General features: G+C 39.3%; 60 protein-coding genes (2 of these 60 cut by a window edge). 5 read left to right on the top strand and 55 right to left on the bottom strand.

Features of this window, described 5'->3' with window-relative positions:
• From ACI3K6_RS02745 to ACI3K6_RS02585, 33 genes are all read right to left on the bottom strand, one after another.
• Positions 1-647 carry the 5' portion of a glucosaminidase domain-containing protein gene (locus tag ACI3K6_RS02745; protein WP_435553603.1) on the bottom strand. The gene continues 43 nt to the left of window position 1, outside the view, so only the first 647 of its 690 coding nucleotides appear in the window; its start codon is at positions 645-647; its stop codon lies off the left edge, out of view.
• A gap of 35 nt (positions 648-682) precedes the next feature.
• The gene (locus ACI3K6_RS02740) at positions 683-991 is read right to left on the bottom strand and encodes a hypothetical protein (RefSeq protein WP_435553602.1); all 309 of its coding nucleotides are present in this window, start codon (positions 989-991) and stop codon (positions 683-685) included.
• 232 nt (positions 992-1223) lie between these two features.
• Positions 1224-1571 (bottom strand): flagellar protein FliT, encoded by a 348-nt coding sequence (fliT, locus tag ACI3K6_RS02735; protein ID WP_335476131.1) that lies wholly within the window; start codon positions 1569-1571, stop codon positions 1224-1226.
• 12 nt (positions 1572-1583) lie between these two features.
• Complete coding sequence (gene fliS / locus ACI3K6_RS02730) at positions 1584-1961, bottom strand: flagellar export chaperone FliS (RefSeq protein ID WP_435553601.1); 378 nt, start codon at positions 1959-1961, stop codon at positions 1584-1586.
• A 93-nt stretch (positions 1962-2054) separates the two neighbouring features.
• Positions 2055-2945 (bottom strand): hypothetical protein, encoded by an 891-nt coding sequence (locus tag ACI3K6_RS02725; protein ID WP_435553600.1) that lies wholly within the window; start codon positions 2943-2945, stop codon positions 2055-2057.
• Positions 2946-3188: 243 nt separating this feature from the next.
• Positions 3189-3818 (bottom strand): flagellar brake protein, encoded by a 630-nt coding sequence (locus ACI3K6_RS02720; RefSeq protein WP_435553599.1) that lies wholly within the window; start codon positions 3816-3818, stop codon positions 3189-3191.
• Between the two features lie 93 nt (positions 3819-3911).
• Positions 3912-4811 (bottom strand): flagellar hook-associated protein FlgL, encoded by a 900-nt coding sequence (gene flgL, locus ACI3K6_RS02715; protein ID WP_435553598.1) that lies wholly within the window; start codon positions 4809-4811, stop codon positions 3912-3914.
• A gap of 13 nt (positions 4812-4824) precedes the next feature.
• Positions 4825-6309, bottom strand: coding sequence for a flagellar hook-associated protein FlgK (gene flgK / locus ACI3K6_RS02710; RefSeq protein WP_435553597.1), 1485 nt, complete (start codon positions 6307-6309; stop codon positions 4825-4827).
• A gap of 27 nt (positions 6310-6336) precedes the next feature.
• On the bottom strand, positions 6337-6822 hold the full coding sequence (locus tag ACI3K6_RS02705; RefSeq protein WP_435553596.1) for a flagellar protein FlgN: 486 nt from the start codon (positions 6820-6822) through the stop codon (positions 6337-6339).
• Between the two features lie 11 nt (positions 6823-6833).
• Complete coding sequence (gene flgM, locus ACI3K6_RS02700; protein WP_335476144.1) at positions 6834-7106, bottom strand: flagellar biosynthesis anti-sigma factor FlgM; 273 nt, start codon at positions 7104-7106, stop codon at positions 6834-6836.
• Between the two features lie 196 nt (positions 7107-7302).
• Positions 7303-9321, bottom strand: a complete 2019-nt coding sequence (locus tag ACI3K6_RS02695) for a methyl-accepting chemotaxis protein (protein WP_435553595.1) — start codon at positions 9319-9321, stop codon at positions 7303-7305.
• Between the two features lie 51 nt (positions 9322-9372).
• Positions 9373-11391, bottom strand: coding sequence for a methyl-accepting chemotaxis protein (locus tag ACI3K6_RS02690; RefSeq protein WP_435553594.1), 2019 nt, complete (start codon positions 11389-11391; stop codon positions 9373-9375).
• Positions 11392-11527: 136 nt separating this feature from the next.
• Positions 11528-12103 carry a DUF6470 family protein gene (locus ACI3K6_RS02685; RefSeq protein ID WP_435553593.1) on the bottom strand — a complete coding sequence of 192 codons (576 nt, stop codon included), beginning with the start codon at positions 12101-12103 and terminating at the stop codon, positions 11528-11530.
• Between the two features lie 33 nt (positions 12104-12136).
• On the bottom strand, positions 12137-12502 hold the full coding sequence (gene flaG / locus ACI3K6_RS02680) for a flagellar protein FlaG (protein ID WP_335476151.1): 366 nt from the start codon (positions 12500-12502) through the stop codon (positions 12137-12139).
• A 220-nt stretch (positions 12503-12722) separates the two neighbouring features.
• Positions 12723-14375: a flagellin N-terminal helical domain-containing protein gene (locus ACI3K6_RS02675; RefSeq protein ID WP_435553592.1), complete on the bottom strand. Its 1653-nt coding sequence runs from the start codon at positions 14373-14375 to the stop codon at positions 12723-12725.
• Positions 14376-14497: 122 nt separating this feature from the next.
• Positions 14498-14839, bottom strand: a complete 342-nt coding sequence (locus tag ACI3K6_RS02670) for a carbon storage regulator (protein ID WP_435553591.1) — start codon at positions 14837-14839, stop codon at positions 14498-14500.
• Between the two features lie 335 nt (positions 14840-15174).
• On the bottom strand, positions 15175-16683 hold the full coding sequence (fliD, locus tag ACI3K6_RS02665; RefSeq protein WP_435553590.1) for a flagellar filament capping protein FliD: 1509 nt from the start codon (positions 16681-16683) through the stop codon (positions 15175-15177).
• A 130-nt stretch (positions 16684-16813) separates the two neighbouring features.
• Positions 16814-17656 carry a flagellar hook-basal body protein gene (locus ACI3K6_RS02660; protein ID WP_435553589.1) on the bottom strand — a complete coding sequence of 281 codons (843 nt, stop codon included), beginning with the start codon at positions 17654-17656 and terminating at the stop codon, positions 16814-16816.
• 26 nt (positions 17657-17682) lie between these two features.
• Positions 17683-18552, bottom strand: a complete 870-nt coding sequence (locus tag ACI3K6_RS02655) for a flagellar hook-basal body protein (protein ID WP_435553588.1) — start codon at positions 18550-18552, stop codon at positions 17683-17685.
• Positions 18553-18567: 15 nt separating this feature from the next.
• Complete coding sequence (locus ACI3K6_RS02650; RefSeq protein ID WP_435553587.1) at positions 18568-18996, bottom strand: DUF6115 domain-containing protein; 429 nt, start codon at positions 18994-18996, stop codon at positions 18568-18570.
• Positions 18997-19012: 16 nt separating this feature from the next.
• The gene (locus ACI3K6_RS02645; RefSeq protein WP_435553586.1) at positions 19013-19456 is read right to left on the bottom strand and encodes a YaaR family protein; all 444 of its coding nucleotides are present in this window, start codon (positions 19454-19456) and stop codon (positions 19013-19015) included.
• A 151-nt stretch (positions 19457-19607) separates the two neighbouring features.
• On the bottom strand, positions 19608-20444 hold the full coding sequence (locus ACI3K6_RS02640; protein WP_435553585.1) for a CheR family methyltransferase: 837 nt from the start codon (positions 20442-20444) through the stop codon (positions 19608-19610).
• Positions 20445-20476: 32 nt separating this feature from the next.
• A complete protein-coding gene (locus ACI3K6_RS02635) occupies positions 20477-20938 on the bottom strand; it encodes a chemotaxis protein CheW (protein ID WP_435553584.1) in 462 nt (153 codons plus the stop codon).
• A gap of 45 nt (positions 20939-20983) precedes the next feature.
• Positions 20984-21409: a chemotaxis protein CheW gene (locus tag ACI3K6_RS02630; protein ID WP_335476168.1), complete on the bottom strand. Its 426-nt coding sequence runs from the start codon at positions 21407-21409 to the stop codon at positions 20984-20986.
• An 18-nt stretch (positions 21410-21427) separates the two neighbouring features.
• Positions 21428-23446 (bottom strand): chemotaxis protein CheA, encoded by a 2019-nt coding sequence (locus ACI3K6_RS02625; RefSeq protein WP_335476170.1) that lies wholly within the window; start codon positions 23444-23446, stop codon positions 21428-21430.
• Positions 23447-23615: 169 nt separating this feature from the next.
• Positions 23616-23981, bottom strand: coding sequence for a response regulator (locus ACI3K6_RS02620; protein ID WP_335476191.1), 366 nt, complete (start codon positions 23979-23981; stop codon positions 23616-23618).
• Between the two features lie 27 nt (positions 23982-24008).
• Positions 24009-25157 (bottom strand): flagellar motor switch phosphatase FliY, encoded by a 1149-nt coding sequence (fliY, locus tag ACI3K6_RS02615; protein WP_435553583.1) that lies wholly within the window; start codon positions 25155-25157, stop codon positions 24009-24011.
• Positions 25154-26134 (bottom strand): flagellar motor switch protein FliM, encoded by a 981-nt coding sequence (gene fliM / locus ACI3K6_RS02610; RefSeq protein WP_435553582.1) that lies wholly within the window; start codon positions 26132-26134, stop codon positions 25154-25156. Before fliM ends, fliY begins: the two co-directional genes overlap by 4 nt.
• Before the next feature lie 59 nt (positions 26135-26193).
• Positions 26194-27087, bottom strand: a complete 894-nt coding sequence (locus tag ACI3K6_RS02605) for a flagellar hook-basal body complex protein (RefSeq protein WP_435553581.1) — start codon at positions 27085-27087, stop codon at positions 26194-26196.
• A 36-nt stretch (positions 27088-27123) separates the two neighbouring features.
• Positions 27124-27561 carry a flagellar hook assembly protein FlgD gene (flgD, locus tag ACI3K6_RS02600; RefSeq protein WP_335476179.1) on the bottom strand — a complete coding sequence of 146 codons (438 nt, stop codon included), beginning with the start codon at positions 27559-27561 and terminating at the stop codon, positions 27124-27126.
• Positions 27562-27579: 18 nt separating this feature from the next.
• The gene (locus ACI3K6_RS02595) at positions 27580-28959 is read right to left on the bottom strand and encodes a flagellar hook-length control protein FliK (protein WP_435553580.1); all 1380 of its coding nucleotides are present in this window, start codon (positions 28957-28959) and stop codon (positions 27580-27582) included.
• A 175-nt stretch (positions 28960-29134) separates the two neighbouring features.
• A complete protein-coding gene (locus ACI3K6_RS02590) occupies positions 29135-30196 on the bottom strand; it encodes a protein-glutamate methylesterase/protein-glutamine glutaminase (RefSeq protein WP_435553579.1) in 1062 nt (353 codons plus the stop codon).
• Positions 30193-31008 (bottom strand): CheR family methyltransferase, encoded by an 816-nt coding sequence (locus ACI3K6_RS02585; protein WP_435553578.1) that lies wholly within the window; start codon positions 31006-31008, stop codon positions 30193-30195. Before ACI3K6_RS02585 ends, ACI3K6_RS02590 begins: the two co-directional genes overlap by 4 nt.
• Positions 31009-31508: 500 nt before the next feature.
• Here ACI3K6_RS02585 and motA point away from each other — a divergent pair, with 500 nt between their 5' ends.
• Positions 31509-32297 (top strand): flagellar motor stator protein MotA, encoded by a 789-nt coding sequence (gene motA / locus ACI3K6_RS02580; protein ID WP_435553577.1) that lies wholly within the window; start codon positions 31509-31511, stop codon positions 32295-32297.
• Positions 32290-33057 carry an OmpA family protein gene (locus ACI3K6_RS02575; protein WP_435553576.1) on the top strand — a complete coding sequence of 256 codons (768 nt, stop codon included), beginning with the start codon at positions 32290-32292 and terminating at the stop codon, positions 33055-33057. The genes motA and ACI3K6_RS02575 overlap by 8 nt, the downstream gene beginning before the upstream one ends.
• Positions 33058-33213: 156 nt before the next feature.
• Here ACI3K6_RS02575 and ACI3K6_RS02570 read toward each other — a convergent pair whose 3' ends face one another.
• From ACI3K6_RS02570 to ACI3K6_RS02465, 22 genes are all read right to left on the bottom strand, one after another.
• A complete protein-coding gene (locus ACI3K6_RS02570; protein ID WP_435553575.1) occupies positions 33214-34422 on the bottom strand; it encodes an iron-containing alcohol dehydrogenase in 1209 nt (402 codons plus the stop codon).
• An 18-nt stretch (positions 34423-34440) separates the two neighbouring features.
• Positions 34441-35964, bottom strand: a complete 1524-nt coding sequence (locus ACI3K6_RS02565; protein ID WP_435553574.1) for an aldehyde dehydrogenase family protein — start codon at positions 35962-35964, stop codon at positions 34441-34443.
• A gap of 19 nt (positions 35965-35983) precedes the next feature.
• Entirely contained in the window at positions 35984-36877 is an 894-nt protein-coding gene (locus ACI3K6_RS02560; protein ID WP_435553573.1) for a R2-like ligand-binding oxidase, read from the bottom strand.
• Positions 36878-36897: 20 nt separating this feature from the next.
• Positions 36898-38421: a long-chain-fatty-acid--CoA ligase gene (locus tag ACI3K6_RS02555; RefSeq protein WP_435553572.1), complete on the bottom strand. Its 1524-nt coding sequence runs from the start codon at positions 38419-38421 to the stop codon at positions 36898-36900.
• A gap of 142 nt (positions 38422-38563) precedes the next feature.
• On the bottom strand, positions 38564-39394 hold the full coding sequence (locus tag ACI3K6_RS02550) for an MBL fold metallo-hydrolase (protein ID WP_435553571.1): 831 nt from the start codon (positions 39392-39394) through the stop codon (positions 38564-38566).
• A 197-nt stretch (positions 39395-39591) separates the two neighbouring features.
• Positions 39592-40806: an ABC transporter substrate-binding protein gene (locus tag ACI3K6_RS02545; protein WP_435553570.1), complete on the bottom strand. Its 1215-nt coding sequence runs from the start codon at positions 40804-40806 to the stop codon at positions 39592-39594.
• An 84-nt stretch (positions 40807-40890) separates the two neighbouring features.
• Complete coding sequence (locus ACI3K6_RS02540) at positions 40891-41598, bottom strand: ABC transporter ATP-binding protein (protein WP_335481215.1); 708 nt, start codon at positions 41596-41598, stop codon at positions 40891-40893.
• Positions 41591-42358, bottom strand: coding sequence for an ABC transporter ATP-binding protein (locus ACI3K6_RS02535; protein WP_435553569.1), 768 nt, complete (start codon positions 42356-42358; stop codon positions 41591-41593). The genes ACI3K6_RS02540 and ACI3K6_RS02535 overlap by 8 nt, the downstream gene beginning before the upstream one ends.
• Position 42359: 1 nt before the next feature.
• Positions 42360-43373, bottom strand: coding sequence for a branched-chain amino acid ABC transporter permease (locus tag ACI3K6_RS02530; RefSeq protein WP_435553568.1), 1014 nt, complete (start codon positions 43371-43373; stop codon positions 42360-42362).
• Positions 43373-44236 carry a branched-chain amino acid ABC transporter permease gene (locus ACI3K6_RS02525; RefSeq protein ID WP_435553567.1) on the bottom strand — a complete coding sequence of 288 codons (864 nt, stop codon included), beginning with the start codon at positions 44234-44236 and terminating at the stop codon, positions 43373-43375. Before ACI3K6_RS02525 ends, ACI3K6_RS02530 begins: the two co-directional genes overlap by 1 nt.
• Before the next feature lie 62 nt (positions 44237-44298).
• Complete coding sequence (locus ACI3K6_RS02520; protein ID WP_435553566.1) at positions 44299-45969, bottom strand: long-chain fatty acid--CoA ligase; 1671 nt, start codon at positions 45967-45969, stop codon at positions 44299-44301.
• 147 nt (positions 45970-46116) lie between these two features.
• Positions 46117-47286 (bottom strand): thiolase family protein, encoded by a 1170-nt coding sequence (locus tag ACI3K6_RS02515; protein WP_435553565.1) that lies wholly within the window; start codon positions 47284-47286, stop codon positions 46117-46119.
• A gap of 31 nt (positions 47287-47317) precedes the next feature.
• Positions 47318-48091: an SDR family oxidoreductase gene (locus ACI3K6_RS02510; protein WP_435553564.1), complete on the bottom strand. Its 774-nt coding sequence runs from the start codon at positions 48089-48091 to the stop codon at positions 47318-47320.
• 23 nt (positions 48092-48114) lie between these two features.
• A complete protein-coding gene (locus tag ACI3K6_RS02505) occupies positions 48115-49320 on the bottom strand; it encodes an acyl-CoA dehydrogenase (protein WP_435553563.1) in 1206 nt (401 codons plus the stop codon).
• Between the two features lie 117 nt (positions 49321-49437).
• Positions 49438-50622 (bottom strand): thiolase family protein, encoded by a 1185-nt coding sequence (locus ACI3K6_RS02500; RefSeq protein ID WP_435553562.1) that lies wholly within the window; start codon positions 50620-50622, stop codon positions 49438-49440.
• A 14-nt stretch (positions 50623-50636) separates the two neighbouring features.
• Complete coding sequence (locus tag ACI3K6_RS02495; protein ID WP_435553561.1) at positions 50637-51785, bottom strand: acyl-CoA dehydrogenase family protein; 1149 nt, start codon at positions 51783-51785, stop codon at positions 50637-50639.
• 88 nt (positions 51786-51873) lie between these two features.
• Positions 51874-52278, bottom strand: a complete 405-nt coding sequence (locus tag ACI3K6_RS02490; protein WP_435553560.1) for a MaoC/PaaZ C-terminal domain-containing protein — start codon at positions 52276-52278, stop codon at positions 51874-51876.
• The gene (locus ACI3K6_RS02485) at positions 52275-52724 is read right to left on the bottom strand and encodes a MaoC family dehydratase N-terminal domain-containing protein (protein ID WP_435553559.1); all 450 of its coding nucleotides are present in this window, start codon (positions 52722-52724) and stop codon (positions 52275-52277) included. Before ACI3K6_RS02485 ends, ACI3K6_RS02490 begins: the two co-directional genes overlap by 4 nt.
• Before the next feature lie 18 nt (positions 52725-52742).
• Positions 52743-53507: a beta-ketoacyl-ACP reductase gene (locus tag ACI3K6_RS02480; RefSeq protein WP_335476702.1), complete on the bottom strand. Its 765-nt coding sequence runs from the start codon at positions 53505-53507 to the stop codon at positions 52743-52745.
• Positions 53508-53574: 67 nt separating this feature from the next.
• Positions 53575-54753 carry an acyl-CoA dehydrogenase family protein gene (locus ACI3K6_RS02475; protein ID WP_335476701.1) on the bottom strand — a complete coding sequence of 393 codons (1179 nt, stop codon included), beginning with the start codon at positions 54751-54753 and terminating at the stop codon, positions 53575-53577.
• Positions 54754-54935: 182 nt separating this feature from the next.
• Positions 54936-55316 carry a DUF3147 family protein gene (locus ACI3K6_RS02470; RefSeq protein ID WP_435553558.1) on the bottom strand — a complete coding sequence of 127 codons (381 nt, stop codon included), beginning with the start codon at positions 55314-55316 and terminating at the stop codon, positions 54936-54938.
• Positions 55317-55330: 14 nt separating this feature from the next.
• A complete protein-coding gene (locus ACI3K6_RS02465; protein ID WP_435553557.1) occupies positions 55331-55696 on the bottom strand; it encodes a DUF3147 family protein in 366 nt (121 codons plus the stop codon).
• A 279-nt stretch (positions 55697-55975) separates the two neighbouring features.
• Between ACI3K6_RS02465 and ACI3K6_RS02460 the strand changes: the two genes are divergently transcribed.
• The 3 genes from ACI3K6_RS02460 to ACI3K6_RS02450 form a co-directional block, all read left to right on the top strand.
• Positions 55976-56128, top strand: a complete 153-nt coding sequence (locus tag ACI3K6_RS02460; protein WP_335476698.1) for a YpzG family protein — start codon at positions 55976-55978, stop codon at positions 56126-56128.
• Between the two features lie 194 nt (positions 56129-56322).
• Positions 56323-56826: a GNAT family N-acetyltransferase gene (locus ACI3K6_RS02455; protein WP_335476697.1), complete on the top strand. Its 504-nt coding sequence runs from the start codon at positions 56323-56325 to the stop codon at positions 56824-56826.
• Between the two features lie 90 nt (positions 56827-56916).
• On the top strand, positions 56917-57671 hold the 5' end (the start) of the coding sequence (locus ACI3K6_RS02450) for a PAS domain-containing sensor histidine kinase (protein ID WP_435553556.1). The gene runs 889 nt beyond the window's last position; the window shows 755 of its 1644 coding nt (coding positions 1-755); the start codon lies at positions 56917-56919; its stop codon lies beyond the right edge, outside the window.

Raw genomic sequence — 57671 nt, 5'->3', positions numbered from 1 at the left:
CAATTGTTATTTAAGCCAGTCGGATCATTGGTTGCACCTATTGGAGCATATTTTGCGCCAATTTCGGATATACTATTTAGACCTTTTCCTAAATAATTTTTACTTAAATTCCGTGCCATATCCATGATGCTTTCTCCAATCGACCCATACGATTTTAACCCATTGGATCCCATCATCCCGGCGATATTATTTTTTACATGAGAAGCTCTCGAAGAGCCATTTCCAGATTCATGTTGTGCTATAGCTGCCAGGAGGGCTGGATTAATATTATACTGTCTGCCTGCTTGGACAAACACTTCACCCATACCAGATAATTTACCGCCTAAGACCTGATCTATTTTTTCTGATTGAATGTCCTGGTATTGCAATGGTTCATTAAGGGATGGAGTGATATTTCCCATCAACATATTTGGAATTTGAGTAGATGGTGTTTGAGTGATACTTCCCATTAGCATATTTGAAATAGAATCAGTTTGTTTGCTAGTTGCATCCGTTTGTGTGTCCTTTTCAGATAGCAACTGGCTTAGAATATCGGAAAAGAGATTCTCAGGTTGTGAAATCGTTGTCAGTTGTGATCGTAATTTCTCCGTACGAGCTAACGTATTGATCAACATGGTTTTTGTAAACCAATCATCACCAATTAGCAATTTGATCTTCCTTTCCTTTAGTTATTAAAAAAATCTTACATATTTAATTCTACTAACCTGCTAACTTCTTGCAAAAATGGTTCAGGAATCATCGAAATGTGTTTCAATTGTCCATCCTCAATTTCTGCTTCTACAAGAACAATGGTATTAGGGTCCTTCATTGTTTTCAATGCCAGAATTTGTTTGTTTTGGAAGACCAGATTTTTAACCATAAAATAAGTGTTGGTAGCAGCGTCATCAACCCTAATTTTCATTGGCCTTTTATAAAATGGCTTGTCTTTTTTATACTCATTAAAATAGTAAAGGTTTGGTGGCTTGGATGCTTGTTTGCTCATTATGATCATGATTCCTCTTCTGAGAAAATAGATATACTAATTATTGCGAAGTTTACAAGTTTGTTACAGTGAATAAATATGTTTACATTTATATTAAAATACTATTAAAAAGTCGATATTTATATTTTATCGAAAAAAATGAATTAAACAAGTGACAATTCTACTGATTTTGTCGAAAAACACAAAAAAAGCACGAATATGCAAGGATTTACATACTCATGCTTTTTTACTGCCAACTTCACTATTTTTTGGAATCAATAAAAATTCCGTTTGTTTGTTTACTGTATGGCTGATATTTTAATGAAACTTGTTTCGTTTGTTTCATTTGTTTTAATTCAATGGCCGTTTTATTTAGATTTTGTTTTAGTTCATTGTTTAATTCTTCATCGAGCTGCTGGGCTTCTTTTAGCAACTCCTTTTCCTGCTCGTCATATGAGTGTTCTGGATGATCCGCTTTATGCTCATCAACAAGGCTCATAAGTTTAGCACGCTGATCTAATAAACTCAAATATTCTTCGTACTCTTCTTCATGAAGAGCCTGTTTCATGTCCAAGGTTACTTCAAAAATGGATTTCAATAAGTTTTTCATACACCATCAACCTTAGTTTGTTGCCTTATTTGATTTCATTGCTTCTGACCAAGCTTCCATTAATTCCACGGCATAGCCTTCAACTTCTTCCAATATCTCTGTACTTTTTTTAAGATTGGCTTCCATAAGGCGTCGTTTCATATAATCATACATCGAAGCCAATTGCTTGGATACTTCAAATTCCTGTTTTAAGGTAATCATGAGTTCGCTAACGATATCTTGTGCACGTAAATTATAATGATGACTGTCTTCAAAATTGTTGTTTTCAATCGCTATTTTGGAAAGACGAATGAATTTCACTATACCTTGATATAGCATATATGTTAAGTCTTCAGGTTTTGATGTATTGACTGCCTGTTTTTGATACGTTTGATATGGATTATTTAACATTTAGATTTCTCCTCTCTCGTTCAAGTTCTCTATGTTGATTATCGGATTATTTGCAGAAGAGTTAAGAGGAATTCGCAAAAATATCGTTGTATTTTAGCTGCCAACTTGAAGAACAATTCCAAAATTATCAATAATATAGTTTAATCTTTGATTGTATGATTTTAAATTTTGTATTTTGGCCGCGTCGCCTAATTTATTGAAGGCGGTTATTTCTTTAGCTAATTTAGCCACTTCCATCTGAAGGTCATCATTTCTCTTTTTTTCCATTAATAATTGTTTTTCTTTGTCCATAAGCTTATTTTTCAGATTAACCATTTCCAATTGGCTCTCAGACTTAATGGCTTCGACCTGTTCAACCACTTGTTGGTTTTGTAAAGCCAAATTTGTTAATTGGTATAGGCTGCCAAGCAAGTTGTTTAATTGGATTCCAGGAAGCTGTTGAACATTTGTAATCAACCCTGACAAAATATCCAATAAATCTTCGGGTTGTGTTTGATTGTTTATTTCTTGTGATGGCTCGGGTATATCCCTTATAACTTCTGTGGAAACAACGGGAATTTCAGGTCTTTGAATAGTCGTAAAATGATATTGATTTCCACTTTTAGTTTCCTGTTTTTCTTGTGCTTTTACGAGTGAATAATACTTGTAGTTAACAGACTGATATCCTCTATTTAATAATTGACCAATTTCATCAAGAATTTCAGTAATATTCAGGCAACCTTCTGCCTGCCGGTCAAGAATATATTGAAACATAAAATCAATTTCGCTTTTGGACCATTTCCGGTTAATTTTTTTTCCTTCTTCTAGCGTCGATTTCGAACCTTTTTGATAAAACATAAATAAATGATTGAAATAATACACTAATGTTCCTGGAGATAGATCATTTTTTGTCTCCAAATTTTGAATGAATTCATCCGTAACTTGTTTATTAGATTGGTTGGTAAGTGCTTCTTTCATCTCAAAAAGTGCAGCTTTTAAACACATGCGAATACCTCCTAATTTGAATCCGAGAATGAAGATCTTATGTATGAAATAATTCTGTTTTGGATTTAATGTTTTTGTTTTTGATTACTCTCTTCAAATGATTCGCATTACCTTTACTGTTTTTGACTGTCTTTCTTAAAATTAATTATACTTATAATGTAAGTATATGTAAATTAATTTGCCCTATTTTCAAATAATAGTAAAAAAAACCTCTTTATCAAGAGGTTTTGTGCTTAAAATGGTTTAATTACGTGCTTTTAATCGGTTTTGTCTTTGCTTTTCAAAGCAATATTGAATGATTTTGGATTGATCCCGTTTATCCATCTGTTTAAATTCAATCGCTACATTTTTTCGATCTTGATTTTCAATCCAATTAATTCTTTTGATTTCCCCTACAAAATCGATGGATTCCGATTCTTTGTTTTGTAATCCTGGTAGCAAAATGGTCCCGGAAATTTCTTCCCCTTCATGCAGATCCAATTCAACCATACAGGACATTAGGACACCACCTGCACTTAAATTGACAGTCGTTAAGGTAGTTTTTTCTACCTTTAAAGGAAGATTCGCTGGTACACGGAAATTTTCACGAAGCTGAATCTTTACGATTTCATCCTCTTCTGGCTTTGAAATTCGAAACAAAGGCATATTGTCCTGCTTTCGTCCAATGATTTCGGTTTCGAATTTATATTTCACATCATTTTCCACGAAGGTAATTTCTAATTTTTCTTGTGCAAGGACAAGATCAATAACACTGTTATCTACTGGTACTCCGATTAGAATTTCCTTATCACTGACTTCGGCCACTACTGATTTATAAGTTTGATCTTTACTTTTAAAATCGATGATAATCTTTTGATTCACCTTGGGATACAATTTTGCGACACCTGCCATGATTTTTATTATTTTATATAAACAAAATAAAGAACACCACAGAAGTGAAAGTTCGTGGTGTTCTCAAAACAAACATTATCGTAAAAAGTCAACTAGGCTTGTCTGAATAATGCGAGAACCCACGGATAATGCGGCTTGATGTACATTCTCTTGCGCTTTCAAATCAATAATTAGTTTGGAAACATCTACATCTTCCTCGCTTGATAACATGCTGGTAGTCGAAATTTCCAATCCGTCCAGTCGAGAGGTACTTAATTCCATTCGATTCATTCTCGCTCCTAATTCAGAGCGTTGAGTGATTACATTATCGATTTGGGTATCCAATTTCTCTAAAAAGTCTGAGGGGCTTGATGATTTAAAATTATCTACTAGATCAGTTAAAACCTGAAAAATTCCGCCTGAACCATCCTCATTATATTTAAATATATTGGTTCCCGAAATGTTGATTTGAACGTTGTTATTCTGTCCTACCTGCATTTCCAATTTTTCGTTATTGTTGTTTTGAAATCCTTCAACACCAGTGGTATCTGCCCGATAAGGTGGATTTTTAACATCGGTTCCAGCAAATATATATTTACCTGCAATCTGTGTATTGGCGATTTCTCCAAGATGTTCTTTCATTTGATGGATTTCATCTGCGATGGCATTTCGGTCTGTACCACTGTTTGTTCCATTCTGACCTTGGACTGTCAGCTCCCTAACCCGTTGAAGCACAGAATTTACTTCATTCAAAGCTTCATCCGTACTAGTCATCCATGATGTACCATCATCAGCATTTCGCTTAAATTGTCCAATTTCATTCAATGACGAACGATAAACCATGCCTCGTACGGCGGTAACTGGATCATCAGATGGCTTGTTGATTTTCTTGCCGGAAGACATTTGGTTTTGATATTTCTCCATTACAGAGTTACTCCGGTTTAAATTAAATAACATATTTGAATTCAACATACTTTGTGTAACTCGAGTACCCATATGCTACCTCCTATTACAGCCCAACACGGCCCATGCCGTTAATGACTTTATCAAGACATTCATCCATGACCGATACCATCCGGGCTGCGGCATTGTAAGCTTGTTGGAACATGATCATGTTAGAAGTTTCCTCATCAAGTGATACACCAGAGACCGATTGTCGGCGATTATCTACTTGTTTCATGATGACATCTGAATTGCCCACCATTCGTCCTGCTTCTTGCGAGTCTATGCCAAGTTGGGCAATAATATTTTGAAAATAATCGTTTATCGTGGTTGTTGTTCCATTTAAATCAATAGTATTCTTGGAGCGGATATCAGCAATAGCCTGAGCATTTTTCCCGTTTCCGCTAGATGATGTGGTAGTGCCATCAGCATTTGTTACCTCAATGGAGGCAGCTGCTATTAAGTCCAATGATTTCATAATGTCAGAGTTAACAGAAATTGTATCTGCTGTTGTTCCTGTGAAAAACGGAACAACTGGCGTTTTATCACCTTTTATATTATTTAAATTTAATCCTTCAGCATGTTGGTTATTGATCGCTGTTGCAAATTCATTCACCATTTCATTTAATTTGCTTTGAATATCGGGAATGATACCACCTTTAGTAGTCCCATATGATTCAATTCGACCCATTAACTCTCCGGATTCTAATGTAACCGTCTTCTCATTTTGATCTGGATCGACCAATTTAATATTTTGGGGATCGATCAGATTAGTGGCAGAATCAAATCCGATGGTAAGTTTACTAGCTTTATTACCTGAAACTAATACCCCATCGCCGATAGAAACCGTCACCATGCCGTTTTTATCAGGCACAGTATTGACATTTACTATTTTTGATAATTGATCCAATAAAAGATCACGTTGGTCATATAAATCATTTGGCTGATAATTGTTTGGCACTAACCGTGAGATTTGGTCATTTAGGCTCGCGATCTGGCTTGCCAAAGAATTTACTTCATTCGTTTTTGTATTAATAACTGTGTTAAGATCTGTCTTCATTTGGGTCAATGAATTGGAAAAATAATTAAAGGTGTCTGCCACTGCAACCCCACTTTGTCTTACTACAGCACGTGCCGCAGCACTATCAGGGTTCTTCGCTAATTCCTGCCAACTATTCCAAAATTGATCCATTACATGTGATAATCCGGTTTCTGATGGTTCGTTTAACAACTCTTCCACTTTTGATAACGTGTCACCTTTTGCTTCCCAGTAGCCTAAATTCTTGTTCTCACCACGATATTGAACATCCAGATAATCTTCTCTTAAACGTACGATTTTATTAACCTCGACACCTGTCCCCAATTGTGCAGGGGAAGTAGTGGTATTCATGCTCGGAACGGGAATCGCTTTGGTTGCCTGCAACTCCGCCCTCTGCCTGGTATATCCTATCGTATTTGAATTGGAAATGTTATGTCCAGTTGTAGAAAGTGCAGTCTGTTGGGCATATAAAGCTCTTTTTCCGATTTCTAAACCATGAAACGTTGAAGTCAACTAATTCCCCTCCCAATCAATATGTGTCTATATTTTTGCATCAAGCAAATTAGTATAACGATTTTTACTTTTTGGTCCATATCCAATGGATGGTTCTTTCCTTACATGCATCCCGATCATAAACTGTGTATAGGAGAGAGAGGATTGAATTAATTGCTGATTACTCTCGTTTAACTGCGATATTTCGCGGATTAAGCTGCGAAGCTGTTTCGCTAGCCCTGATAAAACAGTCCGGTGTTCCACATTTTCCTGGACCTTCAACAATTCCTCTATTGTAGAGTCCTTTTCAGGGATTCCCTTCCCTTCCAAATACACTTTTACCAGAGCTTTTCTTTGCTCTTCAAGTTTTTGAATTTCTTCCGTACAAGAGCTCTCACGATAAATTATATTTTGAAGCTGGTTGATGTCCCCTTCCACGAGAACACTTCTTTTCTCTTTTGCTAAATCAAGCAACTGAGAGTGAGCACCCACCATAGCTTCAAGTGTTTGGATAATCAATTTTATGGGATCCATTTTTTTATCACTCACTCAGAAGTTTTCCAATAATCCAGCATTTTTTCAGCAATCTTGTTGCTGTCTACCTGATAAGTTCCGTCAGCAATTTGCTGTTTAATATCTTGAATTCGTTGTTGTCGTGATGTTTGTTCAGACTTCATCGCTTGAGAAATCTCCATACCTTTTGAAGAGATCGTTACATTCGTTGAAGTAGTTGATTTTTTATTTATATTAGTTATATTTGAACGGTTCTGTTGATTTTGGTAGGAATAAAAACCGTATCTCGTGTCATTTATTCTCATTTGACAGTCCCCTCCTATTCCTGATATTACTATTATCGACAAGTCTAAAATAAAGTTTAGTCCAATATGTCATTTTCAGCTTTATTTATTTACTATCCTATTCATCCCTTAAACATTTTACCAAAATAATAAACTTTTTTCACGTAAATATAGAAAAAAGAGGAGTACCGTGTGAAATGACTCCTCTTTTTCCTATTTAAAGTTTGAATTTATTCAATTCTTGATCCAGCAGCTCAGATAATTCCTTTAAACCAGCAGCATGCTGCGTAAAAGAGCTCATCGTTGCAGAAATTTGCTCAGCAGAGGCTGAAACTTCTTCTGTTGCTGCCGCTGTTTCTTCTGAAACAGCCGTAATACTCTCGATTTCCTGGCTCACTGTTTCTTTGTTCGTTTGACTGTCCTTTACAGATACTTCAACATCCTGAACCTTTTGCGCAAGTTCGCGAATCGAAGTCAAAATCTCTTGAAAAATCGCTTTTGTTTCGTCGACAGCCACATCCTGTTCGGTAACAGCTTGATTGGTTCGTTGCATGGCCGTAACGGCTTGTTTCACGACTGTTTTAATACTATCAACAATTTTCTTGATCTCATCAGCTGATGCTTTTGATTGTTCCGCTAACTTTCTTACTTCATTAGCGACAACCGCAAAGCCTCTGCCATGTTCCCCTGCTCTCGCTGATTCGATTGAAGCGTTAAGTGAAAGTAAATTAGTCTGTTCGGTAATCTTAGTAATGGCTTCAATAATCGTATTGATTTCTTCCATTCTTCCATCTACTTGGTTAATAATCGAGGCTACCTCATTCGTGGAAGATTTTGTTTCAGCTGCCTTATCGGTAAGAAGTTCTACCTGGTTTAGACCCTTGTTGCTTAATTCCATTGAGTAATTAGAAACATGGTTCATATTACCAGTTGCAACAGATATTTCATCCAATTGCAGTGATAAATCTTTCATCTGATCATGGCCAACTTGGACATTTTTTGCCTGAAGACTAGAACCTTGTGCAATTTGCTCAATCGCAATGGCCACTTCTGAAATGGCAGCACTTGTTTCCTTGGTCATGCCGGATAATTGTGAAGATGTCTCCAATACCCGTTTTGAAGTGTCACCAACTTTTTGCAAGGAAGATGATAATTGCTCCATGGTGTCATTAAAGCTGTTTTCAAGGTCTTTAAACTCATCATTGGAGGCAACAGCAACCCTTGCAGAAAAATCTCCTTTTGCAGCTGTATCCAATGCATCTCGAACGATCCTAATATTCTTAGCCATTTTACTGCCAAAGAAGAAGGCAAAGGATGCTGTTAACAACCCAAAGATGGCGGTTAAGAGCCAACCGATATTTCTGATTTTATTGGCACTCTCAATGATCTCTGATTCTTCAAGTGCTGAAACAAATTTCCACCCTGTCTTATCATTGGTTGTATAGGAGGAAAAATTATCTACACCATTCATTTGATACTGACTCTGACCTTCTTTATGAGACTCCAAATCTTTCCATAAAGATAGTTTGGTCACATAATCAGAGCCGATTTTATTAATGTTTGGATGCGCAATTATTTTACCATCCTCACCAACTATGATCATATAGCCGTGCTTTCCAACCTTTATACTGCTGATGGATTTCGAAAAGTTATCAATGTTTAAATCTACTGCGGCAACACCTACCACCTGACCATTTTTATCTAAGACGGTCTGTGAAACGGTTAAGACCAATTTTTTGGTTAAAGCATCCACATAGGGTTCACTATAAAACGGCTTGCCATTATTTTTTATTGCTCCTGTATACCAATCTCTTACGGTTGGATCATAGCCTTCTGGCAATTGTTGTTTTGGTGCATTAATCATGTCTTTTTTCGATGAGGCAAAATAAACACTTTGATAATCATGATTGGTTTTTAGCGTACCTTCCAATAGGAAAGATCCATAGGTTGCATTCATCGGGTTTTGATAGAACTCCGTGAAGTTGATGTTATTGGCAACCAATTGTAACTGACTGTTCACTCCATCAATTTTATAATCCAATCCAACACTTGATTGCTTGGTTACTTGCAAAGCAGAATTCGTAACCTCTGTGTGAAGCACCTTTTGTGTATACATATTAGAGATCAGCGCAATTGAAATAGTTGGAATAATAGATACAGCCGTCATTCCCGTTATTAACTTAAACTTACCACTTTTTAAAATTGAGTTGGTTTTTCCTTGTCTATTTTGTTTCATGGTATACCTCCTAGTTGTATGTTCTTGTTGTTAATAATATTTAAAGGGGGGTTAATTCAATTTAAATTTCTTTAACTCCTCTTCAAGCCGTTCGGATAATTCTTTTAGTCCTGCAGCATGTTGGGTAAAGGAAATCATGGTAGCTGATATTTGCTCAGCAGAGGCAGAAACTTCTTCCGTTGCGGCAGCGGTCTGTTCTGAAACAGCCGTTATACTATCGATTTCGTGACTGACCGTATCCTTATTGGTTTGACTTTCTTTTACTGAAATTTCAACATTTACGACTTTTTGAGTCAAATCTTGAACGGAAGTAAGAATGTCATGAAAGATGGCTTTTGTTTCTAATACTGCCTGGTCTTGTTCATTTACGGCGAGATTCGTTCGATCCATCGCTTCTACTGCCTGTTTGACGACCCCTTTAATGCTATCGACAATTCGCTTAATTTCATCGGCGGACGCTTTAGATTGTTCTGCCAATTTTCTTACTTCATTCGCCACCACTGCAAAACCTCTGCCGTGTTCACCAGCCCTTGCCGATTCAATCGAGGCATTGAGTGAAAGTAAGTTGGTTTGTTCGGTAATTTTCGTAATCGCATCAATGATGGTATTGATCTCCTCCATTCTCACATCAACATCTTTAATAATCGAAGCCACTTCAAGGGTAGAAGATTTTGTTTCCGCTGCTTTATCAGTTAAAAGAACAACTCGCTCCAATCCCTTATTACTTAATTCCATTGAATGCTGGGATACATGGTTCATATTGGCAGTTGCGAAAGAGATATCATCTAATTTTTCCGATAGACCTTTCATTTGATCGTAGCCAACCTGGACGTTTTTCGCTTGTAATCCGGCACCTTGAGCAATTTGTTCAATGGAAATCGCCACTTCTGAAATGGCAGCACTTGTTTCTTTAGTCATTCCGGATAATTGAGCGGATGTTGATAATACCTGTTTCGACGTATCATCCACTTTTTGAAGTGAGTTAGATAATTGCTCCATCGTGTGATTGAAGCTTTCTTCCAATTCTTTAAATTCGTCTTGCGTTTTTACAAATACCCTTGCGGAAAAATCCCCTTTGGACGCAGTTTGCAAGGCATTTTTAACAGCAAGAATATTTTTCAAAACGCCTCTTGAGATGAAATAGGCGCAAAGTGCGGACAATACCCCAAATATAGCTGTTAACAACCAACCAATATTTCGAACTTGATCAGAGCTTTTGGTAATTTCCGCATTGTCCATTTGGGAAACGAACTTCCAATGGGTTGAGTTATTTGTTGTAAAGGCGGAAAAAGTTTCGGTTCCATTCAATTTATAGTTGCTGTAGCCTTCATTTTCTTTTTGGATATGATTCCAAACAGATAGTTTACTTGCATCAGCACCTATTTTCTTGGCATTTGGATGGAATATATACTTCCCGTCCCCACCAATAATGGTCATGAATCCTTTATCCCCGATCACAATATTTTTCATAGAATTTGAAAAATTGCCCATATCAAGGTCGATCCCCACAACCCCAACCAGTTGTCCATTTTGATCCTTAACAGCCTTGGAAAGGGTTAACACTAATTGGCCTGTCCCCTCGTCTTTGTATGGTTCACTAAAAAATACCTGGCCGTCTTTCTCGACAGCACCAAGGTACCAATCACGTGACGTAGGGTCGTAGCCATCAGGAAGATCCGTATTCGGTGCACTTAACATTTCCTTTTTTATATTCGCGAAATAGACAAAAGCATATTCTTTATTTGTTTTTAGCGTCTCTTGCAATAAATCGTTTGCATATTTTGGCGCTTCTGGGATTTTGTAATAATCCGTAAAGTCAATGTTGTTTGACAATAAATCTAGCTGACTGATAACCCCTTGAATCTTAAATTCAAGACTTTTACTAGCCTCTTTTGTTAATTGCAAAGTAGATTTTGATACTTGCTTGGACATGACATCCTGAGTGTAGATATTTGATATGATCGCAATCGATATCGTTGGGACAATCGCCACTGCCGTCATTCCCGCAATCAATTTCGTTTTTGTACTTTTAAATTTATATTTTGATGCCATTTTTTGATTCTTTTCCATCGTAATGCCTCCCTCTTTAGCATTTTTTGATAGGTATGTATGATGATGTTAATATTATCGGTACAATAGTTAAATAGTTTAATTATTTGAGCAAACAAAAATAAACCAGTACTTGTTAAATACTGGTTCTATTGGGTTACCTCGTGTTATCGATGTTTCCCCCAACAAAATCAATCTCCAATCCTTGCTTCTGCCGCAGATAGATTTCAGTTTTACCGGGAGTATAATTATGGATGGGCTTATTTTGTATAGAATTTATTTCAGCTCCGCCCGGTTTCCAGGAAATATGTACCTCTGCAGGTGTGAATTGAATTTTTACTGATCCTGGACTAGGGATAAAAGCAATATTGAAATCAGCAGGCTGTGGATTTGCTTTTTCAGCTGCCTGAGCCACAATAGCATCTGTTTTATTCTGAATAGCAGCCATTTGGTCCCCTTTTTCGGCTATTTCGGCAATGGCCTGTAGACCATCCTGCTTGGCATTCTCAATAAACTCTGCCTTTAGAACAGTAAGTGATTTAAACCCGAGTTGCTCCCATGCTTCCTCTTGATCAACAACTAGCTTCGACGGTGTTCGCTCTATATTCATTTCTGATGGTATTTGTTTAATGGAAAGATCCGCAGGAACCTGTTTAATTTCTTGGACAGGTTGTATCGTCCTCATTCCAATCTGTGCAAAGGTTTGATGCAATCGAATTTGAAGTAAATTCATGAAATCACCGCCTTTAGAGCTTAGCTATTCTTGTTATGCCTTTTTATCTACTAATAAGCCAAGATAATCCTCCATCGCCGCATACATATCCAGCAATTTTTTCGGAGGTATTTCTTTTACGACTTCGTTGGTTTGGTCATCCACAATAGCCACATAATATTTTTGTAATTCTTCGTGATATTGAAATTTCAAATGTGTCGTAGATGCTTTCAAGAAATCATTTAAACTGTTAATGACTTTTTCAGTTTTTTCTTTGGTTAATTGTTGGTTTTGTTTAGACTGATCTTGCGGCTGATCTAGTGAAACTTCTTTTGTTTTTTCCGTTTGCTCTACGGGATCTACTTGTTTTACCTGAAAATCTGTGGCTTGGGTATTTAAATTGGATAATTTGTCGATCATTTTTCCTCTCACCCTTTTTTCATACTTTCTTTTTATTTTATCGGTATTAGAAAAGAAGTGTTTAGTTAATGGAGGGGATTAATGGGAAAATTATTGGAAAATTTATTAATAAAAAGTATTTTTTAGTTAAAGAGTATATGCGATAACATAGTTAATGAAATAAAGTATAATAAAAAGTAAAAGGGGCTTTGTCTGAACAAAGCCCCTACTACTATCATAATTAACGAAGAAGTTGAAGAACTCCTTGTGGTTGTTGGTTAGCTTGAGCCAACATTGCTTGTGCTGCTTGTGCAAGAATTGAATTCTTAGTTTGGTTCATCATTTCTTTCGCCATATCTACGTCACGGATACGAGATTCCGCAGCAGTTAGGTTTTCAGAAGATGTGCTCAAGTTGTTGATTGTATGTTCTAGACGGTTTTGAACAGCACCTAGTTTTGAACGTTCTGAGGAAACATTCTTAATAGCTGAATCCAAAGCTGTTAAAGAATTAGCTGCTCCAGCTTGTGTAGAAACATCTACACCTGAAATTCCTAGTGCAGAAGAGCGCATATCATTAATTCCAAAAGTAATGGTTTGACCTTTATTTGCACCAATTTGGAATGTCATTCCACCATTACCAGATGCTTGAGTTTGAGCATCACTTAAACCTAAATCTTTAATTGTTGTTTCTCCAGTTAAATCTTTAAGAGAAATTTCTCCAGAATCGCTTTTAATTACAAAACGTCCGTCATCTGAAACGGATACAGTAACATTCTGAATAAATCCATCTTGTCCAGCTGTCTTTCCAGTAGAAGTGTTGTATGTTGAGATAGCATCATTGATTGAAGAAGCAAGGGTAGTAGCTACAGTAGACATAGCGTCACCATTATTACCAGTCATAGGAGTTGTTGAACCACCTACTCCGATTAACTTATCACCAATATACACATCAAATTTACCAGTTCCTGCAAGGTCTGTTCCATTATATGTGCTAGTTCCTACGTTAGCAGCAGCAGATTTATTACCAGCTGTATTAGACAGGAATGTTGCTCCAATAGAAGTTGCAGCTGCGTTATTTGATAATGTTACTTCTGATTTTGTTCCTGCAGTACTACTTGTTAATACAAGTTTATCAGTACCATCTGTGTAGCTTGTTACATGTCCTACGTTTTTACCAGATGCATCGATTGCAGTATTGATTGCATTTGTTAAAATGTCTCCAACCTCTTTGACTGTTGTAGAACTTGCTGTTGCTAGGTTAGACTTCAATAAATCTTTTTGGTCTTGTGATAATAAATTATCCCAGTTTACATCAATTTTTTGTCCATCAACAGTAATTGTATCTGTTCCGAATGTTGCTGCAGAATGATCAGCTTTAATCGAAGTTGCTGATGTCATCTGTCCAGCAGTTAATTTTGCAACTGTACTACCAATTGTAGAATTTGAAGTTGAAGCTACTCCATCCGCTCCTCTTAAATTACCATTCAATAATTTTTGAGTATTAAATTCAGTTGTATTACCGATACGGTCGATTTCTGATTTCAATTGAGATACTTCATCTTGAATCGATTTACGGTCATCAGCAGTGTTTGTTCCGTTTGCTGATTGGTCAGCAAGTTCACGCACACGTTGAAGGATTGAATGTGTTTCGTTTAAAGCACCTTCAGCTGTTTGAATCATAGAAATACCATCTTGAGCATTTGCAGATGCTTGGTCTAAACCACGAATTTGTGCACGCATTTTTTCAGAGATTGCAAGACCTGCAGCGTCATCTCCTGCACGGTTAATACGAAGACCTGAAGATAATTTTTCCATTGATTTGCTTTGTGAATTTGAAGCACTGTTTAATTGACGGTAAGTGTTAAGTGCCGCAATGTTGTGATTGATTTGCATGGTGATTTTTCCTCCCTTAAATTATAAAAAGTATATTTTTTGAATTATCTATAATAAACCCTATGGGTCTACTATTAAATTAAGGATACTATTGAGCAAGAGTGAATTAACTTGAAATCAATTCATATTACAGTTTGATTTTCCGTTAGTCTTCTCTCGTATAACAATTCTTCCCGATAAACACTGATTTCTTTTGGTGCATCGATTGCAAATCGAACTAAACCTGAGTCAGTTTGAAGAATTGTTACTTTTATCATTTCTCCGATTAAAAGAGTGTCGCCTATGAGTCTTGCTCTTTTTTTTAACTTATCTCGAGTATCTTGATTTGGTATTACCCGAGAAATTTGAATGTGTTCTGGCGCATCAATGGCGAGTTTAAGCTTTGAACCTAATTGTAGTGCGGTAACCTTAATATTGTCACCAATAATCACAGCTTGTCCAATCTCTCTGCCCACGATGAGCACCTTAACAGCCTCCAAACTCTTGTTTTTCTTTACATTCTTATTATCGGATGATTTCAAGAATGGTTTAGAAGAATTTTAATTTTTTCTTAATTGTGTCATCCAAGGAATTCCTTGTTTTTTATATTATCGGTTGTTTAACTATTTAGTTTAGTTCTTACCGATAATTTTTATTCTTCCTTGAAGAACACATTGTAGTATTTCTTTTGGAAACTATTTAATTTTAGAAATACCATCTATCAATATTTATCGAACATCTTTATAAAATGTTTAGTCCTTTTTGAATTAATTTCATAAAAAAACACTGTTGAATTATACAATTCAACAGTGTTTTTTTATTAACTAAACTGTTGTGACAGCCAGCTGCTTTGTGAGTTCATTTTCTGTATTGCCTTTTCCATTGCTCCATATTGTTTATATAATCTGTTTTCATAGGTACTAATTTTATCCTGTTCTTTATCAATGTTAGTGTCTAATGATTGGATTTGTTTATATAAATAACTTTTCGTATCACCCGTTGAATATAATGAGCCAGATAAATCACTAATCTGACTAATCGTCACATTTAACCGATCATATATCCTCCAAGCAAAGCCGCTATTTTTGTGCATATCGGTATCAGTTACTGTGGTAGAAGTACTATTGATTCCAGTGCCCTTATTTGTAAATAATTTTTTCACATCTTCAAGATTAGTTTTAAGGAACCCTTTAAGTTTATCTTCATCAATTACTAATTTACCATTATCCTTATAGTTGGTAGAGAGATTTATCCCGATATCTTTCAATGATGTAAAACCTGCAGAACCGCTATCAACACTGTTAGACAAACTATTGCGCATTTGTGTTAGAAACGTACTAAGAGTCGAATCGTTCTGAAATAAACCACTTTTGGCTTTATCCTCCCAAAGTTTGATATCAGCATCTTTCATATCTTTCTTTTGATCATCTAAAAGTGGCGGATAATCCCGGTATTTTTTTTCTGTTAATTTCCCATTTAAGTCAGCAATAAGTTCATTGTATTTATCTACAAAAGACTTAATACTATCAAAAATCCCTTGAGTATCACTAGCAACCTGTACAGAAATGTTGCTATTTGGTGCAACATTCCCTTTTAAATTAAAAGTAACCCCTTGAAAGGTAAAGGTGTTAGAGGATAAAGCAATGGTAGTATCATTTATGACAACTTTACCCGGTTCAGCATTTTTACTTGTCGCAATTGAATTCGCGATCTTTAATGAGTTGGTATTATCAATATCAGAAGTAGATAAATTAATAGCAGTTGTGTTATCTGTAGCAGTAAGTACTAATGACCCTGACACATTGGTTGCTTTTATTTTAGTATTTGAAGTATGATTGTTTATTGCCAAAATCACATCATCTAAAGACATATTTGCTGTAAGATCAATATTCTCAACTGATGTATCTGCGTTGGTAAATGATAAGGTCATGTCTTCATTTAGAGCTGCACCACCACTGTTAAAACTAACCATTGCCGGTTTTGCGGAGGTAGCCAATTGAACTTCTGATATGACAAAATCGGTTTGAGTACTTGTTCCGCCACTTGAAACTTCAACACGTGAATCTCCTGATGTCACTGTCTGTTTATTAAATGTTGATTGCAACCGCAAAGATTCCATCGATTTCCGAAATTCATCAATCTTTTTATTCACATCACGATAAGCATCCTGTTTCCAAGTTGCTAAAGTTTTAGACTGTTGCATTTTGAATAATCGGGCACTCTTTACTTTAACCAAATTTGAGACTATTTCATCTGTATTCATCCCCGAAGCAAGACCAGTTACTCTTAAAGTATTGCTGGTATTGGTATTGGTATTGGTACTAACCATTTATATCACTCCTACATAAACATATAAATTAGCATTTATTTAACATTATCGGCTCAAAAAAAAATAAGTTAAGAGAATTTTTCCAGTTTCGTAATAGAAAAAAAGAGACGAAGTGCTCGCCTCAAAATTGTTATTTTAAAATGCCGTTAGCAATGCCCACCATTTGATCTGCATAAGAAATCGCCCGTGAGTTCATCTGGAAACTGCGTTGTGCAGTCATTAAATCTGTCATTTCTTGTGTTAAATCCACATTAGAACCCTCTAAATAGCCAGATGCAATCTGAACCTCGCCTGGTGCCATTACTCTTACATAGCTGGCCGGATTCGCTCCTGCAGGCAACACACTAGTATCAATCACAAATTCATTATCGCCCACACTTTGTAAAACATGAGGATTTTGAATATCAGCGATACCAACCTGTTGTGGTGATATAAACTGTTCGCCATTGCCTGATTTATCGCGCAATTGCATTTGTCCCTTATCATCAAAACTTACTTCATAGTTCCCATTAAGCTCAATAGGGGATCCAGTTTGATCAAGTAAATAACCGCCGTTCGCATTGACCAAATGATAGTTTCCTGGACTTGTTGGGTCCGGGCTTAAATGAAAGCTTCCATCTCTTGTGTATTTCACTTCATTAGAACCGGGATATCCAATTTGAAAAAAACCTTTGCCTTGAATCATAAAATCGAACGGGTTATCTGTTTGGACTGCTTGACCTTGTGCTGTATCAAGTTGAGTAAGGCCTGCTCGGACTCCGTAACTCACGCGAACTCCATTTGGGGTCATTCGGCCCACCTCTTGACTAGTCCGCCCTTGATTATTGATTTGTGAAGCGAGAACTTCAGAAAAACTCATGTCTTTGCGTTTAAAACCATTGGTATTGACATTAGCTACGTTATTGGCGGCGGTATCAATTTTTTGCTGATATGCTTGTAAGGCACCTGACGAAATATATAGTGAAGTGTTCAAGGATCAAATCTCCTGTTCTCTACGGTTTATCCGTTGATTTTTCCTACTGAAAACAGTTGCTGTAAAGATGTATCATAGACTCCGATTACTTTTTGATTGGCCTCATAGCCACGGACTGTTGTCATCATGTCCGTAATCGTTTGACCAGCATCAACATTTGACTGTTCCATAAAACCCTGCTGCAGCGAAAAACCAGGATTAGCCACACCAGCTTGAACATATTGCAGCGGAGTGTCAGATTGATATACGTTTCCGCCGATTCGTTTTAAATCATTTGGATTTTGCGCCATTGCTACACCAATTTGCCCTACTACTTTCGTTTTCGCAGGGTCATTCGCAAATAAAGTAACTTGTCCGTCATTGCTAATAGATAGATCTTCTTTATTAAAGCTATCAGTTATTTGAATCGGTTGATTGTTGGAACCAAGAATTTTGTACCCTTCAGAAGTTACCAAATTTCCGTTTGCATCCAAGTCCCATTTCCCATTTCTGGTATACCCAATAGAACCATTAGCCAACTGTACGGTAAAAAATGCAGATGATTTTACTAGCTTGCCATTAACATTCTGTAATGGAAGACCAGAATCCTCAATAGCCACATCTAGTGGTTGGCTGGTTTGCACGAGAGTTCCTTGTGTGAAGTTAGGAATTCGCTCTTGTGTATAAACCCCATTAGCCAGTTCGCCGATTTGAGCTTTTTGACCAGGAACCTTCCCTACATTGCCATTTTGGAAGTCGTTGATCCGTTGCAGTAGTAGTTTGGGAAAGGCTCGTTGTACTGCATCATCTTTTTTATAACCTGGTGTTTGAACATTGGCTAAATTATCTGCCAGCGTCTCTTGTTTTCGTTCCAGGGAAAACATCCCGGAAGCAGCAGAATACAATCCTCGAATCATGTGTATACTCCTCTCCTAGGCATCATCTTGATTTGCCAGCTGCAAAATCAATGATACCTCTCCGACACCTTTTTCTAGTTTTTTTGCAATTTCATCAATGGTCATACCCTGCTGGTGCAATGCAAAAATATCTTTATAGCGGTCATTCAAAAATAAGGAAGGTTCCTTTTTCACCGGTTCGACTGGTTTCGGAGCAGCATAAGTCACCTGTTTCTCGACCCTTAACTCCTCCATTTTCTTTAATAGGATTTTCTGCTGTTTGCTGAGTTCAATCTTCAGCTCATTCATTTCATTCATCATGTCTCTTTGATTTTCTAAGATTTTTTGATCCAGAATCATTTGTGTTCCTGTATCCTGTTGTGGTTTCTTTTTTAATACCACGATCAACAGGACAATTAAATTCACCGCTAATAGTCCGATAAATATATAATTCAGAATCGACATCTCCCTTCTGAACTATTTACGTGTATAAATTAATCAATAATCCTTTAATTTCTCCAATTTGCTCTAAAATAGACAGACCGTTATTTTGTTGATTTAATACCTGATCCGTTAATTCAACTAATTTTTTGTCAATTACTTGAACGGTTTTGAGGGTTTTGTTACCGCTGTACGGGTCCCAGCTTTCAGATTGATAAATATTCATGCCTTTGTTTGTGACTTCACCCATAAACTTTTTAACTAAGTCCTTGTATTTTCTTAATTCCTGAAAAGTGGGTTTGTCGTTTAATTTCTGACCCTGTTGATCAAGTTCTTCTAGAAGCTGCTGCAGGTGATCCTGGGTAAGCTCTTTTGAATAGGAGCTCATGATTTTTTGAAAAGATGTTGAGCTTGTCGTGGAACGTTCGTTTTGGATAACACGAAGGTCGCCCATATTATACCTTGTCTGATCTTGAATTTTCAAAATGGGATTCACCTCTTACCTTCAATCAAAAAATATCAAAATCTCTTGTAATTATACCTTAAAAGTCAATAAAATTCATTTAATATTTATAGGAAAAAGCATAAAAAATAAAAAAACTCTTATCATCAAGATAAGAGTCATTATCAAAATATCAAAAACTCAATCGCGAAATTCCTGTTTCTGGAACCGTTTCTTCCGACTTGGTGTAATAGAACGTATCTTTGGTGTAAATTGGAACAAACTGGCTCTTAATATTGGAAATAGATTCTGCATGCCCCAGGAATAAATATCCATCTTTTTTCAGAGTGCTATAAAATTGATTAACAATTGATTTTTTCATGTCTTCATCAAAGTAGATCAACACATTACGGCAGAAAATAAAATCCAATTGGCCAAATTTTGAATACAGGTAAAAATCTGCCAGGTTAAATGCCTCAAAAGTAATCATTTGCTTAATTTCATTTTTTACTTCATACCCATCTTCGTGTTCAATGAAATATTTATTCAGGTACTTACTATTTTCAGGAAATCTTCTAAATGAAAAGGAGTTCTTAGAATAAAAGCCGGATTTTGCCTGGTCCAGCACCTTTTTATTTAAATCGGAAGCCATGATTCTAACTCGGTTTCCTGTTAAAGGTTCCATTTCCTTTGCTAGCATAGCTAATGAATAAGCCTCTTCTCCGGTAGAGCATGGGACGCACCATACTTGAATGGTTTTTCCGGATGTCTTCCTAAGTAAGTTCTGAAATTGCTGAAGCTGGTTAAATTCCCGGAAAAAATATGTCTCGTTAATGGTAATATACTCAACAAGTTTATCCCATTCTGTGCGGTTTTTTTGCATATAAAACAGATATTCATCAATATTTAGGTTTAATTCCATTAGCCGTCTGGATACTTTTAAATCCAAGCTGGTGAGATTACTGCTGAAATCAATACCGCAATATTCTCGTATCAGTGTAGCCAGTTCAGATAGTTCCTGTTTTTTCACAATTTTACTCCTGATTTTATTTTATTAGAGGATTAGATTAGATTCTTAATTTGATTTAATTCCTCTAAGTTAGTTGTTTCATTTAATAATTTATTTATATCTAACAGGATTAACAGTCGGTCTGCTAATTTTGAGATTCCAATTAAATACGAAACATCTCTCGTTTCTAATAGGTTCGGATGCTGTACGGTCTCTGAAGGGATATCTAATACATCTGTTGCAGCATCGACGATTAAGCCAACTTCATTTCCTTCCACTTGAACAACGATTATACGTGCTTCGTCTAATAGATCCGTCTTTATTCCAGTTAAGGCTGCCCGTAAATCGACAATGGGCGTTACGACTTCACGTATAGTTGCTACTCCTACTACATGCGGTAAGCGATTAGGATAGGGTGTCATTTCCTGCATACGTTCAATAGAAATGACCTGATTAATATGAACGGCATATTCTTCTTGACCTATTTTAAAAACTAATGCTTTAAAATCCTTCATTAAGCCATTCCTCATTTCAACAGAATCTAAGAATCTAAAAAGTTCTTAGATAAGAGCCGTTTTTGTTAGCTCATCCAATTTGATTAATATAATTAATCGTCCGTCTTTATTGACAACCCCGCCAAAAGCATCAAAATCAATGCCAGTGGCTGTAGCTTCTTCTAAATCCTCATTGGAGATATCCATCACATCACTAGTTTGATCGACAATTAAGCCAAGCTCGATATCATCATATTTTGAAATAATAATGCGAGCATGATCCGAATAAAGGGTTTCTCCTTGGTTTAATCGTTTTCGGAGGTCAATAACCGGAGTCACATTCCCCCGTAAATTGATGACACCTTTTACATACTCATGGGTGTTTGGAACCCTTGTTATGGGAAGAATCCGCTCAATGGATTGAACATAGTCAATGTTTAAACCATATTCTTCTTCTCCTAATTTAAAAATGACGATTTTAAATGTTTCCATTGTCCAAATACACCCTTTCTACACAAAAAACTGATTCGTATCAATAATTAAGGCAACTTCTCCATCGCCAAGGATGGTTGCTCCGGAAATGGCATATAATTGATTTAAATAGCGTCCTAAAGGTTTTAAGACGATTTCTTGTTGTCCTAGAACAGTATCAACCACCAATCCCATCGTTTTGTCACCTTTTCTTACGATGACAACATATAATTGGTGTTTTTCTGAATTCGATTCTACTTGAGGGACATGGAACACATCATTTAAGAATACCAATGGTACTACATGGCCTCTAAACTGAATCACTTTTTGCCCATGGAGGAGTGAAACCTCATCCTTTCCAACAGTTGTAATTTCAACGATCGAATTAAACGGAACAGCATACGTTTCCTTTTGAACCTTCACTAACATCGAATAAATGATCGATAAAGTTAATGGAAGTTGAACTCGGAAGGCTGAACCTTTTCCCAATGTCGAATCAATGGAAATCGTACCGCCTAATGATTCAATTTTAGATTTCACGACATCAAGACCTACACCGCGGCCGGAAATATCAGAAATTTTATCAGCGGTACTAAACCCTGACGATAAAATTAATTCATAAACCTGTTGATCTAAAAGTAAATCAGCTTCCTCTTGTTTCACAACACCACGTTCAATCGCTTTACTTAATACCTTATCACGATTAATACCGGCACCATCATCAATTACTTCGATAAACACATGATTTCCGCTATGATATGCCTTTAATAATACGGTACCTTCTTCCGGCTTATTATTAGCGATTCTATCCTCGGTAGATTCAAGACCATGGTCCAAGGCATTTCGTAGCAAATGGACTAATGGGTCACCAATTTCATCAATGACTGTACGGTCTAATTCTGTTTCGGCGCCCTCAACTACCAAATTGACCTTTTTATTGAGTTCCCTCGCTAAATCACGTACCATACGTGGAAAGCGGTTAAACACTTGCTCTACTGGCACCATTCTCATGTTTAATATCAGGCCCTGTAAATCAGTGGAAATCCGTGTCATATGTTCAACAGTTTCCGTTAAGTCCGTAAGCTGTGCTCTACGGGCGATTTGTTCTAATCTGCCGCGATCAATGATTAATTCACTAAAAAGGTTCATTAGATGATCTAATTTTTCACTATCAACCCGTATTGATTTAGACCGTTGTTTTTTCTTTGCATCCGGCTGTTCTGCTTGTGTGGCTGTGGATGTTTGACTGCTTGATGCCTTTGCCTTTGCAGCAGGAGCCTCCGCTTTAATTTCAGGTTTACTTTCTAACGTCTTTTTCTCTGAAATCGAAATAGCATCCACTTCAGAAATATTTAATAAGGGACTTTTAATTTTTTGTTCATCGAGTTCCGAAAGTAATAAAATCGAAAATGAATTTCCAAATTGATCTTCTTCAATTAACTCAACAGAAGGTTCAGTTTGAATGACTTCACCCAAATCCTCTAGGGCTTGGAAAACCATAAATGCCCGTACAGATTTCATAACACAATTCTCACTCAATTGTACGGTGATTTGAAAAGCATGATTACCAATTTTCTTAGCCTCATTAATGACCGCTAATTGATACTCATCGACGACCATTTCCACCGCAGCTGCTACTTCATCCTTCGCGGCGGCCTGTTCCGTTGGTGCAGAAAAGGATGGATCCTGAATTTGCTTAAGTTTTACGACAATGTCAGTTACATTTTCCTTTCCTTCTCCACCTAGTTCAATGTTGTCGACCATTTTCGCAATGAGGTCCACACACATAAATATAACGTCCATGATTTCTTCGTTTATTGATAATTTATCATTTCTAAGCAAATCCAGGACATTTTCCATTTCATGCGTTAATGACGCAAGGTCTTCAAAGCCCATGGAAGCGGCCATACCTTTAAGTGTATGAGCTGAACGGAAAATTTCGTTAATAATTGGGATATTTTCGGGTTCTGCCTCCAATTTTAATAGTTGGTCGTTTATCGCTTGCAAGTGTTCCTTTGATTCCTCAATAAACAACTCTCGATAATTATTAAAATCCATGTATAACTCCCCTTGTATATAGGAATCCGTTTCTAGCCTACGATCTTTATAAAAAAAGCGAGAGTGACCGGAAAAGACCCATACACATCTCGCTTTCATCACTAATTAAGAACAGCTATATATAAATCAGGCTTTCCATTCTTAGTTAGTTCGAGGTGCATTCACGAACCTACCGGCCTAAAACTTTTGAAATTGAATCCATTACCCGATCAGCTTGGAAAGGTTTCACGACAAAGTCTTTTGCCCCTGATTGGATTGCTTCTAATACCATCGGCTGTTGTCCCATGGCAGAGCACATGATGACATTTGCTTTTGGATCTATAGCTTTAATATTTTTTACTGCGGTAATACCATCCATTTCCGGCATGGTAATATCCATTGTTACCACATCTGGCTTTAATTCCTTATATTTTTCAATGGCATCTGCACCATTTACGGCTTCACCAACAACCTCAAGTCCATTTTTTACTAAAATATCTTTTAACATCATGCGCATAAATGCAGCATCATCAACGATTAGTACTTTAGTCATAATTAAATCTCCTCCCACAGTTTCATGGTTTTACTTAGTCATTCTTGCTAGTCGATCCATAGGATTGATGATATCGGTAATTCGGACACCGAAGTTCTCTTCAATAACAACAACTTCACCTTTGGCAATTAATTTATTATTCGCTAAAATATCTACCGGTTCTCCGGCCAGCTTGTCTAATTCAATAACAGCACCCGGCCCCAATTCAAGAATTTTACGAATTTGCATGTCGGTTCTTCCAAGTTCAACGGTTATATTCAATGGAATATCATAAAGCAAATCAAGGTTTGTTGGTGCAGAACTTGCAGGATTTGTTTCTGCAAATGCCGTAAATTCAACTTTTTGAACATTAGCTTGTACTGGTGGTGCACTGTATTGAGCTGCTCCCGAAGCAGCATTCGCAGTTGAACCATTTCCTAAATAACCTTGTTCATTCATGGATTGAACAGGTGGCGGAGTTTGCGGCCGAACTGGTGTTTCCACCATTTTTTCAACAACAGGAGCCGGTTCAGGCTGACTTCCACCGGAAAGTATTCGATGAATCATTTCTTTACTAAAAGATAGTGGTATGAACTGAATCATATTGGAATCAATTAAAGAACCAATTTTCAAATGGAAGGAAACTTCAATGATAATTTCTTCATCTAGTTCTTCAAGTTTTTTTGGTGGAAATCCAAGTACATCTACTGTAGGTGGTGAAATATCTACTTTTTCATGAAAAATAGTTGACATGGAAGTAGCGGCAGAACCCATCATTTGATTCATCGCTTCTTGGACAGCGCTTAAAGAGAGCTCTGATAATTCATCCTCCAGCACCGTGCCATCTCCACCCATCATTAAGCTGGCAATAATTTTCGCATCATGTTCTTTAATCATGAATAGATTCTTACCGCGGATTCCCGTTGTATAATCTACATGGACAGCCACATGACTCTCTTTGATTAACTCTTCCATTTTCTTTTGTTCAATGACAGCCATTGTGGGAGTCGTTATTTCAACTCTTTGATTTAACAATGTGGAAAGAGCTGTTGTCGAACTACCTAAAGCAATATTTCCGATTTCCCCAAGTGCATCCTGTTCGATTGGACTTAGGAAATCTTCAAGTGATATTGCCGGTTTGCTGTCATTCTGATTGAATAGTGCATCGATCTCTTCTTGAGACAATTGCATATCGCTCATACTAATCGTTCATCTCCTTCCATTTGGACCAATTGATCTATCTGGACAGCGTAATGTCCCTTTTTAACACCTGGATTCCCTAAAAATCTGGCGGATTTTCCGATTTTTAATTTGATCTTCCCGGTTTCAATCCCTACCACATCACCCACTTGCAGGTTCATTATTTCTGAAACCGGCAGTGTGGCACTTCCCAATTCGGCAATGACTGGAACATGAACGGCATCCAGATTCTGCTTGATTTTATCTTGTTGCGGATCATCAGCTTTAGACTTCGAGGTAAGCCATTGCTGTGCTGAGAGCTTTGGCAAGACCGGCTCTATGATCATATGTGGAAGACATAATGTCATTCTTCCAGAGACTTCGCCAATGGTCGTGCGAAAGGCAATAATAATAACCGTTTCATTCGGCGATGAAATCTGTAAAAATTGTGGGTTAGATTCAATGGCATCCCATTTCACATGAATGTTCTCGATATTTTCCCACGAATCATCATATACTTCAAAACCACGAGCAATGATCTTTTGGATTAAAGCTGTTTCGATTTCTGTTAAAGACCCATCCCGTTCAGTAGGATCCCCTTGGCCCCCAAGTAAACGCTCGATCATAGCATAGGCAACTTGAGGGTTTGCTTCTAGTACCATTTTTCCATCCATTGGATTTACGTCAAAGACATTGAGAATCGTTTTAGAAGGGATGGATGAAATAAATTCACTATAGGTTACCTGATCAACTAAATCGATTTCAATTTGCACAAATGTTCTTAGTTGCGCGGATAGATAGGATGTTAACACCCGGGTAAAGTTTTCGTGAATACGCGTTATGCTTCGTAATTGTTCCTTCGAATAACGCATGGCACGTTTAAAATCATATACCTTCACTTTATCGTTCTGTTCTGATACATCGGATGCTTGCAGGTCGCCATTATTTAAGGCCAATAATAAGGCATCGATTTCCTGCTGCGATAATACATCTGCCAAATGGCATCCCCCTAACTCTTCCATGAGTTATTGAAACTATTTTCTATTTATCTAAAAACCTATCGTTTTAAGTTTACAATTTCTTCTAAAATCGAATCAGAAGTAGATATGGTTCTGGCATTAGCCTGGAAGCCACGCTGAGCTACAATCATTTCGGTAAATTCTTCGGTTAAATCAACGTTTGACATTTCCAGAATACCTGCGTTTATAGACCCACCACTATTTTCGGTAATACGCCTTACATCAGCTTTGCCTGAGTTACCGGTTGCCTCAAACATGGTATTACCAATCTTTTTTAACCCCCCTGGATTACTAACAACAGATGTTGCAATTTGAATATTATTATTCGCATTTCCGGTTCCATCATCTAAATAGAATGATTTACCATCTGTAGTAGACAATTTACCAGAATTACCTTGGGAATCGACTACATTTATATACCCGTACTGGTCTATAGAATAAGAGGTAAAACTATTTTTTGTATTACTATCGGCTGTTATATTAATATTTACAGGTGTAGTGGTAGCTCCAGTATTAATTACACCTTGAACATAATAACCATTAGAGTTAACAAGATCTCCATTGGCATCTCTAGTAAAGTTACCGGCTTTCGTTAAATACTGTTTCGCTCCATCTGGGGAAACAACGAAATAAGCATCACCATCAATAGCTAAATCAGTTCCTACGTTGGTTGTCATCGGAGATCCTGGTGTATTCACTGTTTCAATTGCTGAAATTTTTGTTCCAAGCCCGATTTGTTTGGGATTTACCCCACCAGTTGATGTGGTAGGAGCTGTAGCACCAGAAATATTCTGATTGATAATATCCTGAAACATTACACGGCTTTTCTTGAAACCAACCGTATTGACATTGGCAACGTTATTTCCAATTACATCCAATTTTGTTTGAAAGCCTTTCATTCCGGAAACACCTGAATATAGTGATTTTAACATGTTACATTATTCCTCCTTGAATATAGGTGAGATTAGTTATTTCGATTCCGTTTGGCTTTGTTTGATTTCCGTCACATCATCAACTGACACTTTATCTTTTCCAACTAAAAAGTAGTAACTGCCATCCTGATAGGAAACTCCGGTAACAGTACCCGTTACAGGTGTTGTTCCTCCTGTAGGTGTATAGGTAACATCTTTGCCAATTGATACTGAATATTGCGTGATTTGTCTGTTAGCAAAATTCTCGAATGCCTTATTTAGATTGGTCATTTGTTCCAATGAACTAAATGTTGCCATCTGTGCAATAAAATCTTTATCTTGTAGAGGATTGGATGGATCTTGATGAGCTAATTGTGTAGTTAAAATTTTCAAAAAGTCATCTTTTCCTAAAATACTTTTTTCTTCCTGGGTTTGGGTTTTATTGAAGATGGAATTGTTATTAGAAGCGGCCGTAACATCAACCCAATTACTCATTTATTTTCTACTCCTTTTCTAGACAGTAAAATCTAATACAGAAACTTTCCCAGAGTATGATCCGCCATATGGACTTGGACTAGAATTTGGAATGGCATTTAATTCAAATTCTGACGAATCAGAATTTTTCTTTCTCTTTACATCCTCTTGACTTGGTACGTGATTCCTTTGGTCTCTTTGAGAATTAAAATGACCATTTTGAGCAAAAGATAAACTTGATTGATTGGCTGATGTGGTTTGCGTTTGAACGACGTCTATTTTTTGCAATTGGATTCCTTGCTGTTGTAAGGATTGCTTCAATTGCTGTAACTGACCTTCTAATGCTTCTTTCGCCATTGACGTATCCGTGACAATTTGCGCCGTAACCATCCCCTGCTGTGATGTAATTTTCACTTCAACATGACCAAGGTGCTCAGGATATAAGGAAAACTTTGCTTCGGTGCTTCCAACAGGACCATCCGTTATTTTTACAAATCGTCCAATCCATTCACTAATCTCTGGCGCAAATTCCGATACAGTTAAAACTGGAGATGGTGTTCCAGCTTCCTGTAGAACTGTATGATTTATATTTTGTAAAGACTGATTAGCTTGAATCCCATTGTTCGGTGTTAAAAACAATTGGTCCTTATCCAAACTAAGTTGCCTATTTGATGAATCCATTGTCTTCATTGCAGGCTCTTTCAATTGATTATTTACAATTTGTGAGTCAAAATTAGTTACATGTAATTCTGTTTGGATTTTTTGTAAAATTTCTTTCTGAATAGCATCTAAATTGTTCGTATCCGATGTCTGATTCATGAGTTGCGAAATATCCTGAAACACCTTATCTAGATCGATCGATGATGAACTTGAATTATTGACTTTTTGAAACCATTTAGTCAGTTGTTCCTGTAGTTCATTTACATTATTTAAAATCAACGGATTATCTTTTTGTTCATCACCTTTTGAAGTTGAAACATTCAATCCGTCAGGAGAAGTTGCCCCTGAATTTTGGGTTTGCTGTAAACTTACAAGTAACGATGCAAGAATCATCTCTAACTGTTGCCAATCTTGTTCAGTAATAGTTGATTGATCAGCTCTAGTACTTCCAAGCTCTATATTTTGAGCAGTCTCACTTACATCTTGATTCACATTTCCACCATTACCTGATGATGGTAGTTGTACTGGACCAACCTGATTTAACATTTGATTTAATAGTGGATTAATTACTCCATTACCAGTTGTATCCGAACTTAACTTCTGAAGGGAAGCTGACTGGTCACTCGTACTCGAAGCAAGCCCCATATTAAACAAAGCTAAAATTTGATCAAAGGAACTGGCTTGAACATCTGCAGCCTTATTTTTCCCTGTATCTATGTTGTTATTTTGATTTATTTTGATTGTTTGAGTGACATCCAAAAAAGGTTTCCCTCCTTCTTTCAAATAAACTCCAATTATTAACCATTATAACTTATTTGCTCTAGATTCGTCATGACATTTTTTTGATAGGAAATATTTTAAAAAATGTATATTTTGATAGGTATATCAAAACCGTGACAAAAGATATATAAATATAGTAATATTTAGCAAATGATTATATGATGGCGATGATTTCCTGATACATGCGATTTAACAAATGTTGCCCATCAGCAAAACCTGCTTCCAATACAGCTTTAGGCATGCCGTATACAACACATGATTCTTCCGCCTCAACCAAAACTCTTCCATTATACTTTTTCACGTAGGAACAGCCTTGCGTTCCATCTACTCCCATACCAGTCAAAATAATGGCTAAAAGTCGGTCCGAATAAATCGGTGCAGCGGATGCCAAACTAATATCTACACATGGTTTGTATAGTACTTTCGGAGTTTCCTGATTATCAATTTGGAAAACAACCGTTCCGTCCGCTCTTTTTTCAAATCTTGTTTGTTTTCCAGATGGCTCAATATAAATCGTCCCAGCTTTCAAAACTTCACCATTCTGTGCTTCATTTACTTGTAAATGACATAGTGTATTAAACCGATCTGCGAGTGGCTTTGTGAAGCCTGGCGGCATATGCTGCGCCACGACAACCGGTATCGGAAAATCCTTAGGAAAATGTGGCAGAATAGCTTGTAATGCAGATGGACCACCTGTAGAGCAGCCGATAAAAACAAGATCCGTTTTTGATTTATTTAATTTTTTTACACTCATAACTGGCGGTTTCACGCTCATGCTTATTTGCGGTTTTACTTCCGTACTTTTATTCGCAAATTTAGTTTCCGCAATGCTTTTTAATCGTTGCAGAAACTCTAACGCCACTTCATTGCCAATCTCACTTTTTAGTAGGGTATCCTTAAGCATAAAATCAGCAGCACCCAACTCTAATGCCTTGATTGTTTCTGCAGCCCCTTCTTTTGTTAAGGAACTAATCATACAAGTCGGTACTGGATTGGTTTTCATAATCTGCTCTAATGCACCAATCCCATTTAATTCTGGCATCTCTATATCCATGGTTACAATATCAGGCTTTAACCTTGCTACCTTATCAATTGCGTCCAATCCATTTCTGGCAATCCCCACCACATAAAGCTGCGAATCACTTTCAATCATTTGACTAAGAGCTCGTCTCATAAAAGCAGAGTCATCAACAACTAGTACTCCAAACTTTTTCATTTAGTATCTGTATCCTTTCGATAGTAAAAAGTTTTGTGAGAATCCACCTTTTGGAACCCTAATCCCAATTCTGTAATGGATTCAGCGTGGCCAAGAAATAAAAAGCCTCCTGGTGATAATTTACGATGCAGGTGACTAATCACCTTTTTGGTCGTATCCTGATCAAAATAAATTAACACGTTCCGACAAAAAACAACGTCGATGTCTGATAAGAAACTAGACCGACTGGTTTCTAATAAATTCAAATGTCGAAAAGTAACCATTTTTTGAATGGAATCATCGATTTTAAAACCATTATTCTGTTCCTGAAAGTACTTCTTCATGAACAAATCAGGGATTCTGCGGAAAGCAAAAGACCCTTTATGATACCAGCCTGTTTCTGCCTTTTGGAGAACTTTTTTATTAATATCAGTGGCAATAATCTCTACCGATCCTTGAGGGAATTTTCTGGTTTCCTGAATCAACATGGCTAATGTATATGGCTCTTCTCCTGTTGAACAGGCAGCACTCCAAATTCTTATTGGACGATTGCCCTTCATTTCTTTTAACATTGGCAATACGGTATGGCAGCATTCATTTAGTTGGTGTTCTTCACGATAAAAATATGTTTCATTAATGGTTAGGATTTCTACGAGTAGATCCCATTCAGCCGGGAATTTTGCAAGATAACTGCTGTAATCCCCATAAGAAAGACCAAGCTCGCCTACCCTTTTCGCAAGTTTATCTTTTAGTGACAGAAGTCTTCCATTATAATTTAATCCGCAGTAATGATAAATCAATTGGCTTAATTTCATCAAGTCATGGTCTATCATATTATCACCTATTATCTTTTTCATTTATAATTCTTAGGCTATGTTAAAGAACACTATTGATTTTAAACTCTGTTGATAGGAGCGGAAGGCACGAAGACTCCTCGAAAATGCTAACGCATTTCCTTCGTGCGTGGGCGAATTCTAGGATGAAAATCAATGTCCTGTGGGAGTACGGTTCTGGAGAGACCCCGCAGGCGCAAAAGCCGAGGAGGCTCGCCGAAACGCCACGGAAGGCGAAGTGCCCGGAGCGGAAATCAACAGACAAGTTTAACAGAGCCAAATCTTAAAATAATTACTTACTATCATATCATTAAAATCGAACAGAATATATTTCGTTTTTTTTCCATGTTTTTATTCGTTATCGGTCAAACAAAAAATTTGATTAGTGGTAATAATTACTCAAACTATCTATCAAACAAAATCAAAAAGAATGATTGTCGAAAACTATTAATTAACGTACAATAAACCTTATAAATGAATATATTTAAAGGAGAAATACCATGTCAGGGATAATTGGGATTGTGTTGGCTTTTGTAGCAATTGGAGTGGGAATGGTTTTAAAAGGAGCTTCTTTAACAGCTTTAATCAATCCTGCTGCATATCTTATTATATTTGGTGGAACCGCTGCGACGATTTTTATCGCGTTCCCAATGAGCGAATTAAGGAAATTCCCTATTCTTTTAAAGATCGCCTTTTTGGAACCTAAGCTTCCAGCCAAAATGGATCAAATCGCCAGTTTAGTACAATGTGCAGAGGTTGCAAAGCGAGAAGGACTCTTAGCACTTGAGGAAATTGCCAATAATACAACAGATCCTTTTTTCAAAAAGGGCCTAGAGTTGATTATTGACGGAAATGATATCGATTTTGTAGAAGAAGTATTATTTGATGAAGTAGAGGCCATTGATAAACGTCACAAAACTGGTGCTCTCATTTTCACACAAGCTGGTACGTATGCGCCAACTTTAGGGGTTCTTGGAGCAGTTGTCGGTCTCGTTGCGTCTCTCGGAAATCTGAATGATGTTGAAAAACTGGGCCATTCTATTTCAGCAGCCTTTATTGCCACGTTATTGGGGATCTTTACCGGGTATGTTCTTTGGCATCCACTTGCCAATAAATTAAAACGGATTTCAAAACGTGAGCAGGAAGTTAAACTGTTAGTAATCGAAGGACTACTTGCTATTTATCGAGGAATTTCACCTAGTGCATTAGAGAAGAAACTGACCGTTCACGTAGCACCTAAGGAACGTTCAAATTCAAATAAGAAAAATGGTGATAAGGGCAATGAGTAAGAAGCGTAGAAATTTTGATGACGAACATGAAGAACATATTGATGAATCGTGGCTCATCCCCTATGCCGATATTTTAACTCTTTTACTAGCATTGTTTATCGTATTATTTGCATCAAGTAATATTGATAAGCAAAAATTCCATTCCATCATGGAATCATTTAAATCGGAATTAACCGGTACAAATATCAAAGGTGATAATGAAGGGTTATCCGTGCAGCCTTCGAAAATTAAATTGCCTGATGCAACGACTGCGGACAAGCAAAATACACAGGAGAGTAAAAATCCGGCACCGACTACAGAAGATGCGGAGCTTAATAATTTGATGCAGCAATTGCAAAAGATTATTTCTGATAATCATTTAGAATCGGTCATCACCTTGCAGGAATCGAAACGCGGTGTGGAAATTGCCTTAAAGGATGTTATTTTATTTGACCCGGGAAAAGATGCGTTAAAACAAAGTTCCTTTACTACTTTGGACGCGTTGGCTAATGTGGCCAAATCCGTAGCTAATCCCATTAGCATAGAGGGTCATACGGATAATGTGCCGATCAGCAATTCGAAATTTGCTTCCAACTGGGAATTATCATCTGCTCGTGCCGTTAGTGTGCTGCATTATTTTGAATCAAAAAGTATCGATAAAAGCCGGCTGCAGTTTGTTGGATACGGAGAATATAAGCCGATTTATCCAAATGATACCGCTGAACATAAGCAGTCAAACCGCCGTGTTAATATCGTCATTTTAAGAAGTGACCAAAACTAGGCCTGACATTCAAAATCAGGCCTAGTTTTTTATTATGCTTTTACTTGCGAAAAATGCGTTACTTGCGAACATGCAGATTTACTTGCGAAAAATGCAGATTTACTTGCAAAATTTGTTCTGTTACTTGCAAAACTACCCTATTAACTCTCGTAACGATTACTTAACTGTCATCGGCACTACTCTCTGCCCAATGGCTGCGATTAATTCGGCCGACATTGGGAAGCTTAACGCTGCAGGGTCTTTCATTACCGCAGGAATAGTAAGCTGTAAGGCCTCTTCGGTAATATTGAATTCCTTGAAGTCCGCTGGAAGGCCCACTTTATATTGTAATAAACGAATCTTTTCAACCACTTTTGCTAAAGCAGAATCTGCAGAATCTCCTCTCACCTCTACATTTAAGGCTTGTGCTAATTCCGCTACTTTTGGTAAATAAAGCTGTGGCACCATCTCCATGACGACTGGTAAAAAGACAGCATTTGCCAAGCCATGTGGGATCCGGAATAATGCCCCATAAGCATGAGCCATATTATGAACCGGAATCGCATTTAAGGCAAAACTAAAGGCGGTAATTCCCATGAGACTGGCCTGAAGCAAATCCATTCTCGCCTCCAAATTCCCTCCATCCTCTACAGCTACCGGAAGATTTTTTTCAATTAACCGAATGGCATGCAAGGCTTGGGCATCCGTTAATCCGGTCGCTGTTGGTGAGGCAAGTGCTTCAATTGCATGCGTTAAGGCATCAAAGCCGGTAAATGCTGTAATGAGCGGTGGCAAACCAACTGTTAAATCTGGATCTAGAATGGCCATGTCAGCACTAATAAATGGATTAATAATATTGGTTTTCATTTTAATTTCTTCATTATAAATAACGGCAATGGGAGATACTTCCGATCCGGTGCCGGCAGTCGTTGGAATGGCGATATGCGGGATAGGAATGTAATTGGCTTTCGGGAAGGATTCATATAATAGTCCTCCCGGAATGGCCTCTTTTATATCTGATAAACCCTTGTGAAGAGCATATTTAACCGCTTTTACTGTATCAAGAACACTGCCGCCGCCCACTGCCAGTAAGCTGTCCGCACCAATTTCTCTAGCATAGCGAACTGCATCATTGATGCAATGAGATTCTGCATCCTGAGCGATATCCAAATACGTTCCTACGAGCTCCGGCCCGCTACCATGACCTGTTAGATCAAAAATGGCCGCTACCTTTTCCACTATTCCGGCTTTTTCTAACCCTCTGTCGCTTAAAAGTAGAACCCGCTTCGCCCCTAAACCAGCGAATAAACTTGGGACCATGGCCCTTGAATTCGATCCGCTATATATACCTGTACGCAGCATGAACTGAGATAAGGAAGTTTTCATTTCATCTTCACCTCTTCATTAATTTTGGCCAAACAGAATTCCATACCAATTGCGTCGATCTAACTCAGGAACCATGGATGTATGCACATGCTTCACTTGAGTATAGGCATCAAGTGAATGCTTGCCCATTTCCCTGCCGATCCCGCTTTGTTTATAACCGCCGAACGGGGCATCATTGCGAAGCATATGCCAGTCATTGATCCAGACAGTACCCGCTTGAAGTCTCCGTGCTACATCGTAAGCTTTATTCACATCTTTAGTCCAAACACCGGCAGCCAAACCGTAAATCGAATCATTGGCCATTTTGATGGCATCCTCCAAATCCGAATAACGAATAACAGATAGGACCGGTCCAAAAATTTCTTCCTGAGCAATTTTCATATCATTCGTTACATTGGCAAAGATCGTTGGCTCAATATAATGTCCTTCTTCGCACCCCATCACTTTTACTTCCTTACCACCACAGACAAGTTCGGCCCCTTCTTTCTTACCAGCCTCAATATAGGAAAGTATAGTTTCCTTTTGCTTTTTAGAAATGACTGGTCCAATATCAGTGGTTGGATCGAGAGGATTGCCCACTTTTAATTTACTTGCCAGCCCGACAAGCCCCTGAATGACCTCATCGTATAGTTTATCTGGAACAAACAAGCGTGTTCCGGATTCACATAGTTGACCGGAGTGGAGGAAAACTCCAAATAAACTTCCCGGCAAGGCAATACTGAGGTCGGCATCCTCCAAAATAATGTTTGGTGATTTACCCCCTAATTCCAAAGTTGTATTTTTGATGGTTTTTGAAGCAAGCTCCATAATTCTCCGACCAACTTCCGTAGAACCAGTGAAAGCAACCTTATCTACTTGTGGATGAGAAACTAATGCTTCACCCACTTCTGCCCCTGGACCTGCCACGACATTGATGACGCCTGGAGGTACTACAGAGGAAATAATTTCAGCCAGCTTTAGAGTGGCCAGTGGCGTATAACTGGCAGGCTTCACCACCACTGTATTTCCCATCGCTAACGCTGGGGCAATTTTCCAAGTGGCAATCCACATTGGCAAATTCCATGGTGTTACGGCTGCACAAACCCCGATTGGTTCCCGCCAGACAAAGTTATGGGCAGGTCCTGGGAACGGAGGGACTGGAAGCGTTTCCGAAAATGGATATTCTAACGTGAATTTCGCCAATGTTTGAAATAAATCTACCATTTGGAGGACATCGATACTGCTGATTCGTCTTAATGTACCCCCAGAACTTATGGCTTCTAGATACACTAGTTCTTCAGCATGCTCGGCAATTTTATAAGAAATCGCATAGAGGACATTAGCGCGATCCTTCGGCTTCATGTTTTTCCAATCCCTTTGATCAAATGCTTCGCGGGCTGCTTTTACGGCACGATCAACATCGGCTGCAGTTCCTTTCGCCACCTTGGCCACTACTTGCCCATTTGCTGGGTTATACACATCAAACGTCTCATTACTGCTTGCAGGTTCCCATTTCCCATTAATAAAGTGGTAAAATGTTTGAACATCAACTTGAACGGTCATGACTACATTTCCTCCCTTTTTATAAGATTCCAATCTCACTTTCTGTTACCCTATAAATCTCTTCAATTTTCTTGCCCTTTGCTCTTGCCAGAACATCCATCCTTACTGCCAGCTGTTTCATTGTAAAATTCATAATCTCCTCTGGATTTCCCCCGAACGACGTAACCTCCCTTCCTGCGGTGCCCTCTTGATTAAGTTTAATGGCTAATGGCGCCAATTTTCCCATTTTCATCATCACGAATTCGTAGAGATGTGGGTGCTCACAAATCAAACGCTGCAGCAAAAATGTGCCGTACCCTATATGTCTTGATTCATCCTTCTTTAAGTTCCCCACTCCTTCAAGCAGGCCTGGCATGATTCCGGCTGTTTCCAAGGCTGCATAGAAGGAAAAATATCCGGTTTCAGCCAATACCCCTTCAACAAACATATTGTAAACAACCGATGCTTCGGCAATGGCTTCTGGCGACTGGTCTGAAACGAGACGTCCCATGGCAGCTGGCAAAATTTCATAAAATATTTGTTTATAGGTGTCGGTGTGGAAATGGGCCAAGTCACCCTTTTCATCAAGGGCGTTAAGTACCCGGCGGAAAAATTCAGTATGCTTGGCTTCTTCATATAGAAAAGTGGTTAAAAACATTTCTTCTTCTAGGCGTCCTTCTTTAGCAATAGTCATGATTAATGGTAGTAGATCAAGTGTTACAGCTTCTTCACCTGCTTGAAATTGCGAAATCAATCTGAGGATATCCTCTCGCTGTTCTGCGGTTAGCTTTTTCCAATCTTCTCGATCCTGACTGAAGTCAAGATCGGCCGGATTCCATGTTCCGACCCGTTTGGCCTTTTGATACAATCGATATGGAAATGAATCCTCTTGAATCCCCCTGCTGCTTGTTGTGATAAAAGTTCTTTTTTCCATAATGATGCTCCCTTCTTTTATTAAAATGATTGAGTGACGATGTCTGCAGCTGTTTTACGAAGATGGGTTTTTAAAATTTTGCCAACACCGTTTCTCGGTAAGGTATCTAGAAATACAATTCTTCTGGGTGTTTTGCTTTTCGCTAAATGGTCTTGACAATAGCGGAGTAATTCTTCTTCTGTTAAGTCAGCCCCAGGCTTTTTCACGACACAAGCGACCATTTCTTCGCCCATCCGTTCATCTGGGATCCCGACAACTGCGGCCTCTGCCACTTGTTCATGCCCACTCAAAATTTCCTCGATATCACGTGGATAAAGATTGAAGCCTCCCCTAATGATCAAGTCTCTTTTCCGGTCCACAATATAGAGGTAGCCATCATCGTCCATCCGGGCCATATCGCCGGTATATAACCAACCATCCTTTAGGACGCGTTCAGTTTCTTCGAGATTTTGAAAATATCCAGGAGTAACATTGTCACCACAGACAATTAATTCTCCCACCTCTCCAAGTGGTACCTCAACTCCTGCATCATTAACAATTTTCACTTCGACCCCAGGAATCGGAATGCCGACTGATCCCGGTTTAATATCGAACCCTTTTCGATGGGCCGAAACCACTGGTGCTGCTTCCGATAACCCATAGCCTTCATATACCTTGGCACCAAACTTTTTCTCAAAAGCATAAAGCAGAGCAACTGGCAATGGCGAGGAACCCGAACCGATCGATTCCAATGAAGAAGTATCGAATTGGTCGGCCTGTGGATAGGTCACCATTGCATAAATCATCGCCGGTACAGCCGAAAAGGACTTAACCTTATGCGTTTCAATCGCTTTGAACACTTCTTTTACATCAAAATGGGAGAAAACCGCAATAGATCCACCCGTCAAAAACGAAATATTAGAAACGGTCAATCCATATACATGAGCAAGCGGAAGAACCCCTAATGTAGTTCCCCGTTCTGTCTCATTGTGTTTAGCTGAATTCTCTGCATTGGAATACAAATTTTTATGAGTCAATAGCACCCCTTTTGGGTTCCCAGTGGTTCCAGAGGTGTATAAAATGACTGCAGTATCATCAGACATCACCTGGTCCAGTAGTGTGCTGTTCCCCTCGACCATCACATCATAAAAGTTTTTGAGTGTTCCATTTGAGGGAACATCTACAACGATTACTTGCGGTTCTGAAGGTATTTCTTCAAGGGCCTTTTCAACATTTTCCAGTACAAAAGAAGAAGTTATGACTGCCTTTGCCCCCGAATTACGGGCAATATAATGCAGTTCTTTTGGATGAAGCATGTACATAACTGGAACAATAATCGCCCCAGCCCTAGTGATTCCCTGATATGCCATGATGACTTCAGGACAATTGGGCAGACAAACCATCACCCGATCACCTTTTTTAATCCCCAAGTTTAGCAGTCCGTGGGAAAACCGATCGGCAAAATCCTTGATTTGAATATTGGTAAACGTCTTATTTTTGAAAAATAAAAAAGGATACTCACCAAATTCAGTGATATTTAATTCCAGTAAGTCTTTTAGCTTCACACAATCCTCTCCCTTTAAAAATGGTTTATGTGAGTTGGTAAGTGATAAGAGTTTCGGTTTGGTGTTTATGAAAAACTTGATTCCGATCTTCCAATAAATCAAGATGACCTTGGATTTGCGATAACCCTAAATAAATCGTACTTCATTGTAATCGCGGGTACATGACCTGACAGATCGCAAATATACTCTTTGGACCGTCGGATAATATATGTAAGATCTGATTGCAGCGCTTTTCCTGTTCTTGAAATCTTTTTTCAATCAAGAGATCATGCCCTGTAAATGATTCACCGTGTCCGGGGAAAATAGTTGCTAACGGCAGTTTTTTTACTCTTTCCAAAGAATTTCTATATTGCAATAACGGTTTTTGCCGCTCTGCTTCGCCTGGATTGGGCGGTTCAATAAAGGCATTCACTGAAAATGACTTTAATAAATGGTCGCCAGCAATGGCCTCCCCTGTTTCCCGATTCCATAACAAAATATCCGACTGACTATGGCCAGGGACATATACCACTTCAAAGTCCACTCCACCTAACGGAATCACAGCACCATCTTTAAGAAACGAAACCTTTTCCCATTTTTCCTCGCGAAATCGCCGCTTTACGATATGTTTCTCTGGATCCGCACCACAGCTCGATAAAAATTGGTGAAAAAATAGTTGCGTTCTTTCAAATACATCCATCCAAGTGTTAATCCATCCACGTGCTTGCTCATGGACAAAAACGGGTAGTTCTGCCTCTTCCTGAATAAATGAAATCGCTCCGGCATGATCGTCATGGATATGGGTCAAAACAATTGAATCGAGATCCCTCAAGGAAACACCATGTTCGAGCATTTTTTCTCTAAGCTGATCATAGGCTTTTTTACCTGGATTCCCCGTATCCACCAACGTCACCGTCTCACCTTTTACCAAAAAAGCATTTACCTTTCCCTCAACAAAATGAGTATCCAATTCCAATGGAATAATTTTTGCCATAGCAGTCTCCTCCTATCCAAGTATGTTATGATTACCACGTACATTAGGAGGTTGGACGAATCTACTTAAAAACTATATTTCTAGTAACCCAGAATTATGATCATGATCTCCTAAATGTGGAATTATTTTTTTCAAAAAACAATCCCCCTTGCTAGTTCCAAAAGTTTCTGTCTAATCTGCAAGGAGGACATAATACGCTATTTCAATTTGATTGGTACGATTTTCCCATCTTTAACAGCAGCTACTTCCAGTTCACCGTCAAAGCCGCCATCAATGAATTTGTTAAACTGATAAATTCTCACATTTTCAGGGATATTTTCGACACCCTTCTGCATCTCAGCCTGAATCTTCTCGGCATCATCCACAGAACCCGCCGCTTTCATGGCTTCTGCAAAAATATAGGTGGCAATATAGTTCAGACCTGCTTCTGAGCCGGGATCTTCACCATACTTCTCTTTATATTTTTTCGCAAAATCTGGAATAGCCGGACTGTTCTTAGACTCTACCAGCGGCATAACACCAATCGAACCGTTTAATAGATCATAAGATCCCGTTACCTTCTTCATTTCATCAAATTTCGCCTGATCCATCACGATGAAGCCGCCTTTGAATCCAAGCTCTCTGGCCTGCTTCGCCACTTTGGCAGTCGGTTCAGAGGCACCGCCAATGAACAGAACATCTGGCTTTTGCTTTAACGCATTTGTCACAACAGTGAAGAAATCTGTTTCTTTTGTAAAGTCAATGGCTGAATTGTAGACAACCTTACCGCCCTGTTTTTCCCAATACGCTTTTAACTTCTCGGACCAGTCCTTGCCATATTGGGAGGCTGTAGGAAGAAAGGCAATCTTTTTGCCGTAATTTTTCATTTCATAATCTGTGAATGGTTTCAGGTATCCGTCATAACGCGGAGGGATCCTTACAGTCAACTTGTTGCCGACTTCAGAAACCTTAGGTTCGCTAGTGTAAGCACCGATAATGAATTTATCTTGTTGATTAAACACTTGAAGGGCAAAAACACCGCCGCTGTGTGGAGTGAAAATAATAGGGGTTTTGTTTTCCTGAACCAATCTCTTGGCATTGGCCCCGGCTTCATTCGGTAAGTATTTGTCATCCAAGGAGACTATGTTCAACTTATATTTTTTACCTGCAACATCGATTCCGCCGCCTCCATTAATTTCTTCGGCAGCCATTTTAATCCCATTTAACGTACGCTCGCCATAAAAGGCAGCCGGTCCACTTAACGGTCCGGTATACCCTATATTCACCGTACCAGCAGCATCTTCTGTCTTTCCTCCACCTTCGGAAGCTGGCTTTGTGCTTGCCTTCTCCTCTTTCGTACTGTTACAAGCAGCAAGGCTGAAAATCATGATAAAAATAAACGCTAACATGAAAATCGACTTCATTCGTTTCATCGGCTTTCCCCCTTATATTTTTTTCCATTGCAGACAATCCCTAATGTTCTGACTGAAATACCACCCCCTTAAAATAGCAAAGGTTTATGCGCCAATGTACGCCTTTCTTACGTCATCATTGGCAAAAAGCTCCTCTGAGGACCCTTTCAGGACGATGGTTCCATTTTCAAAAACATAGCCTTTATCGGCAATTTTTAAAGCGGCATTGGCGTTTTGTTCCGCCAATAGGATGGTTGTACCTTCCCGATTAATTTGTTGGATAACCTCAAACATTTGTTCAACAATTAAGGGGGCGAGTCCAACAGAAGGTTCATCAAGCAGCATCAACTTCGGTTTGGCCATTAATGTTCTGCCAATTGCTAGCATTTGCTGTTGCCCTCCACTGAGAGAGCCAGCGGCGTCATTCCTTTTTTCCTTTAAGATGGGAAATAATTCGTAAACGTGATCTAATGACCGTTTGATTTCCTCTTTTTTGCGGCGATGGATGAATGCGCCCATTCTTAGATTTTCTTGGACGGACATGGCTGGAAACAACTTTCTACCTTCTGGGCACTGGCCAATTCCCAATTGGACAATTTGGTCGGCTGATCGTTTATTGATTGTTTTGCCATCAAAGATGATTTCTCCTTGTGAGGCCCTGTTTAATCCGCTGATGGCGCGGAAGGTCGTGCTTTTACCTGCACCATTAGAGCCTAACAAGACAACTATTTCCCCTGTAGTCACTTCAATATTAATGTCATGGACAGCCGTATAGCTGCCATATTTGACTGAGACATTAGTAAGCTTAAGCACTGGAACTCCCTCCCAAATACGCTTTAATGACGGTTTCATTGTTACGAATTTCCTCGGGAGTTCCTTCGGCAATTTTTTCCCCGTAATTAAGCACCATGATTTTATCAGCGATTTTCATAATCATTTGCATTTTATGTTCAATCAGACAGACGGTAATTCCCCTACTCACCATTTTTCTCATTAAATGGGCAAGGCCTTCGGTTTCATCTGGGTTGACCCCTGCTGCAGGCTCATCGAGAAAGACAATTTCCGGGTCAGTAGCAAGGGCAAGAGCAAAAGCCGTCCGCTTTTTCTCCTCCTGAGTCAGCCCGCCCACCAGTTTTTCGGCAACATGCTGCAACTCCACAAATTCCAGCACTTCCATTGCTTTTTCACGACACTGTGCTTCCTCCCGTTTTAACCGAGGAGTTCTTAAAATCGCATCGACTAAAGTGGATTTTGTCCTTAATCGATGCCCAACAATGACATTGTCCAACACGGTCGATTGCTCAAATAGATTTGTCGTTTGAAAAGTGCGTGCCACACCTAGCTCGGCAATTTTATTGGAAGGAAGCTTGGAAATATCCTGTCCTTTGAACACAACAGTTCCTGAACTCGGACGGTGAAACCCGCTGATTAAATTGAAAAAGGTGGATTTTCCAGCCCCATTTGGCCCGATAATCGCATTGATTTTTCCTTTTTCAATCGTAAAATCAACCTGATTGACTGCGGTTAATCCCCCAAATTTTTTTGTAAGTTTCTTCGTCTCTAGAAAGCTCATGCTAAACCTCCTCGGACTGTAATTCTTGAGTTTGTTTGCTCAACACAGACGTTTTAGTCGTACGGTGAAGTTGTTTATTTTTCAAAAATAAACTTGAAACCGCCCCCACGATCCCACGAGGATAAAAAATGACCAGCAAGGTGAGGACAGGGCCAAAGATTAACATGCGATATTGCTGGAAATCTTGTAAAAACTGTGAAAGCCAAACGATTAATAAGGTTCCGACAAGCGGGCCGCTCAATGTTCCAATTCCACCGATCAATAAATAGGTTAATAGATCAAACGTAATAGAAATGGAGCCAATGTCCGGGCCAATAAATCTCACAAAAGAAGCGTATAATGCTCCTGATAAACCGGCAAAAAAGGTGGATAAAACAAAGACAGTTAATTTATTTTTCATTGTGGAAATGCCGATGGTCTGGGCTAAATCTTCACTGTTCCGGATCGCAATGTAGGTTCTGCCTGACAAAGAATGGATGATTCGGTACATGATGAATACAACTAGCAGGAGGAAAAATAAGACTAGATAGTAGTGGGAAATCTCTGTTTCAAATGTAATGGGGCCAATAGCTGCAGGTGCAGGAATGCCAATTAATCCGCGCACACCTTCGGTTAATGTTTCCCATTTATCGATAACGAGATAGAGAATATAACCTAAACACAGTGTATAGATCGCGAAAAAATGCTCTTTTGTACGTAAGGCAATCAGCCCTACTATGAATCCAATAGCGCACGTAATAAGCAAAGACAGGATGAAAGCCAGCCAAAAGTTCATTTGTTGTTTAACCGTGAGGATCCCTAACGAATAGGCACCAATGGCAAAGAATCCGGCATGTGCTAGTGACAGGTATCCCGTATAGCCTGCCAGTAAATTTAAACCGTAGACTCCGATCATCCAAATGAACGCCAGTGTCATCACGTGAATAAAATAGCTGTTAGGGACAACAAGAGGAAAACTGATGCTGAATAACACTAGAATAAGAATGATGGTTCGTTTGTTAAGCCATTTTGCCATTAATGTCCCCCCTTAGAAAATAATCCTGTTGGTTTCACGGTCAGAATAATGACAAGGAGAACAAACGCGGTGATGTCCTTATAATCATTGGAGATATACGTAGCGCCAAGACTTTCACTAAAGCCTAAAATATAGCCGCCCACAATAGCTCCAGGTATACTGCCCATTCCGCCCAGAATAATAATGACAAATGCTTTTAAAATAACAAGACTTCCCATCCCGGGAAAAACAAGATTGATGGGTGCTGATAAAGACGAAGCAATCGCTGCCAGTCCGCCTGAGATCATAAAGGTGAGCATTGCAACCTTATTTGTATTGATCCCTACTAAATTAGCACCCTCACGATTTTGGGACATGGCAATAATAGTAGAACCGGTAAAGGTTTTTTTCAGGAACAGATATAGCAGAATCATCACCACAATAGCGGCTACGACAATCAAAATCCGTTGCATGGTAAAAGTGAGACCGAAAATTTGAACCACTCTCTCATAAGGAGTTGGCATACTTTGGTATTCCGCTCCCCAAAAATATTGAGCAAAGGCTTCGAGAAATAAGAGAATGCCAATTGCGGCAATTTTATCATGGATCGGCGGTGCTTCTCTTAACGGATGAAAAACGAAACGTTCCATTAATACTCCGATGAGTCCGACTGCGATAATGGAGACAAAAATCGCCAACCAATAATGGAGACCGTATTTGGTCATCATTGTTAGCGTTATGTATCCGCCCATCATATATAATGCACCATGCGCAAAATTGGGAATGTGCAATATACCATATACGAGCGTCAATCCCAAGGCAACTAAAGCGTAAACACTACCGATGGTTAAACCGTTGAACAGCTGCTGAATCAGAATCTCCATAGCTCTCCCCCTTTTTTGTATGTAAGGGGGCCTCCTTTGTGGTCTGCCCCCATAGGTTTGAATCATTTCACTTCTGCCTTTTTCTTTTCCTCGTCTTGCAGGGTACGCCATAATATTTTGCCACTGGAAGTCATTGGGAATTGTTTTCTAAACTCGATTATTCTTGGATATTTATAAGCAGCCATATGTTCTTTCGACCACTCGATAATTTCCTCGGCTGTGATTGATCCCTCATACCCCTCATTTAAAATGACGAATGCTTTAACGGTTTCACCTCTTCTTGGATCGGGTACACCCACTACACAAGCCTGCTGAATGGCTGGATGTTTGTAAAGATACGACTCAACCTCCGTTGGCCACACCTTAAAACCAGAGGCATTGATCATCCGCTTTACTCGATCGACAATGAAGTAATAACCCTCATCATCATAGCGGCCAATATCACCTGTTCTGAAAAACTTTTTCCCTTCGATTTCGATAAAGGAGCTGCGATTTTCATCATCGCGATTATAGTAACCGATCATCACTTGCGGTCCATTTACGATAATCTCTCCAACCTGATTCACTCCTAATACCTTTCCTGATGCAGGATCAATAATTCTGGAATCTACATCAAAGGATGGTATACCGAGACACTGCATTTTAGGCCGTTCAGGAGGATTAAAGTGCGTTTGGGCAATCGTTTCAGAAAGGCCATAACCCTCTACGAATCTCAGCCCGGTTAAGTTATATAATTTTTCACCAACTGCTTCAGGAAGTGCCGCTCCACCACCGGAAATAGAGGTTAACGAGGCAATATCTTCAGCATGGAGATTAGGATTTGTCAAGAAATCCACGATCATCGTGGCAATTGTCACCCAGTGCGTGCAGCCTAAATTTTTAATAAGCTCAACAGCAGCATCTCGATTCCATCTTGTTAAAATGACCATCGTACTTCCGCTGAAAATAGGCATATGCATACTGTGGACCATCCCCGTTACATGAAAAAGCGGCAAACTCATCAAGTGGATGGCATTCGTAGTTGAAGACGACCAGTGGTAGGCTCCAACCGTGTTTGCGTTTACTGTCCGATTGGTATGCATACAACCTTTCGGGAGTCCGGTTGTCCCTGATGTATAGGGTAACACTGCCAAATTGTCAGCTTTTGCTGTATGCTCAGATGGAGACAAGTTCGCTTCAAGTGCATCCTTCCAAAGAAAGTGTCCTGGATATGAAAAGACCGCTCGCTGTGCCTCTACCTCTTTTGGAAGCATCCCCTCAAAACCCTCATCAATATAATCCGAATAGGCTGCAATCAATAGATTGCTTAGAGATGTTCTTTTAAGAAGCGGGCTTACACGGTCATATAATTCTTGTCCCACAATTGCTGCCTTAATCTCGCAATCTCGAACATAAAACTCTAGTTCATCCGCTACTAGCATAGGATTAATCGGAACCACAACGGCATTAGCCCGCAAAATCGCATAAAATCCGATCACAAATTGCGGGGAATTTTGCATAAACAGCAAGACATTTTCACCTGATTCTACCCCAAGCTTCTGCTGCAAATAACCTGCCATTGCTGTTACCTGTTCGTCCAGTTCCTGGTACGAGATTTTACCACCGTAATAAAAGATTGCAGTCTGATCAGGATATCTCTCAGCGCTTACCCGCAAATTATCATAAAGCGAAGTTTCCGGCACCCGTAAGGACTTCGAAATCTTCGGCCAATGTGCAAAATGAAGACTTACCACAAACACATCTCTCCTTTAATGATTTTTTAGTGCTAGTCATCTTTAGAATGATAGCGTTTCCAAAATGGTTATGGTGACAGTCACCAATAAACTCTCATACCCCTTTAAATGGTTTGAAAGTAGGTATTGGTGACAGTCACCGGCTGATTATTCGCGTTCTAAAATGGTTGCAATACCTTGACCGCCGCCAATACAGGCAGTGATAAGGGCATATCTGCCACCGGTTCGTTTTAGTTCATAACAAGCTTTGGTTGTGAGAATGGCGCCTGTAGCACCAAGCGGGTGGCCGTGGGCAATGGCTCCCCCGTTTACATTGACTTTTTCCAAGTTCATTTCTAATTCACGGTTACAGGCCAGCACCTGTGCCGCAAATGCTTCGTTAATTTCAATAACATCCATTTGATCCAATGTCAGACCAGATTTCTCCATGACTTTTTGAACTGCTGGAACAGGCCCGATGCCCATGATATTTGGGTCTACCCCGGCGACAGCATATTGTCTGATTACAGCTAATGGTTGCAAACCTAACTCTTCCGCTTTTTCCCAAGACATAATGACAAGTGCAGAGGCTGCATCATTCAAACCTGAACTATTGCCCGCTGTAACCGTTCCACCTTTTAAGAAGGCTGGCTGAAGCTTGGATAATCCTTCGAAAGTCGTTTGCGGTCTTGGATGCTCATCCGTTTTAACGACAACTGGTTCGCCCTTTCGAACTGGAATGGTGATTGGCACAATTTGTTCATCGAAGCGCCCCTCTGCCATGGCTACTGCCATCCGCTGCTGACTTCTTAGGGAGAATTCATCCTGTTCCTCCCTTGAAATATCGTATTTTTTCACTAAATTTTCTGCGGTGATTCCCATTGGCGGGTCACCGATTTCGGCTGGGGACAACTGAGATTTTTTAAAGCTTGGTGGTGCGGAACTGTATGGCTTATCCGGACGATCCATTAAATAGGGTGCACGGCTCATACTCTCAGTCCCCCCTGCTATAAAGATGTCGCCATCTCCTGCCCGGATTGCCTGTGCAGCCAGATTGATTGCGTTAATACCGGAACCGCATTGACGATCAACCGTAATTCCAGGGATTTCAATCGAAAGCCCGGTCTGCAAAGCTGTTAATCTAGCGATGTTTCCTCCACCTGATAACACATTTCCAAAAATAACGTCCTCGATCCATTCAGGTGCAATATTTGCTCTTTTTACAGCTTCTTTTATCACTTCGGCACCAAGTATATGCGCCGGAACTGTCGCAAGTGCTCCACCTTGTCGGCCAATTGCAGTTCTTACCGCTGAAACAATCACAGCATCTCTTTTCAAATTTTTGAACCTCCCTTGAATTCTATTAAACCTACATCACATGCGCTCCGCCATCAACAACAATCACATCGCCGGTAACGAAATCCGAAGCCTTCGATGCTAAAAATAGAGCGACTCCTTTAATATCGGTATCTGAACCAAATTTTCGCAGCGGCGTTCCTTCAAGGATGGCATTTCCACCTTTCTCCAGTAGCCCTTTAGACATTTTAGTCGGGAAAAAGCCCGGTGCGATGGCATTTACATAGATGCCATGCTCGCCCCATTTAACAGCTAAATCCTTGGTAAATGTGATGACAGCACCTTTGCTGGCATTATAGCCGATTGCATTCATCACTTTTGGATTAGACCCCTTTATCCCAGCTACAGAGGCAATATTGATGATTTTGCCTGATTTTTGCTCAATCATGACTTTTCCAACTGCCTGTGACATTAAGAATGTTCCTGTTGCATTAACATTCATGACCTTTTGCCATGCCTCTAACGGCATCTCTTCAACAGATGCTCCCCAGGATGCCCCGCTATTATTGACTAAAATATCGATTCGACCAAATTTCTCCATCGTTTGCTCGACGACATGATTTACATCTTCCGGATTGCTGACATCGCATTTAAATGCCAAGCTTTCAACCCCAAGACTTTTAAGCTCTTCGCTAACTTCCTGACAAGCTTCCAGTTTTCTCGAACAGACCACTATATTTGCGCCCGCCTCGGCTAAGCCCTCCGCAATTTGTTGGCCTAGTCCCCTGCCACCGCCAGTTACTAATGCTGTTTTTCCCGTTAAATCAAACAATTCTTTTACATGCATCCGTCATATCCCCCTAGTCAATCTTATAGGTACTTTTTCAATTCATATCTGGCGATGGCGCGGCGGTGTACTTCATCAGGACCATCAGCAAGTCTTAAGGTCCGGATGTTTGCCCAACTAGCTGCGAGAGGAACATCATCGCTGACGCCGGCAGCACCAAACGCCTGAATCGCACGGTCGATTACCTTTAAGGCCATATTAGGGGCAACCACTTTAATCATGGCGATTTCGCCTTTTGCTTCCTTATTACCAGCAGTATCCATCATATAGGCAGCCTTTAATGTAAGCAATCTTGCCTGTTCAATTTCAATTCTCGAATCAGCAATCCATTCTTGAATAACGCCTTGTTGGGAGAGTTTTTTTCCAAAAGCCGTACGCTCTTGAACGCGCTTACACAACTCTTCCAATGCCCGTTCCGCTGCACCGATTGATCTCATACAGTGGTGAATTCTCCCTGGTCCTAGGCGCCCCTGGGCTATGGCAAATCCTTTTCCCTCCCCCCAAAGCATATGAGAAGCTGGTACTCTAACATTTTTATACTCTATCTCTGCATGTCCGTGCGGAGCATGATCATATCCAAAAACAGGGAGCATTCTTTTAATGGTTACCCCAGGAGTATCGAGTGGCACAAGAATCATAGATTGCTGCTCATATGTAGGAGCATCCGGATCATTTTTACCCATCACAATGGCAATTTTACATCGGGGATCACCTGCACCGGAGGACCACCATTTCGTTCCATTGATGACATATTCGTCTCCATCACGAATAATACTGGCCTGAATATTGGTTGCATCTGAGGAAGCTACATCAGGCTCAGTCATTGAAAAACAAGACCGAATTTCCCCATCCAACAATGGCTGAAGCCACTTTTCCTTTTGTTCTTTTGTGCCGTATCGAACTAATACTTCCATATTTCCTGTATCGGGAGCAGCACAGTTAAATACTTCCGGGGCAATGCTGGAACGGCCCATGATTTCACATAACGGGGCATATTCCAGATTTGTGAGCCCTGCGCCATATTCACTTTCCGGTAAAAATAAATTCCATAATCCGTGCTGTTTTGCTTTTTCTTTTAATTCTTCCATGATGGACGGGATCTTTGAGAACGGATCTTTTGCATCCAGCTGTTCATAATAAAGTTTTTCATTCGAGTAAATATACTCATCCATGAAATCTATGAGTTTTTTCTGAAGGTCCTTTACTTTTTCGGAATAACTAAAATTCATTTCAGTCCACTCCCTTTACATACCAACTAGTTAGTATGTTAATATTTATAATAATATCAAAATTTTTAGAATATTCAACAGCTAGTATTCGTCAATTTTCTTGGTATTTTTCCGTGGTTATAGTCGCTCCACCATGATGGCCATTCCTTGGCCTCCCCCTACACAAAGGGTTGCAATACCCCTTTTTTGATTTCTGCGTTGTAGTTCATACAATAAAGTGGTAAGAATTTTGGCACCGGTTGCACCGAGCGGATGTCCTAGGGCAATCGCACCTCCATTTACATTCACTTTTTCGGGATCCACTTTTAATTCCTGTATGACCGCCAAGGACTGTGAAGCAAACGCCTCATTTAATTCTATCAAATCAATCTCTTCAAGCGTTATGTTCGTACGATTTAACAATTTCTGCACTGCCGGAACCGGACCAATCCCCATAACTCCCGGTTCAACACCGACTGCTGCCCAATCCACGATTCTAGCTAACGGCTGTAACCCTAGTTTTTCCGCGTGTACTGCAGACATTATAACCATCGCAGCAGCACCATCATTTCTCCCACAAGAGTTTCCGGCTGTTACCGTACCGTTGTCTTTAAAAACCGGTCTGAGCATGGCTAAAGAGTCGATGGTGGTTTCCGGACGCGGATGTTCATCTCTATCAAAGATAAATGAGCTTTTTTTATTTTTGATTTCTACAGGTACAATTTCTTCTACAAAACGATTATTAGCGATGGCATCTGCCGCTTTTCTTTGGCTTTTAAAAGCAAAAGCATCCTGATCCTCACGTGAAATGGAATACCTTTTCGCTACATTTTCAGCGGTGATCCCCATCCCAAGCTGACTTCCGTATATTTCCTGTGGCTGCTGACCTGCTTCGGTGTTTGAATCAACCAACTTGGCATTGTCCCCCCCAAAGCGGGAGTTTCGCAGATAAATTGGTGCATGGCTCATACTTTCCGTTCCACCATCCACGATGAAATCCCCATGGCCTGTTGCAATTTGCTGTGCCGCGCATGCGATCGCCTGCAACCCAGAAGCACATAAACGATTAATTGTAAAAGCTGATACTGTCTCTGGAAGCCCCGCCCTTAAGGCAGCTACTCTGGCCACATTTGATGACTGTGTTGTTTGCCTCACTTCTCCAAAAATGACCTCATCCACCTGTTCAGGGGAAATGCCTGCCCGCTTCATCGCCTCTTTGATCACAATTGCAGCAAGCTGACCGGAGTTCAGACTTTTTAATGCACCGCCATATCTACCTACCGCTGTTCTAACTGCGCTTACAATGACTATTTCGTTTTCCATTGCAATCCCCCCAGCTAGCTGTATTCTATTTCCAGTTGCGCAGCTATAATATTTTTCTGAATTTCTGATGTTCCCTCATAGATTCTGGTAATCCTAGCATCCCGGTAAAACCTTTCAACCGGATAATCAGCGATATAGCCTAATCCACCATGAATCTGAACAGCTTTGTCAGCGACCCGATTATAAACCTCTGATCCATAAAGCTTTAGCATGGCTGCTTCCTTAATTACTTTCATCCCTTGGTCAACCATCCAGGCAACACGATAAGTAAAGGAACGAAGCGTTTCGATTTCCACGGCCATTTCAGCGAGCATATGACTGACTGCTTGATTTTTAATGATTGGTTTGCCAAACTGAACCCGTTCAAGTGCGTATTTTGTGGACATATCGAGTAGCTTTTGACAGGAACCTAAATTCCTGGATGCCAATCCTGCTCGTCCGTTGGCCAAAATCTTCAACGCATTTACATAACCTTGGCCTTCTTCCCCAAGCACATTTTCTACCGGAACCTCGCAATCTTCAAAAATTAATTCCGCAGAATGAGAGCCTCTTAATCCCATCTTTTTCTCCACCGCACCGACTTTGAATCCAGGGAAATCTTTTTCCACGATAAAGGACGTAATCCCTTTGGCTCCTTTGTCAGGTTCGGTAACGGCCATAACCGTAAAGACACTTGCCTCAGTAGCATTGGTAATGTAATGCTTGATTCCATTTAAAAGGTACCGATCTCCCTTACGCACTGCTGTAGTCTTTAGGTTCGCAGCATTTGATCCTGCTTCTGGTTCCGTTAAGGCAAAGGCGCCAATTCGTTCACCACTGGCCATCTCAGGCAGATACTTTCTCTTTTGCAGTTCATTCCCCATTTCCACAATTCCAACAGTCCCAATTCCAGTATGGGCCCCAATTAAGGTGGTATACCCATTATGCGTCTGGCCAATCTCCTCGTATAATGCACACTTGCCAACCATTCCGATTCCTAAACCACCATACTCTTCCGGAATGCTTAATCCAAACAACCCCAACTCTTTGGACAGCTTGATAATATAATCGGGGATTTGATTCTCCTCTTCAATTCTCATGGCAGCAGCTTCCACTTCATGTTGAATAAATTCCCGAATATTTTTTTTCATAACCAGAATTTCATCATCTAAAGCAAAATTCATTGCTCCACCTCTAACTTATAGAAAATAAACCCAGCAAATAGAGATGCTTTCTCAAATATGCCGGGTTAACCGTCTCTGTTTTCGATTTTTACGTATAGAGGTTAAATACGACCTCTCCCTTCAATACATCATTACCTTTTTGGTTAACCGCTTGAACAGCAAAGCACAATTCTTGCCCTTCTTTTTCCTTTAAGGTTGCCTTAAGAGTGATACGATCGTCTAAAAAGACCATGCCTTTAAAGCGGATCGAATAGTCTTTGATAAACCCTTCTTCATAATATTCTGTAAACAACTTAGCAAGATTGCCCATCGTCCACATTCCATGGGCAATGATTCCAGGTAGCCCTGCTTTTTTCGCCTCATCGTCAATGGTGTGAATCGGATTAAAATCTCCAGAAGCTCCGGCATATTTGATCAAATCTATTCTTGATACTGGAGGCAATTGAATTTCCTTTACGGATTCACCCTTCTCTAACAGTGCCAGTGAATTCATCGTGCCAACACCTTCCTTACTGCTTCAGAAATGACGACAGTTGAGGTTGAACTGAATATCACATTCCCTTGATCATCCTCGCCCATGCTTTCTAAAACCAAAAAGCCCATTTCTCCAAAGTTCCCTTTTTTCTCAAAATAATTTTTCACCACAGAGGAACAATATACTTCTTCGCCAACAAGCAGCGGGCGAACATAATGAAACGTTTGTTCTCCGTGAATGAGACCTATATTAGGCAGGTTTAAGCCTTCAATTACACCGTAATCAAATACTCTCGGAAACGTTGGAGGCGCAATATTATTCCTATATCGGGAGAGTCTGCCGGTTTCCTCATCGACAAAAATCGGATGAGCGTCACCAATGGATTCCGCAAATTTCTTCACAGCCCCTCTTTCCACCACATTCTTCACTTTAGTGGATCGCTTGCCTATTTGATCCTTGAACATTCCGCTTCACCTCACCATTTAGCATTTTGGTCCGCCAGCTACATAGATCACTTGACCACTTACAAAGGACGATTTTTCATCAGCAAAGAAGGCTACAGCATTGGCAATATCTTCTGGTTTCCCACTTCTTCCCACTGGGATGGCTGCTACACTAGCCGATACTAATTGCTCAAAGGAAATGCCAATTCGTTCTGCTGTTGCTTTGGTCATATCCGTTTCAATAAATCCAGGGGCAACTGAGTTCGCAGTGATTCCATATCTGCCAAGCTCAATCGCAAGTGTTTTTGTAAAGCCCTGTAATCCAGCTTTTGCTGCTGCATAGTTGGCTTGACCGCGATTTCCTAATGCTGAAGTGGAAGAAATATTGATAACACGTCCGTATTTTTGCTCAACCATGTATTTTTGAACAGCTCGTGCAGCATTGAAAGAACCTTTTAAGTGGACATCCATCACTGTCTGCCAGTCTTGATCTGTCATTTTAAATAGTAAATTATCACGAATGACACCTGCATTATTAACAAGGATATCAATCGAACCAAAGGCCTCCTTTATTTCTTTGACCACGGCTTCAACCTGTTCAGAGTCCACCACGTTTGCCACTTTAGAATAGACCTCATAGCCCTTTTCTCTTAATTCATTCGTGGTTTCCGTTAATGCTTCCTCGTTTAGATCAATAATCGCCACTTTTGCCCCTTCTTCTGCAAAAAGTTCAACGATTCCTTTTCCAATGCCGCGGCTGCCTCCTGTTACAAAGGCCACTCTTCCATCAAATCTGCCTGTCATGTTTTTCCCGCCTCCTAAAAATTGTCTATCATACGTACTATATTAGATAACGCTTTCAAAATTCCTGCTAAATATATTGACCAACTTTCACATGGCCCTTAATTAGATTACGAGAAATGATCATTCTCTGGATTTCATCGGTACCATCATAAATGCGCCATAGTCTTGCTTCACGGTACCAGCGCTCAATCGGCAATTCTCGTGTATACCCCATACCGCCGTGTACCTGTAGAACCTTATCAACCACTCGGTTCCCCATATTCGCGCCATATAATTTGGCCATTGATGCTAAATGACGATTGTCCTCACCTTGGTCGAGTGTAAAGGCGGCATTTAGTACCAGCCATCTGGCAGCTTCAATATCTACAGCGCTGTCGGCAATCATCCATTGGATCGCCTGTCTTTCTGCAATTGGTTTCCCAAATGTCACACGTTCCTTTGCGTAATCAATCGCCATTTGTAATAACCGTTCAGCAGTTCCAACAGCTCTTGCTCCAACTATCCATCTGGCAAATCCAATCCATTCCAGGCCAAGGTTATACCCTTTGTGAAGCTCACCAAGGATGTTCTCTTCCGGCACACGGACGTTATCAAAGACAAGACCGGCTGGACCCCATTCTCCCATGGTATGTATATACTCTGATTTCCAGCCCATATCACGGTCGACGATAAAGCAGGTTACCCCTTCCCGTCCTTTTGTTTTTTGATGCATTTCTTTATCAGTAATCGCGATCGCCATAACAAAGTCGGCTTCATTTCCACCGGTAATGAATGTTTTTTCACCATTCAGTACCCATTCATTGCCATCTTTAACCGCTGTCATTTTGATATTCTGCGTATCAGAACCGGCACCAGGCTCAGTCATAGCAAAACATGATTTTTTTTCACCATTTATTGTAGGAATTAAGTATTTTTTCTTTTGTTCTTCATTACCATAATAGAGGATATTATCTGCGGAGCCCCCGAATGCAAATGGGACAAAGGTTTTTGAGATTTCCATGTAGACAATGGCCATCATCATTTGGCCGAGGTTGGCACCACCGTATTCTTCAGGTGTATTAATCCCCCAGAAGCCGGCTTCCTTTGCCTTTAATTGGAGTTCCTTTAATTTACCTGGCGGCAGGCTGGGCTTTCCTTCACGTTCATTTCTTAACACATCATTTTCCAGCGGGATTAATTCCTTCTCAACAAATTTTCTAATCGTTTGTTGGACCATTTTTTGCTCGTCAGTTAAACGTAAATCCATCCTTTTCCCTCCATTCATGAACTCTCAAACTAGTTTTTTGTGGACATTTCTACTATATGCTCGTTTCGCTCTTCACATACCTACCGGTTAGTATGTTAATTCTATTTTATTCGGAAATTTCAGAAAAAACAAGTCAAAAATAAAAAAATCCTTTGATTGGGTTCAAAGGATTTTTGCATCTGTTAAATAGATTTTGCCTGTTTCATCATTTTTCGGGCTGTCCGTTCTTTTAAACTGGATATGGCGATAGAACTGCACAGCCAGATGATCAGACCCAATGTAATACTAAATATCCAGTTATCAGTAGAATGCAATGTTACAAGAACAGTTGTTACACAAATGATTCCGCCAATCATTCCGTAAACTGATCCTTTGGCAATATTCGTTGCCTTTTTGGTTCCAGAACCGATCCCAACCATAATAATTGCAGTAAGCATAACCGCAGGAAACGCCGCAAAGATACCGGCAAGTATTTTCCAGGGTGAAATGACAGTTATTAAATAGCTTAAAGAAACAGCCGTTCCACCTAAAATAAATCTCATCAATAAATCCTGTTTATTCATTATGAATCACCCTTTTAAAGCATATATGAAGTAATAAATACGACCACACTGGAAACGACAAGCCAACAGGCCATTGCATTTATAATTCCTTTTTTCCAGCCCATTCTTGGCAATAAATAGCCGGCAAGAACGGCAACTAAAATATTTATGGCCATTCCGAAAATAGCTCCTTTGGATAGGATTATGGATTGAGAGATTAACTGTCCACCGTGAAAATCCAATCCGATTGTTAATAGAGCTGCAAGATATACGGCCGGAAATGCCGCAAAGATGCCTCCTGTTTTTTCACCCAATTTTTTTGCGACAATTGTGCAGGCAACTACAGCAAAACCTCCTAATAAAAATCGAATAAGCAATGCACTTACAGATAAATGTACCATCATGTTCGCCTCTTTACCCTTCTGCCTTATCAAAATAAGAATAAGCAACATTATTATTGTGATAATATTCACATATATCTTTTACTTTATTATTTTAACTCATATTCTTTACTGTGCATGTGAACTTTTTATTAAGGTTTGTGAAGCGTTTTCAAAAGGGGTTTTATTTAGCCTTTTTTAATCTTTTTTCAGTTGACTATTTTTTAACAAATTAACAAAAGATAATAATGATATTCCATTGGGATATCATCGTTTCAAATCCTAAAATGAGGTGATTTGATGAGCTACAGAGAGCGTTTAGATTCCCAATCAGAGCTATTCCACCATACCTGGACAAGGCCCAAGCGCCAGAAGTCCCAGGTGAATGGCCAGACGCAAGTGTCGCAAAACACCATCATCTTAAGGAGTAATGCCAAAGCACACCGTTGGTAATGTAAGGCAACTGAAACGAGGCGAAGGATCATTTTTGATCCTTCGGATGGAAAGCCTTTTCTCGTTTTTCGAACGGGGAAAGGCTTTTTCCATGTTTATATGTTACCTACTAAAATTAACATATTCCCCCATATTGATTTTACTGTTAGGAAGGATTAACATTAATCTAGTTATGTAAGTCAGGAGTGTTGATTATGTTTGCTGATTTTACCATCAGGGATGCAAGTTTAGATGACCTACCCGCTATCGTTAATATATATAACTCTACTATTTCAGGCAGAATGGTAACGGCCGATTTGGAGCCTGTAACGGTGGAAAGCCGATTGCAATGGTTTCACGAGCATTCTTCTTCGTTCCGGCCATTATGGGTAGTAATTGATCAAGGTGTCATCTGTGCTTGGCTTAGTTTTCAATCGTTTTACGGTCGACCTGCCTACAACGGTACCGCTGAAATTAGTATTTATATTCACCCGGATTATCGTGGTAAAAAATTGGGTAAATATTTGATTCAATTAGCCATTGATGCCTGCCCGGGTTTAAACATCAAAACATTATTGGGATTTATTTTTGCCCACAATGTACCAAGTGTAAAGCTTTTTTCAACATTTGGATTTGAAAAATGGGCCCACCTTCCTAACATTGCCGAGCTGGATGGCATAGAAAGAGATCTACTTATTATGGGCAAACGGGTTTCTTAGTTCGTTTATAGTCCAACAAGATCATTATTCTTTATCATTTCTCCGTTTTATACAAAAATACTAACTAACAAGAAGGAATCGGAGTATTTCATGCAAAAAATTAAATTAGTCCTTATCTACTGTATTACAAGTATTATTTGGATTTTTGGAACTAACTTTCTGACACATCAATTTATACCCCCGACATTCATTCCACTCGTAGAAAGATCTAAAGAAATATTCTATGTAGTGGTAACAGCAGCTTTTATTTATTTTATCAATAATAAGAACAAACAATTACAAGAATCCAGAGAAGATCAAAATCGCCTATCGACCTTAATTAATTCCATGGTTGACTTTGTCATTTTTAAAGATCACGAAGGCAAATGGATAGAGGCCAACGATTTTGGGCTCCGATTATTTAAGCTTGAACATGTGGATTATCGCAAAAAAAAGGATTCGGAGTTAGCCCAGTTTTCTGAGTTCTATGGCGAGGCATTAAGATGTTGTGAAAAGTCGGATGAGGAAGCATGGCAAAATCGTAAAATTACGCGAATTGAGGAAGTCCTGTTGATGGAGGACGGTTCAACTAAGACTTTTGATACCATTAAGGTCCCTCTTTTTTATCCTGATGGCAGCAGAGAAGGTTTAGTTATTATCGGACGTGATATTACTGAAAAAATTGAAATGGAAAAACGCCTGACGGAAAGTCAACAACGGTACAAATCTTTATTTGACTACAGCCCTGATATCGTTTATATGATGGATTTAGAAGGAAACATCACCAATCTAAATCCTCACTTTGAAATCAATACCGGATATAAACATAGTGATTTAATTGGGAAAAATGTATCCTCTCTTTTATC

The sequence above is a fragment of the Neobacillus solisequens genome (assembly GCF_051233465.1).
GTDB lineage: Bacteria > Bacillota > Bacilli > Bacillales > Cytobacillaceae > Neobacillus.
Note: the sequence above shows the minus strand (reverse complement) of the source record. Positions and strands in the feature narration are given on the sequence as shown.

Excerpts from the sequence above, each read along its gene's own strand:
- ACI3K6_RS02455 (WP_335476697.1), top strand. The coding sequence starts at position 56,323 with ATGTTTGCTGATTTTACCATCAGGGATGCAAGTTTAGATGACCTACCC.
- motA (WP_435553577.1), top strand. The coding sequence starts at position 31,509 with ATGTCAGGGATAATTGGGATTGTGTTGGCTTTTGTAGCAATTGGAGTG.
- ACI3K6_RS02635 (WP_435553584.1), bottom strand. The coding sequence starts at position 20,938 with ATGAAGGATTTTAAAGCATTAGTTTTTAAAATAGGTCAAGAAGAATAT.
- ACI3K6_RS02530 (WP_435553568.1), bottom strand. The coding sequence starts at position 43,373 with ATGGCAAAATGGCTTAACAAACGAACCATCATTCTTATTCTAGTGTTA.
- ACI3K6_RS02535 (WP_435553569.1), bottom strand. The coding sequence starts at position 42,358 with ATGAGCTTTCTAGAGACGAAGAAACTTACAAAAAAATTTGGGGGATTA.
- ACI3K6_RS02545 (WP_435553570.1), bottom strand. The coding sequence starts at position 40,806 with ATGAAACGAATGAAGTCGATTTTCATGTTAGCGTTTATTTTTATCATG.
- fliD (WP_435553590.1), bottom strand. The coding sequence starts at position 16,683 with ATGGTTAGTACCAATACCAATACCAATACCAGCAATACTTTAAGAGTA.
- ACI3K6_RS02740 (WP_435553602.1), bottom strand. The coding sequence starts at position 991 with ATGATCATAATGAGCAAACAAGCATCCAAGCCACCAAACCTTTACTAT.
- fliT (WP_335476131.1), bottom strand. The coding sequence starts at position 1,571 with ATGAAAAACTTATTGAAATCCATTTTTGAAGTAACCTTGGACATGAAA.
- ACI3K6_RS02550 (WP_435553571.1), bottom strand. The coding sequence starts at position 39,394 with ATGGCAAAAATTATTCCATTGGAATTGGATACTCATTTTGTTGAGGGA.
- ACI3K6_RS02590 (WP_435553579.1), bottom strand. The coding sequence starts at position 30,196 with ATGAAAAAGTTTGGAGTACTAGTTGTTGATGACTCTGCTTTTATGAGA.
- ACI3K6_RS02470 (WP_435553558.1), bottom strand. The coding sequence starts at position 55,316 with ATGAATAAACAGGATTTATTGATGAGATTTATTTTAGGTGGAACGGCT.
- ACI3K6_RS02475 (WP_335476701.1), bottom strand. The coding sequence starts at position 54,753 with ATGGATTTACGTTTAACTGACGAGCAAAAAATGGTCCAACAAACGATT.
- ACI3K6_RS02505 (WP_435553563.1), bottom strand. The coding sequence starts at position 49,320 with ATGAATTTTAGTTATTCCGAAAAAGTAAAGGACCTTCAGAAAAAACTC.
- ACI3K6_RS02465 (WP_435553557.1), bottom strand. The coding sequence starts at position 55,696 with ATGGTACATTTATCTGTAAGTGCATTGCTTATTCGATTTTTATTAGGA.
- ACI3K6_RS02495 (WP_435553561.1), bottom strand. The coding sequence starts at position 51,785 with ATGAATTTTGCTTTAGATGATGAAATTCTGGTTATGAAAAAAAATATT.
- ACI3K6_RS02705 (WP_435553596.1), bottom strand. The coding sequence starts at position 6,822 with ATGGATCCCATAAAATTGATTATCCAAACACTTGAAGCTATGGTGGGT.
- ACI3K6_RS02625 (WP_335476170.1), bottom strand. The coding sequence starts at position 23,446 with ATGGATTTTAATAATTATCGAGAGTTGTTTATTGAGGAATCAAAGGAA.
- fliS (WP_435553601.1), bottom strand. The coding sequence starts at position 1,961 with ATGTTAAATAATCCATATCAAACGTATCAAAAACAGGCAGTCAATACA.
- ACI3K6_RS02650 (WP_435553587.1), bottom strand. The coding sequence starts at position 18,996 with ATGTCGATTCTGAATTATATATTTATCGGACTATTAGCGGTGAATTTA.
- ACI3K6_RS02510 (WP_435553564.1), bottom strand. The coding sequence starts at position 48,091 with ATGCATGTAAAAGAATTGTTTGATTTAACGGGAAAAACAGCATTAGTA.
- ACI3K6_RS02565 (WP_435553574.1), bottom strand. The coding sequence starts at position 35,964 with ATGACCGTTCAAGTTGATGTTCAAACATTTTACCACTTTATTAATGGG.
- ACI3K6_RS02655 (WP_435553588.1), bottom strand. The coding sequence starts at position 18,552 with ATGATTCGAGGATTGTATTCTGCTGCTTCCGGGATGTTTTCCCTGGAA.
- ACI3K6_RS02480 (WP_335476702.1), bottom strand. The coding sequence starts at position 53,507 with ATGACAGGCAGATTTGATGGAAGAGTGGCCTTTGTAACAGGAGGCAGC.
- ACI3K6_RS02525 (WP_435553567.1), bottom strand. The coding sequence starts at position 44,236 with ATGGAGATTCTGATTCAGCAGCTGTTCAACGGTTTAACCATCGGTAGT.
- ACI3K6_RS02695 (WP_435553595.1), bottom strand. The coding sequence starts at position 9,321 with ATGAAACAAAATAGACAAGGAAAAACCAACTCAATTTTAAAAAGTGGT.
- flgL (WP_435553598.1), bottom strand. The coding sequence starts at position 4,811 with ATGGGTACTCGAGTTACACAAAGTATGTTGAATTCAAATATGTTATTT.
- flgD (WP_335476179.1), bottom strand. The coding sequence starts at position 27,561 with ATGAGTAATTGGGTTGATGTTACGGCCGCTTCTAATAACAATTCCATC.
- ACI3K6_RS02575 (WP_435553576.1), top strand. The coding sequence starts at position 32,290 with ATGAGTAAGAAGCGTAGAAATTTTGATGACGAACATGAAGAACATATT.
- ACI3K6_RS02500 (WP_435553562.1), bottom strand. The coding sequence starts at position 50,622 with ATGGAAAACGAAATAGTCATTGTAAGCGCAGTTAGAACAGCGGTAGGT.
- ACI3K6_RS02605 (WP_435553581.1), bottom strand. The coding sequence starts at position 27,087 with ATGTTAAAATCACTATATTCAGGTGTTTCCGGAATGAAAGGCTTTCAA.
- fliY (WP_435553583.1), bottom strand. The coding sequence starts at position 25,157 with ATGAGCGATATGCAATTGTCTCAAGAAGAGATCGATGCACTATTCAAT.
- ACI3K6_RS02685 (WP_435553593.1), bottom strand. The coding sequence starts at position 12,103 with ATGAATTTACTTCAAATTCGATTGCATCAAACCTTTGCACAGATTGGA.
- ACI3K6_RS02585 (WP_435553578.1), bottom strand. The coding sequence starts at position 31,008 with ATGATAGACCATGACTTGATGAAATTAAGCCAATTGATTTATCATTAC.
- ACI3K6_RS02690 (WP_435553594.1), bottom strand. The coding sequence starts at position 11,391 with ATGGAAAAGAATCAAAAAATGGCATCAAAATATAAATTTAAAAGTACA.
- ACI3K6_RS02630 (WP_335476168.1), bottom strand. The coding sequence starts at position 21,409 with ATGGAAACATTTAAAATCGTCATTTTTAAATTAGGAGAAGAAGAATAT.
- ACI3K6_RS02560 (WP_435553573.1), bottom strand. The coding sequence starts at position 36,877 with ATGGAAAAAAGAACTTTTATCACAACAAGCAGCAGGGGGATTCAAGAG.
- flaG (WP_335476151.1), bottom strand. The coding sequence starts at position 12,502 with ATGATCGACAAATTATCCAATTTAAATACCCAAGCCACAGATTTTCAG.
- ACI3K6_RS02490 (WP_435553560.1), bottom strand. The coding sequence starts at position 52,278 with ATGAATTCACTGGCACTGTTAGAGAAGGGTGAATCCGTAAAGGAAATT.
- ACI3K6_RS02725 (WP_435553600.1), bottom strand. The coding sequence starts at position 2,945 with ATGTGTTTAAAAGCTGCACTTTTTGAGATGAAAGAAGCACTTACCAAC.
- ACI3K6_RS02460 (WP_335476698.1), top strand. The coding sequence starts at position 55,976 with ATGAGCTACAGAGAGCGTTTAGATTCCCAATCAGAGCTATTCCACCAT.
- ACI3K6_RS02675 (WP_435553592.1), bottom strand. The coding sequence starts at position 14,375 with ATGCAAATCAATCACAACATTGCGGCACTTAACACTTACCGTCAATTA.
- ACI3K6_RS02570 (WP_435553575.1), bottom strand. The coding sequence starts at position 34,422 with ATGAAAACTTCCTTATCTCAGTTCATGCTGCGTACAGGTATATATAGC.
- flgM (WP_335476144.1), bottom strand. The coding sequence starts at position 7,106 with ATGAGAATAAATGACACGAGATACGGTTTTTATTCCTACCAAAATCAA.
- ACI3K6_RS02485 (WP_435553559.1), bottom strand. The coding sequence starts at position 52,724 with ATGTTCAAGGATCAAATAGGCAAGCGATCCACTAAAGTGAAGAATGTG.